The 48,490-nt window shown below is 28.5% G+C and carries 54 protein-coding genes; 8 read left to right on the top strand and 46 right to left on the bottom strand.

Annotation, left to right across the window (positions count from 1 at the left end):
• The 10 genes from PHZ07_03890 to PHZ07_03935 form a co-directional block, all read right to left on the bottom strand.
• A partial coding sequence (locus PHZ07_03890; GenBank protein MDD3284707.1) for a GLUG motif-containing protein occupies positions 1-2,759 on the bottom strand: 2,759 nt, incomplete at its 3' end.
• 137 nt (positions 2,760-2,896) lie between these two features.
• A complete protein-coding gene (locus PHZ07_03895) occupies positions 2,897-3,412 on the bottom strand; it encodes a GNAT family protein (GenBank protein MDD3284708.1) in 516 nt (171 codons plus the stop codon).
• Between the two features lie 150 nt (positions 3,413-3,562).
• Positions 3,563-3,961, bottom strand: a complete 399-nt coding sequence (locus tag PHZ07_03900) for a ribonuclease HI family protein (protein ID MDD3284709.1) — start codon at positions 3,959-3,961, stop codon at positions 3,563-3,565.
• Positions 3,962-3,963: 2 nt separating this feature from the next.
• The gene (gene recJ, locus PHZ07_03905) at positions 3,964-5,676 is read right to left on the bottom strand and encodes a single-stranded-DNA-specific exonuclease RecJ (GenBank protein ID MDD3284710.1); all 1,713 of its coding nucleotides are present in this window, start codon (positions 5,674-5,676) and stop codon (positions 3,964-3,966) included.
• A 106-nt stretch (positions 5,677-5,782) separates the two neighbouring features.
• Entirely contained in the window at positions 5,783-6,007 is a 225-nt protein-coding gene (locus PHZ07_03910; protein ID MDD3284711.1) for a 4Fe-4S binding protein, read from the bottom strand.
• 4 nt (positions 6,008-6,011) lie between these two features.
• Positions 6,012-6,803: a regulatory iron-sulfur-containing complex subunit RicT gene (gene ricT / locus PHZ07_03915; GenBank protein ID MDD3284712.1), complete on the bottom strand. Its 792-nt coding sequence runs from the start codon at positions 6,801-6,803 to the stop codon at positions 6,012-6,014.
• A gap of 3 nt (positions 6,804-6,806) precedes the next feature.
• Entirely contained in the window at positions 6,807-7,508 is a 702-nt protein-coding gene (gene pyrH / locus PHZ07_03920; protein MDD3284713.1) for a UMP kinase, read from the bottom strand.
• A gap of 67 nt (positions 7,509-7,575) precedes the next feature.
• Positions 7,576-8,358, bottom strand: a complete 783-nt coding sequence (gene tsf, locus PHZ07_03925) for a translation elongation factor Ts (GenBank protein MDD3284714.1) — start codon at positions 8,356-8,358, stop codon at positions 7,576-7,578.
• 88 nt (positions 8,359-8,446) lie between these two features.
• Positions 8,447-9,133, bottom strand: a complete 687-nt coding sequence (gene rpsB, locus PHZ07_03930; GenBank protein ID MDD3284715.1) for a 30S ribosomal protein S2 — start codon at positions 9,131-9,133, stop codon at positions 8,447-8,449.
• A 355-nt stretch (positions 9,134-9,488) separates the two neighbouring features.
• On the bottom strand, positions 9,489-12,281 hold the full coding sequence (locus tag PHZ07_03935; GenBank protein ID MDD3284716.1) for a GLUG motif-containing protein: 2,793 nt from the start codon (positions 12,279-12,281) through the stop codon (positions 9,489-9,491).
• A gap of 299 nt (positions 12,282-12,580) precedes the next feature.
• On the opposite strand from PHZ07_03935, the gene rpmE reads away from it, so the two are divergent.
• From rpmE to prmC, 3 genes are all read left to right on the top strand, one after another.
• Complete coding sequence (gene rpmE, locus PHZ07_03940; protein MDD3284717.1) at positions 12,581-12,871, top strand: 50S ribosomal protein L31; 291 nt, start codon at positions 12,581-12,583, stop codon at positions 12,869-12,871.
• Positions 12,872-12,937: 66 nt separating this feature from the next.
• Positions 12,938-13,996: a peptide chain release factor 1 gene (gene prfA / locus PHZ07_03945; protein ID MDD3284718.1), complete on the top strand. Its 1,059-nt coding sequence runs from the start codon at positions 12,938-12,940 to the stop codon at positions 13,994-13,996.
• Positions 13,989-14,828, top strand: a complete 840-nt coding sequence (prmC, locus tag PHZ07_03950) for a peptide chain release factor N(5)-glutamine methyltransferase (protein ID MDD3284719.1) — start codon at positions 13,989-13,991, stop codon at positions 14,826-14,828. Before prfA ends, prmC begins: the two co-directional genes overlap by 8 nt.
• Positions 14,829-14,835: 7 nt before the next feature.
• On the opposite strand, the gene PHZ07_03955 is transcribed toward prmC, so the two are convergent.
• The 22 genes from PHZ07_03955 to PHZ07_04060 form a co-directional block, all read right to left on the bottom strand.
• Positions 14,836-15,618 carry a dTMP kinase gene (locus PHZ07_03955; GenBank protein MDD3284720.1) on the bottom strand — a complete coding sequence of 261 codons (783 nt, stop codon included), beginning with the start codon at positions 15,616-15,618 and terminating at the stop codon, positions 14,836-14,838.
• Positions 15,618-16,097: a dihydrofolate reductase gene (locus PHZ07_03960; GenBank protein ID MDD3284721.1), complete on the bottom strand. Its 480-nt coding sequence runs from the start codon at positions 16,095-16,097 to the stop codon at positions 15,618-15,620. The genes PHZ07_03955 and PHZ07_03960 overlap by 1 nt, the downstream gene beginning before the upstream one ends.
• Before the next feature lie 18 nt (positions 16,098-16,115).
• A complete protein-coding gene (locus PHZ07_03965; protein MDD3284722.1) occupies positions 16,116-16,928 on the bottom strand; it encodes a thymidylate synthase in 813 nt (270 codons plus the stop codon).
• 13 nt (positions 16,929-16,941) lie between these two features.
• Positions 16,942-17,370 (bottom strand): dUTP diphosphatase, encoded by a 429-nt coding sequence (gene dut, locus PHZ07_03970; GenBank protein ID MDD3284723.1) that lies wholly within the window; start codon positions 17,368-17,370, stop codon positions 16,942-16,944.
• On the bottom strand, positions 17,348-17,908 hold the full coding sequence (locus PHZ07_03975) for an AAA family ATPase (GenBank protein ID MDD3284724.1): 561 nt from the start codon (positions 17,906-17,908) through the stop codon (positions 17,348-17,350). Before PHZ07_03975 ends, dut begins: the two co-directional genes overlap by 23 nt.
• Positions 17,909-17,929: 21 nt before the next feature.
• Complete coding sequence (locus PHZ07_03980; protein ID MDD3284725.1) at positions 17,930-18,451, bottom strand: dCMP deaminase family protein; 522 nt, start codon at positions 18,449-18,451, stop codon at positions 17,930-17,932.
• Positions 18,452-18,541: 90 nt separating this feature from the next.
• Complete coding sequence (locus tag PHZ07_03985; GenBank protein MDD3284726.1) at positions 18,542-19,819, bottom strand: EamA family transporter; 1,278 nt, start codon at positions 19,817-19,819, stop codon at positions 18,542-18,544.
• A gap of 82 nt (positions 19,820-19,901) precedes the next feature.
• A complete protein-coding gene (gene rplA, locus PHZ07_03990; protein MDD3284727.1) occupies positions 19,902-20,579 on the bottom strand; it encodes a 50S ribosomal protein L1 in 678 nt (225 codons plus the stop codon).
• A 79-nt stretch (positions 20,580-20,658) separates the two neighbouring features.
• Positions 20,659-21,549 carry a DUF5671 domain-containing protein gene (locus PHZ07_03995; GenBank protein ID MDD3284728.1) on the bottom strand — a complete coding sequence of 297 codons (891 nt, stop codon included), beginning with the start codon at positions 21,547-21,549 and terminating at the stop codon, positions 20,659-20,661.
• 26 nt (positions 21,550-21,575) lie between these two features.
• The gene (rplK, locus tag PHZ07_04000; GenBank protein ID MDD3284729.1) at positions 21,576-22,001 is read right to left on the bottom strand and encodes a 50S ribosomal protein L11; all 426 of its coding nucleotides are present in this window, start codon (positions 21,999-22,001) and stop codon (positions 21,576-21,578) included.
• A 56-nt stretch (positions 22,002-22,057) separates the two neighbouring features.
• On the bottom strand, positions 22,058-22,603 hold the full coding sequence (gene nusG, locus PHZ07_04005) for a transcription termination/antitermination protein NusG (protein ID MDD3284730.1): 546 nt from the start codon (positions 22,601-22,603) through the stop codon (positions 22,058-22,060).
• A gap of 22 nt (positions 22,604-22,625) precedes the next feature.
• Entirely contained in the window at positions 22,626-22,811 is a 186-nt protein-coding gene (gene secE / locus PHZ07_04010) for a preprotein translocase subunit SecE (protein ID MDD3284731.1), read from the bottom strand.
• A gap of 115 nt (positions 22,812-22,926) precedes the next feature.
• A complete protein-coding gene (locus PHZ07_04015; protein MDD3284732.1) occupies positions 22,927-24,345 on the bottom strand; it encodes a hypothetical protein in 1,419 nt (472 codons plus the stop codon).
• Positions 24,342-24,908: a sigma-70 family RNA polymerase sigma factor gene (locus tag PHZ07_04020; protein ID MDD3284733.1), complete on the bottom strand. Its 567-nt coding sequence runs from the start codon at positions 24,906-24,908 to the stop codon at positions 24,342-24,344. The genes PHZ07_04015 and PHZ07_04020 overlap by 4 nt, the downstream gene beginning before the upstream one ends.
• Before the next feature lie 29 nt (positions 24,909-24,937).
• Positions 24,938-25,402 carry a hypothetical protein gene (locus PHZ07_04025; protein MDD3284734.1) on the bottom strand — a complete coding sequence of 155 codons (465 nt, stop codon included), beginning with the start codon at positions 25,400-25,402 and terminating at the stop codon, positions 24,938-24,940.
• Between the two features lie 167 nt (positions 25,403-25,569).
• Positions 25,570-25,920 carry a hypothetical protein gene (locus tag PHZ07_04030; protein MDD3284735.1) on the bottom strand — a complete coding sequence of 117 codons (351 nt, stop codon included), beginning with the start codon at positions 25,918-25,920 and terminating at the stop codon, positions 25,570-25,572.
• Positions 25,921-25,982: 62 nt separating this feature from the next.
• Positions 25,983-26,126 (bottom strand): hypothetical protein, encoded by a 144-nt coding sequence (locus PHZ07_04035; protein ID MDD3284736.1) that lies wholly within the window; start codon positions 26,124-26,126, stop codon positions 25,983-25,985.
• An 83-nt stretch (positions 26,127-26,209) separates the two neighbouring features.
• Positions 26,210-26,458 (bottom strand): DUF4342 domain-containing protein, encoded by a 249-nt coding sequence (locus PHZ07_04040; protein MDD3284737.1) that lies wholly within the window; start codon positions 26,456-26,458, stop codon positions 26,210-26,212.
• An 80-nt stretch (positions 26,459-26,538) separates the two neighbouring features.
• A complete protein-coding gene (locus PHZ07_04045; GenBank protein MDD3284738.1) occupies positions 26,539-26,796 on the bottom strand; it encodes a heavy metal transporter in 258 nt (85 codons plus the stop codon).
• 82 nt (positions 26,797-26,878) lie between these two features.
• Entirely contained in the window at positions 26,879-27,967 is a 1,089-nt protein-coding gene (locus tag PHZ07_04050) for a Gmad2 immunoglobulin-like domain-containing protein (protein ID MDD3284739.1), read from the bottom strand.
• 146 nt (positions 27,968-28,113) lie between these two features.
• Positions 28,114-29,229, bottom strand: coding sequence for a DUF5667 domain-containing protein (locus tag PHZ07_04055; protein ID MDD3284740.1), 1,116 nt, complete (start codon positions 29,227-29,229; stop codon positions 28,114-28,116).
• Between the two features lie 49 nt (positions 29,230-29,278).
• Positions 29,279-29,935: a queuosine precursor transporter gene (locus PHZ07_04060; GenBank protein ID MDD3284741.1), complete on the bottom strand. Its 657-nt coding sequence runs from the start codon at positions 29,933-29,935 to the stop codon at positions 29,279-29,281.
• 255 nt (positions 29,936-30,190) lie between these two features.
• On the opposite strand from PHZ07_04060, the gene PHZ07_04065 reads away from it, so the two are divergent.
• A complete protein-coding gene (locus PHZ07_04065) occupies positions 30,191-31,936 on the top strand; it encodes a FlgD immunoglobulin-like domain containing protein (protein MDD3284742.1) in 1,746 nt (581 codons plus the stop codon).
• A gap of 324 nt (positions 31,937-32,260) precedes the next feature.
• Positions 32,261-33,205, top strand: a complete 945-nt coding sequence (locus tag PHZ07_04070; GenBank protein ID MDD3284743.1) for a hypothetical protein — start codon at positions 32,261-32,263, stop codon at positions 33,203-33,205.
• Positions 33,206-33,213: 8 nt separating this feature from the next.
• Here the strand turns inward: PHZ07_04070 and PHZ07_04075 are convergent, their stop codons facing one another.
• From PHZ07_04075 to PHZ07_04120, 10 genes are all read right to left on the bottom strand, one after another.
• The gene (locus PHZ07_04075; GenBank protein MDD3284744.1) at positions 33,214-34,938 is read right to left on the bottom strand and encodes a DUF2207 domain-containing protein; all 1,725 of its coding nucleotides are present in this window, start codon (positions 34,936-34,938) and stop codon (positions 33,214-33,216) included.
• Positions 34,939-35,087: 149 nt separating this feature from the next.
• Positions 35,088-35,756: a SurA N-terminal domain-containing protein gene (locus tag PHZ07_04080; protein MDD3284745.1), complete on the bottom strand. Its 669-nt coding sequence runs from the start codon at positions 35,754-35,756 to the stop codon at positions 35,088-35,090.
• Positions 35,757-35,897: 141 nt separating this feature from the next.
• The gene (locus tag PHZ07_04085) at positions 35,898-36,323 is read right to left on the bottom strand and encodes a hypothetical protein (GenBank protein MDD3284746.1); all 426 of its coding nucleotides are present in this window, start codon (positions 36,321-36,323) and stop codon (positions 35,898-35,900) included.
• Positions 36,324-36,385: 62 nt separating this feature from the next.
• Positions 36,386-37,612: an ABC transporter permease gene (locus tag PHZ07_04090; protein MDD3284747.1), complete on the bottom strand. Its 1,227-nt coding sequence runs from the start codon at positions 37,610-37,612 to the stop codon at positions 36,386-36,388.
• 10 nt (positions 37,613-37,622) lie between these two features.
• The gene (locus tag PHZ07_04095; protein ID MDD3284748.1) at positions 37,623-38,306 is read right to left on the bottom strand and encodes an ABC transporter ATP-binding protein; all 684 of its coding nucleotides are present in this window, start codon (positions 38,304-38,306) and stop codon (positions 37,623-37,625) included.
• A 6-nt stretch (positions 38,307-38,312) separates the two neighbouring features.
• Complete coding sequence (locus PHZ07_04100; protein MDD3284749.1) at positions 38,313-40,142, bottom strand: efflux RND transporter periplasmic adaptor subunit; 1,830 nt, start codon at positions 40,140-40,142, stop codon at positions 38,313-38,315.
• Positions 40,143-40,166: 24 nt separating this feature from the next.
• Complete coding sequence (locus tag PHZ07_04105; GenBank protein ID MDD3284750.1) at positions 40,167-40,682, bottom strand: hypothetical protein; 516 nt, start codon at positions 40,680-40,682, stop codon at positions 40,167-40,169.
• 30 nt (positions 40,683-40,712) lie between these two features.
• Positions 40,713-41,117 (bottom strand): hypothetical protein, encoded by a 405-nt coding sequence (locus PHZ07_04110; protein MDD3284751.1) that lies wholly within the window; start codon positions 41,115-41,117, stop codon positions 40,713-40,715.
• Between the two features lie 43 nt (positions 41,118-41,160).
• Positions 41,161-41,718: an RNA polymerase sigma factor gene (locus PHZ07_04115; GenBank protein ID MDD3284752.1), complete on the bottom strand. Its 558-nt coding sequence runs from the start codon at positions 41,716-41,718 to the stop codon at positions 41,161-41,163.
• A gap of 84 nt (positions 41,719-41,802) precedes the next feature.
• Positions 41,803-43,104 (bottom strand): PIF1 family DEAD/DEAH box helicase, encoded by a 1,302-nt coding sequence (locus PHZ07_04120; protein ID MDD3284753.1) that lies wholly within the window; start codon positions 43,102-43,104, stop codon positions 41,803-41,805.
• Positions 43,105-43,243: 139 nt separating this feature from the next.
• On the opposite strand from PHZ07_04120, the gene PHZ07_04125 reads away from it, so the two are divergent.
• The gene (locus PHZ07_04125; protein ID MDD3284754.1) at positions 43,244-43,411 is read left to right on the top strand and encodes a hypothetical protein; all 168 of its coding nucleotides are present in this window, start codon (positions 43,244-43,246) and stop codon (positions 43,409-43,411) included.
• A 64-nt stretch (positions 43,412-43,475) separates the two neighbouring features.
• Positions 43,476-44,267: a TatD family hydrolase gene (locus PHZ07_04130; GenBank protein MDD3284755.1), complete on the top strand. Its 792-nt coding sequence runs from the start codon at positions 43,476-43,478 to the stop codon at positions 44,265-44,267.
• Between the two features lie 264 nt (positions 44,268-44,531).
• Here PHZ07_04130 and PHZ07_04135 read toward each other — a convergent pair whose 3' ends face one another.
• From PHZ07_04135 to PHZ07_04150, 4 genes are read right to left on the bottom strand one after another with little or no spacing between them, the layout of a single operon-like run.
• On the bottom strand, positions 44,532-45,104 hold the full coding sequence (locus PHZ07_04135) for a YkgJ family cysteine cluster protein (GenBank protein ID MDD3284756.1): 573 nt from the start codon (positions 45,102-45,104) through the stop codon (positions 44,532-44,534).
• A gap of 2 nt (positions 45,105-45,106) precedes the next feature.
• Entirely contained in the window at positions 45,107-46,024 is a 918-nt protein-coding gene (locus tag PHZ07_04140; GenBank protein MDD3284757.1) for a radical SAM protein, read from the bottom strand.
• 11 nt (positions 46,025-46,035) lie between these two features.
• Entirely contained in the window at positions 46,036-47,325 is a 1,290-nt protein-coding gene (locus PHZ07_04145; protein ID MDD3284758.1) for a radical SAM protein, read from the bottom strand.
• Positions 47,326-47,329: 4 nt separating this feature from the next.
• The gene (locus tag PHZ07_04150; GenBank protein MDD3284759.1) at positions 47,330-47,641 is read right to left on the bottom strand and encodes an RNHCP domain-containing protein; all 312 of its coding nucleotides are present in this window, start codon (positions 47,639-47,641) and stop codon (positions 47,330-47,332) included.
• 538 nt (positions 47,642-48,179) lie between these two features.
• On the opposite strand from PHZ07_04150, the gene PHZ07_04155 reads away from it, so the two are divergent.
• A partial coding sequence (locus tag PHZ07_04155) for a hypothetical protein (protein ID MDD3284760.1) occupies positions 48,180-48,490 on the top strand: 311 nt, incomplete at its 3' end.

Genomic DNA, 48,490 nt, shown 5'->3' on the forward strand with positions numbered 1-48,490 from the left:
ATTACTCCCGTTGTATATGAATTTGTAATAGTACCAAGATAATTTGCCCCTGCTAATCCACCAATACCCCAAGCATAATCATCGTAAGTTGATGTTATGTTGATATTTTCTAAGCCAATATTTGTAAGATTAGACATTTCACCAGCACATCCAAAAAATCCAATATACTCATCTAAATCAGTGTTTATATAAAGATTTGATATTATATATCCATTTCCATCAAAATTTCCCATAAATTTATTATCATAATCTCCAATAGGAAGCCAACCAGTTCCTGTTGTCATGGCAGATTTGAAGTCTAATACTGTATCATATCCATCTATGAGAGTTTCATCATAACTATCTATATCATTGAAATCTAAATTAGCAACAAGATCATAATCATAATCTAAATTGTTTCTTATTTTATATAATTCTTGAATACTAGATATACCATTAAAAGTAAATGAAATAATATTTGATTTTGTTTGTAACTGAACTTCATCTTTTTCAAATACTGCTGTTATATAATACTCATAACTATAACCACTTTCTATACTACCTACATATTGAATAGATGTTGTGGCTGTTTCTATTTTTATATCATTTTCATATATATCATATCCTACAAGTGTATAACCACTTGGAACTGTTACTGCACTCCAGTCTAATGTTACGTAGTAATTTGTATCTATACTTGAAATAGTTTTTGTTAATCTTGGAATAGTATTTAGATAATTATATATATAAATACTATCTTGTATTTGTAGATATGGATAACTTACTCCTTCATCTATACTCCAAGTATCTGTAAAATCCCAATCTACAAATATATCAATATCAGTCATTTCTAATGTTGTTCTTGGTTCTCCTCTTCCGTCATAATCTGATTGACCTGATGTTTCACTATTATAATAAGATGATTCTACTGTATCATAATTAATTCCCACTAATCCACCGATATCGCTTGATCCCGTTACAAATCCTGTGGCATAAGAGTTTGAGATGGTGTCACTATTCCTTCCAACCAATCCACCAATATGATACGTTCCACTTACACTACCCGTGGAATATGAGTTTAAAATGGTACCAAAATTCCCCCCTACTAATCCTCCAACTTGATAACTTCCATTACCTCCACTTACACTGCCTGTGGAATATGAGTTTAAAATTGTACCACCATCGTTATATCCTACTAATCCTCCAACCGACCAACTGCTATCACCTCCACTTACACTGCCTGTGGAATATGAGTTTAAAATTGTACTACCATCGTTATATCCTACTAATCCACCGACAAAATTATGTCCAGTGACATTAACATCTTCTAATACTATATTTATTAATATTGCATCACTGTTTGTAACTCCAAATAATCCTATATAATCAGTTTCTGGTCTATTAATAAATAAATTTGATATTGTATATCCATTACCATCAAATGTTCCTGTAAATTTTGCTGCATTAGTTCCAATAGAAAACCAACCAGTTTCATTTGTCATTGCTACTTGAAAATCTTCTACTGTTTCATATCCAGTTGTTGAAGTGGTTGAATCATAACTAGAAAAATCATTAAAATCTAGATTTGCATCTAATATATAATATTCATCTGGATAGTTTCTTATATTATATAGATCTTGAATACTATCTATTAAAATAGGAATAATTTCTACAGATTTCATTACTGTTACTTTATAACTATTTCCATAATCTCTATATACAACATATGGAGTTCCTGTAGCATCAATAGCAATGGAGGTATAATATGCCTCTCCTTCTGAGAATCCAGCTTTGTTTACAGTAACCCAGCTTGAACCATCAAATTTTTTTACTACGGCCTTGCCACCATCTTGATATACAACATATGGAATTCCTGTAGCATCAATAGCAATAGAAGTATAGCTCGCAATTCCGACTGAGAATCCTGGCTCACCTACAGTAACCCAGCTTGAACCATCAAATTTTTTTACTACGGCTTTATTACTAATTCCACCATCACGATACACAACATATGGAATTCCTGTAGCATCAATAGCAATTGAAGTATAAGCTGTCGCTCCTGCTGAAAATCCTGCTGTGCCTACAGTAACCCAGCTTGAACCATTAAATTTTTTTACTGTTGTTTTATTACTATTTCCACTATCACTATAAACAACATATGGGGTGCCGGTAGCATCAATACTAATAGAAGTATAATCTGATTTTTCGGCTAAGTATGTGCCTACAGTAACCCAGCTTGAACCATTAAATTTTTTTACTATAACACCATCTCTACCAACTATCTCTTCTTGTAAAACATCTTTATATACAATATATGGTGTGCCAGTAGCATCAATAGCTAAAGATGTGTAATATGCTTTTCTAAATGTAGATCCAGCCGTACCTACAGTAACCCAGCTTGAACCATCAAATTTTTTTACTACAGCTTTACTACTGTTTCCATAATCTTGATACACAACATATGGAGTTCCTGTAGCATCAATAACAATGGAGGTATAATCTGCTTGTCCGGCTGAAAATCCAGCCGTACCTACAGTAACCCAGCTTGAACCATCAAATTTTTTTACTACAGCCTTATTACTAATTCCACCATCACGATACACAACATATGGAGTTCCTGTAGCATCAATAGCAATGGAGGTATAATATGCCCCTCCTGCTGAGAATCCTGGTTCACCTACATTTTGCCAAGCCTGTATAGCAAAAGATGTTTTTATGCCTACTACGAAAAATATAAATACCGCAAAGAAAAATATAAAATATTTTTTTAGTTTTTTCATATTAATATTTAAGTTAATTTTATATTATCATTATATCACAAAATTATGAGGGGGGGGGAATAAATTAATAGGGCGCCGAGTCGAATGACTCGACGCCCTAAATAAATGTATTTAAATATATATCCCAACAAAAAATACTAATTTTTATATTTATAGTCTTTTTTAAATAATGCCATTAAATAAAAATCGTGGTATTTATTTTTATACATCATTTCTTCAATCATTTTTCCTTCAATTTTGAAGCCCAATTTCTTATATAATTTAATAGCAAATTTATTTTCCCTGACAACTCCTAAATTTATTTTATGTAACTTTAATTTATTAAATCCATAATTAATCAACCAATCCATAACTATTTTACCAATCCCCTTTCCTCTATAGTCATCTTCACCAATCATAATAAATAAATCACAATTCTTGTTTATTTTATTAATATTTGACAAGCCCATAAAACCTATGGGTTTTTTGTTATCTAAAATTGTAAAAAACTTCTTATTTTTATCTTTTTTATAATTATCAAACCATTCTTTTTCTTTTTTTAGTGTTGTTTTTTTGTTTAATTCTCTACCGATAAAAATATTAGCATCAACATTATTAAGCCATTTTACACGAAATGGAATATCAGTCTTTTGATGCGATCTAATTGTGATCATATTTTAAATTTAAATAATAATATTAAAATATTTAATCCACTTGGATAATAACTACGAGACCTCTCCGTTGCGGTCTCCTCGAGTCTGAGCGACCTCGGAGTCGAAGACGAGGTGACTCCTAAATTCCACAAAATTTAATGATAAAATATTTTATTTGCAATGTTTATCAAGAGCAACATTTACGAGCATATCTGCATCTTGATTTTTTTCTCGCCTTACATGAGTAAATGTAATTTTTTTGAAACCCAAGCTCAAATTCCATACTTTTACAAAAAGCACTCCAAGATCTTTGTCTTTTACTCTATATTCTTTTTTCAATTGTTTTACTACCAATTCACTATCTAAAAAACATTCCAAGGTATCTAATTTGTGTTTTTTTGCCAATTCTAAACCTGTTAATAAGGCCCTGTATTCTGCTTGATTATTTGTAGTATTTCCAATATATTCTGAAAAATTAGCAATTATTTTGTCGTCTTTATACAAAACTCCACCAATTCCTGCTGGCCCTGGATTTCCTCGTGATCCACCATCTGTAAATAATTTATACATAATTATGCATTAATTTTTAAATCAACAATATAAAGCTCCAGACTTCTATTTCCATTCCACTCATTTATATCTATTTCAAATATAATATCTATACTATTTCCCACTTCTAATCCTGAAAATTTATTTACCATACTAAAACCAACTGCTTTTTTGATAATTTTATCTTTTTCCAAGGTAATTTTTAAATGAGTTTTGTCTTTTCCTAAATATTGAATTTCTTTTACAATACAATTTTCTGTTAAAAATTTTGGTCTATTATTTTCCATACCATATGGTTCAAACTTTTCTAAATAATCCCAAAGTTTCCAATCTATTTCAGAAAAATTTATTTTTGTATCTATATAAAAAGATGGACTAAGCTCTAGACCATCCAATTTTTTGTCTAATTCACCTTGAATAATATTTTTTACATGTTCTATATTTTCTTCTTTTATAGAAAATCCTGCTGCTGATTTGTGTCCACCAAAACGTATCAATTTATCACTAAATTTTGTGATAATCTCCATAAGATCCACTTCATCTATACCACGACATGAACAAACACAATTTTCCCCATCATAACCCAAAACAAAAACTGGTCTATAATATTCTTGAGATAATTTTCCTGCTACAAGTCCTATTATTCCCAAATTCCAATCTTTATTAAAAACCCATATATATCTTGTATTTTCATCCACATAATCAATTTGAGATTTTGCTTCTGATACTGTTTTACTTGTCACATCTTGACGTTTTGTATTGCTAATATTTAACTCTCTTGATATTTCTATTGCAGTTTCTAAATTATTTGTTTTTAATAATTCAAATGCAGTATTTGCGTGACCCATACGACCCGCAGCATTTAATCTTGGTCCTATTTGAAAACCAATAGTATAACTATTAATACGCTCTACATTTGTTCCTGATATTTCATACAACTGTTGCAATCCTAATCTCTTTGTTTGGGGCAAAACCAAAAGTCCATATTTTACAAGAGTTCTATTTTCTCCTACAAGTGGCACCATATCTGTAATACTTCCTATTGCAACAAGATCTAAAAGCCATTTAGCTTTTCTGTGTATTTCATCATCAGACAAATGACACAAATCACTCTTTAATATTCCACATGCTAATTTGTAAGCAATTCCTACTCCTGCAAGATTTTTGCATGGATATTTTTCTCTCTTTAGCCCTGCATGAATTATAGCGTATGCTTTTGGAAGTTTTTCTGGTTCTTTGTGATGATCTGTTATTATTACATCTACATTGTGTTTATTAAATTCACTTACTTCTTGAAAATTACTTATCCCACAATCACAAGTAATTACTAAATTATATTTATTCTTTATAATTTCCCCTACTGAATCCATATTAAGTCCATACCCTTCCGTTTCTCTTGACGGAATATACACTTCTGCTTTTATTCCAATAAAATCCAAAATATCCACCAAAAGCACAGAACTAGTAACTCCATCTGCATCATAATCACCATACACAAGTACATTTTCTTTGTTTTTCAAAGCCTGATAAATTCTATTTATAGCGCTCTTCATATCAGAAAGGATATATGGATCATAAATATCACCAATATAATCAGCATTAAAAAACTCATCTATTTTTTCTTGAGTGTTTATATTTCTGTTATATAGTAATTGAAGAATAGTTTGATTTATATCCGGAAATTTTGAAAATTCTTCATCATTAATTTTTGATAATATTTTCCACTTTTTTGACATAATATTATTGTAAGTTAAAAAGATAAAATGTGCAAAATTTTAAAAAAACAAAGTCCTTTGACCCTGTTTTTAAAAAATCTGAAACCTGAAAGCTTAAACCTTAAATCTACTCTCCTATCTTAATTGCTCCATCAGGACAAATTCTTTCACATATTTTGCACTGTATACATTCGTCAATATTGCATTCTATTACTTCATTTCCATAAACTCCTTTTCTTTTATCTGTAAGACTAAGACATTTTTTTGGACAAAATTCTATACAAAGACTACATCCTTTACAATATTTTTCATGATTTATAAAAGTTTTTTTATCTTTTTGTGTTTTATACATTTTTTTATTTTGTTAATTCTACTATTATAATACTTCTATCTGAATCAAGTCTTACTTTTATAGAATTTTTGAGTGGTAAAAGTTCTATTACTTCAGCTAATCCATGTTTTGTTTTGAATTTTTCTCCTATCTCGGGCATATCTTTCAAAATTTCTTGATAAAGATCTTCCTCGTATGCAAGACAACACTTAAGTCTTCCACACATACCTGATAATTTATCAAGTCCACGATGAGCTACTTGTTGATCTCTTGCAAAACCAGTATTTATACTTTCCAATTTTTTCAAAAATCTTTTACAACATAATACTTGTCCACAATCACCTATGTCACCACAAAACTTTGCCTCATCCCTTACACCCAATTGATATAATCTAATTTTTCTTTTATATTTTTTTGATAAAACTTTTACCAATTCTCTAAAATCTACCCTTCCATCTGATATAAAAGATATTATCATCATTTTATCATCATATGATATATGAATATCTGATAACTTCATATCCAATTCATATTTTTTTGCCAATAATTTTATTTCTTTTAATATTTTTTTTACATTTGAATTGTTTTTTTTCACAACATTCAAATCATCTTCTGTTGCTATATGTATTATAGGTTTTATACTATTATCATCTTCAACATCTTTTATTTCAGAGACCTCTCCAATATCAATACCGATAATAGTTTCTACCAAAACCTTATCTCCTATTTTAAGATCTAAATCATTATTATGTTCATCTTTTGATAGAAAATAATAAGGAGTATCCCAAGCTGTAAATTTTACACTTATAATTTTCATAAATTAATTTACTAATGTCCCAATATTAGCTCCGTTTATAACTTTTATTAAATTATCCTTTTCAAATTTTATAACTCTAATTAAAACTTTATTGTCCATAGCAAGTGCAAAAGCTGTCATATCCATTATTGCGATACTATTTAGAAGTGCATCTTTATAACTAAGTTTTGAAAATTTCTTTGCGTCTTTGTATTTTTCCGGATCTTTATCATACACTCCATCAACTTGGGTTGTTTTTATTACTATATCAGCACCAAGTTCGAGTGATTTCAAAATAGCAGATGTATCTGTTGTAAAAAATGGATTACCAGTTCCACCTGCAAATATAAGAACATTTCCATTTTCCCAAACATCCAAAGCTTTTTTGTTTGAGTATGCATCTACAATACCAGAAATCTCAACATTTGAAAATATATTGTTTTGTACACCAATTTTTGTCAAATATCCTGATAAACAGATACTATTTAAAACAGTAGCAATCATACCCATATTGTCCGATTCAACTCTAGAAAGTTCATTATTTTTTATCATTCTAGCTCTAAATATATTACCAGCTCCTATTACTATAGCTACTCTTGTTTTTGATTTATATACCTTCTTTATTTCCTCACCAACTTCTTTTATTTTTTTAAAATCAAAACCAAAACCATCAGAAGAAGATAATGTTTCACCTGATAATTTGATAATAACTTTTTTATATTTCATAGAATAATGATTTAAGAAATTAAAAACCTAATTTCATTATACTACAGACAAGTATTCTTTCAAAAAATTACAAACTATATCTCTTGTATTTTTCAATAACAATATTTTCTCCAGCACCTTTCAATAAATTTTCTATACTAATCTTATCATCTTTTACAAATGCTTGTTTGATAAGACAATTATCTTTGTAAAATTTCTCTACTTTTCCTTTTAGTATATTTTCTATTAAGTTTTCTGGTTTACCTTCTGTTTTTAATTGCTCTTTATATATTTCTTTTTCTTTTTCTATTATCTCTAATGGAACATCTTCTGGACGTAAATATTCAGGATTCATAGCTGCTATATGCATAGCGATGTCTTTTGCTAATTCTTCAGTTCCAGATGACAAAGAAACTATAGAAGCAATTTTTCTATTTGAATGTAAGTAAAATCCCAAAACATTTTCTTCAAAAAGATCAAAAAATCCTAATTTTAAATTTTCACCTATTCTCACTATAAGTTCGTTTTGAATTTTTTCGTTTGCAAAATTTTCAAAATCATCTTTTCCATTCTCAAGTAAATGTTTTGCAAATTCACCTACAACTGATATAAAATTTTCATTTCTTGCAACAAAATCTGTTTCACAATTCAAAGCGACTATTGCTATTTTATTATCCAGTTTTTCTATAGCAATAACACCTTCTTTTGCATCCCTATCTGATTTTTTTGTAGCTATTTTTTCACCTTTTTTTCTAAGTATTTCTACAGCTTTTTCCATATCATCACCACTTTCTTCAAGTGCTTTTTGGCAATCCATCATTCCTGCTCCAGTTAGCTCTCTTAATTCCTTTATTTGTTTTAAGTCTGTCATATTTTTTATTTTAAAAATAAACTAAATAATTAAATTGATAAGTAAATCAATTATCTCTTGAAATAGAAAATTTTTATTTATATTAAGATTATTTTGATTTACTTCCTTCAATAATTGCCTCTGTAATAATATCAGTTACAAGCTGTATTGTATTTACAGAATCATCATTTGCTGGTATTGGATAATCCACTAACTCTGGATTTACGTTTGTATCAACTATTGCAATAACTGGAATTCCTTTTTTTATAGCTTCTTGTATAGCAGTATCTTCATCTTTTATATCTATTGCAAATATAGCATCTGGTAATTTTTCCATATTTCTCATACCTTCAGCTATTTCTTTTAATTTTACAATTTCTCTGCTTACCATTAACTTTTCTTTTTTTGTATGATTACTATATGTTCCTGCTTCGGTGTCCTCTTCTAATTGCTTCATTTTCTTTGGAAGTCTATTTATGTTTTCAAAATTTGTAAATGTACCACCAAGCCATCTTGAAACAATATATGGCATATTACATTTTTCTGCGGATTCTTTGATTATTGATTTGGCTTGTCTTTTTGTACCTACAAAAAGTATTTTTCCACCATTTGCAGATATTTTTTTTGCAAAATTGCTAGCTGATTCTAATGCTGTAATAGTTTTTTCCAAATCTATAACATGAACACCACCTTTTATACCAAAAATATATTTATCCATTTTAGGGTATCTTTTTGATGTTTTGTGTCCAAAATGTGCTCCACTTTTTAACAAATCTAGTATTGATACTGTTTTCATATTTTACTTTAAAAAATAATTAATTAAACAAATAGCATTATTCATGCTTAAAAGTGTTTAAATATTAACATAATAAATAAAATTTTGCAATATGTAGAATATCACAAAATCACTAAAAAGACTTAACTATTACCCAATTAACCTATCCCACAAAACAAGATCCCGCAACAATTATAAATTATCATATTTGCCTCACCCCCATCCCCTCTCCATCTTTCGACTTCGCTCAAGATAGAGAGGGATGATTGCTTTGATATATAATCTAAGCTTCTCCCCTCTCCATTATAAATGGAGAGGGGTTGCTCGCCTTGGCATAGCTTTAGCGTAGCCAGGGGGGTGAGGTTATTTTATATTTCTATTCAACATCCTCACCTATCGTATAATCCCCAAACAATTCATCTGGTAAATCATGAACTAGTTTATTCCATTCTAATCCATATAATCTAATAGCAACATCTTCTGTCTTTATCCATCTTATAGTTCCATTACTTCCTACTAGATATACTTTAGCTACTGTTGGTATTTTAAATAGTATACCAGCATTGTATGGAACATTCTTTCCTAGTGTATAAGTAGCTAGTTCTTCTTTGGTTATTGTAGTTACAAATGAAAAATCATTATCAAAGTATGAATACCATATCTTCTCATTTGAATATGCATGTCTAATATTGTCAGTATCTACAAAGTACACTGTACTAGTATCCTCTGTCTTTACCCACTTACCTGTTTTCCATATTTTGTTTATTTCTGTTTCATTAATTTCTTCATTTTCATTGTTTTCTTCATTATCATTAGTATCTTGTTCTTCATTATCATTATTTTGATTATCATCTGTATTGTTGTTTGTATCATTATTCCATCCTCCACCTGTTGATCCAGTTGATGGTCTTGCTATCACATTTACTACTCTTGTAGAAGTACTTGTATTAGTAGCAGTGTCACTTACTACATATGTGACAGTATATGATCCTATAGTATTTATATCTACATTACTAGTTGTTACTATATCATTTGTTATATCTCCATCTACTGCATCTGTAGCTGTAGCTCCTTCATCATAATAACTATCTCCTTTGTATATTGATAATGGATTTGATCCTAGAATGGTGATGACTGGTGATGTGTTATCAAATATTATTGTATCCGTAGATGTTGCTGAAATATTTCCAGCTTCATCTTTTATTTTAAAATAAACAGTATTAACACCACTTGTTCCTAATATTTCCCATGTACTAGTAGAATTAGCATAATCTATCCATCCAGTACTTGTTGTAAATGATTCATAGTTTGATATCATCATCTGCATTGATGTAATAGCTGAATAATTATCACTTGCAGTAAATGTTAATGTTACTGTTGTTGAATTTGTAGATATATCTCCTGAATCAATTAAAATAGTTGATGTGGGTTGTATTATATCTGCATAATAATTATATGGATAACTACTATTTACAATTCCTGTTGTATCATGATACCAAATAGTATCAAAATTCCATCCTACATAAGTAGTAGTACTTGTTTCATCATATGGATATGTCATTTCTAGTGTAGTTCTAGGAGTACCTCTTCCGTCATTATCTGATTGACCTGATGTTTGTGAGTTGTAGTAGGAGTTGGTGATTGTGCCATAATTAGCTCCAGACAATCCTCCTACAGTAAGCTCTGTTCCAGTTACACTTCCTGTAGAATAGGAGTTTGAAATTGTTACATAATTAGCCCCTACCAATCCACCGACATAATCACCTGTTCCTGTTACATCTCCTGTAGAATAGGAGTCTGAAATTGTTGTATAATTATCTCCTACCAATCCACCGACATGATTTCCTGTTCCTGTTACATCTCCTGTAGAATAGGAGTTTGAAATTGTTGTATAATTATCTCCTACCAATCCACCGACATGATTTCCTGTTCCGATTACACTTCCTGTGGAATATGAGTTTGTTATTGTTGCACCACTATTTCGCCCAACTAATCCACCGGCATTGCTTCCTCCATCTACACTTCCTGTGGAATATGAGTTTGTTATTGTTCCACCAGTAACATATCCTATCAACCCACCGACATAGTCTCCTGTTCCTGTTACATCTCCTGTAGAATATGAGTCTAATATTGTTCCACCAGCAATATATCCTATCAACCCACCGACTTTAGAAGATCCACTTACACTTCCTGTGGAATATGAGTTTGTTATTGTACTATCATTATATCCAGCCAATCCACCAACATTGCTTCCTCCATCTACACTTCCTGTGGAATATGAGTTTGTTATTGTTCTCGCGTTAAATCCAACCAATCCACCGACAACATCTCCTGTTCCACTTACGCTTCCGGTGAAATATGAATTTGTTATTGTTTCATAATTATCTCCAACCAATCCACCGACATTGCTTCCCCCATTCACATTTCCTGTGGAATATGAGTTTGTTATTGTTGCAACATTTTGTCCAACCAATCCACCGACAACATCTCCTGTTCCACTTACGCTTCCGGTGAAATATGAATTTGTTATTGTTCCCGCGTTAAATCCAACCAATCCACCGACAACATCTCCTGTTCCACTTACGCTTCCGGTGAAATATGAATTTGTTATTGTTCCACCATTATTTTGTCCAACCAATCCACCGACTTGAGAAGATCCACTTACACTTCCAGTGAAATATGAATTTGTTATTGTTGCACCAGTATCAAGTCCAACCAATCCACCGACATACATTGTTCCAGTTATATCAACATCTTCCAGTAATATATCTATTAATATTCCATTACTCTCTGTATATCCAAATAATCCTATAAAACTCGTTGCTGGCCTATTAATAAACAGGTTTGATATTATATAACTGTTTCCATCAAAATTTCCTATAAATGGTGCTGTACTTGTTCCTATTGGATTCCATCCTGTTCCACTTGTCATTGCATTTTTAAAGTCTAATACTAAATCATATCCATCTATTAAAGTTTCATCATAACTATCTATATCATTGAAATCTAGATCTACGCCCAATTCATAATTACCAGATAAATCATCTCTTACATTGTATAAATCTTGAATACTATCTATAGTCGTAGTAGCTGCTTTTGTAGTATTTATGTTTATAAAAAACATAAATATAAATACAGAAAAAATTAAATATTTGTTTAGTTTTTTCATACTTGTTTTGTTGGATTATATAATCCAATTATTTTATTTATTTAACTTATTAATTAATTTCCCCCTCATCCCCAGCCTTTCTCCCATCAGGTCATTCGACCTGAGTAGAGAAAGGCGTTTGATTATCACCAAACATCCTCCCCTCTCCATTATAAATGGAGAGGGGTTGGGGAGTGAGGAAAGAATTTTAATATATAATTATTATATCACAAAATATGAGGGGGGGGGTAGAAATGGATTTGATTTTATTAGAAATATCTGCTATTATCTTTCTATAATTACAATAATTAAGAAATTATATGAAAAAGGATATACACCCAAAATACAACAAAACAAAGGTAAAATGTACTTGTGGTAATAGTTTTGAAATTGGATCAACTCTTGAAACATTAAACATAGAAATATGTTCTAAGTGTCATCCATTCTATACTGGCAAACAAAAACTTATAGATGATGCTGGAGTTATTAATAAATATCAAAAGAGAATTGCAAGCCAAGCCAATATAGCAAAAGATAAAATTGGTAAAAAAGCAAAAAAAGTAAGACAAATTACAAAAAAAGTCAATAATGCAAAGGGTAATAAAAAATAACGTTTTTAGTATAAAAAAACACTCTACATATTTATTATAAAGAGTGTTTTTTGTTATAATAAACTTATGACAAATATAAGCCCAGAAAAAATAGAACAAATTAAACAGGAGTTATTACGCCTTGAATCTGAAATGAATAATCCAGATATTTTTAATGATAGAAAAAAATCAGAAGAATTGGCAAAAAAATATGCTGAAATAAAAAAAACACATGAAAATATTGTACAAATTCAAAATATTGAATCACAAATATTAGAGTGTGAAACAATAATAAAATCCGACGATGAAGAAATGATAAATATGGCACAGTCTGAAAAAGAAAGATTAGAAAAAATATTACAAAAATTAGATATAGAAACAGATGAAATGATAAATCCATCATCCCCGCTTGATAAAAAAAATGCGATTATGGAAATTCGTGCTGGAACTGGTGGTGATGAATCAGCGCTTTTTGGAGCAGATTTGTTTAGGATGTATTCAAGATATGCAGAAAAAAACAATTTGAAAATAGAAATAATAAGTGAAAGTCGTACAGAGATTGGCGGATTTAAAGAAATTATATTTTTGATAAAAGGAGAAAGACCTTTTGGAAAACTCAAATATGAAAGTGGCGTACATCGTGTTCAGCGTGTACCAGAAACAGAAAAAGCAGGAAGAATACATACTTCAGCTGCTACAGTTGCGGTTCTTCCTGAAGCAGAAGATGTGGATATAAAGATAGAAGAAAAGGATATAAGAATAGATACATTCTGCTCAAGCGGTGCTGGTGGTCAATCAGTAAATACAACATATTCTGCTGTTCGTATTACTCATATGGCATCTGGACTTGTAGTTTCATGCCAGGATGAAAGATCTCAAACTCAAAATAGAGAAAAAGCAATGCAAATTTTGAAATCCCGCTTACTTGCCTTTGAAGAAGAAAAAAGAATGAGGGAGTTATCAGAGACTAGAAAATCCCAAGTAGGAACTGGTGATAGATCTGAAAAAATAAGAACCTACAATTATCCTCAAAATAGAGTAACTGATCATAGAATAAATTTGACTTCACATAATCTAGATAGAGTTCTTGATGGTGATATTGATGAATTCATTTTGAAACTAAAAGAATATTATAAAAATGGATAATCAAATTAGAGAAATATTGATCTGGGGAACAAAAAAATTAAATAATTATAAAATAAATTCAGCATATCTAGATGCTGAATTATTATTATCATTTGTCTTAAAAAAATCAAAAGAATTTCTCTATACATATCCTGATTTCAAATTAAATAAATATCAAATTAAAAATTACAAAAAACTTATTCAAAAAAGAAGCAAAAATTATCCGATTGCATATATATTAGGGTACAAGGAATTTTTTGGAATAAAATTTATTGTAAATGAAGATGTACTTATCCCAAGACCAGAAACAGAGTTATTAGTAGAAGAGGTTTTGAAAATTTACAACGTCGGACGTTGTCAACGTCCGACGTTGCTAGAAATAGGAACCGGCTCTGGGTGTATTTCTATTGCACTTTCAAAAAACGGAGTAAAAAATATTACAGCAACAGATATATCAGAAAAAGCTTTAAAAATTACTAAGAAAAATTCAAAATTAAATAATATAAAAAATATAAAATTTGTAAAAAGTGATTTACTAAAAAATTTGAAAGACACAAAATCGGATATAATAATAGCAAATCTTCCTTATTTAGAAAATAATTACAAAGAAAAATCTATAAAATATGAACCTAGCTTAGCACTCTACTCCAAAGATAATGGATTGTATCATTACAAAAAACTATTTAAAGAAATAAAAGAATTAGAATACAAACCAAAATATATTTTTATAGAATTAAATCCTGAACAATTTAAACCTCTGACTTCTTTTATAAAAAATCTTTTTCCTAAATCAAAAATAGAAAACAAAAAAGACCTGACAGGTATTTTAAGAATTATAATTGTAGAGTTGTAAGATTCTATTACTCAATTGTCCTATTAAATACATTTACAGCTTGTCTCCCAGTTTCTTCTGGGGATATTCCTGCATCAATATATTCTACTTTTGTGCCACGTGATGTAAAAATATTTTTAAATTCTTCACTTTCGTAAAGAGGTTTGAGTTGTAATTGAAATTCCAAATTTTCAAACCCACAGTTATCATCTTTTTCCAATCTATTTTTTAATCTTTCCATGAGTTCTTCTACATTTTTTATTGTAGGAATTATAAGTAAATCTGGTGGATTATCAAGTGTAAATTTGTTTCCTTCTAGGTTTATTATTTCTTCAACGCTCAATTCTGTTTCTTTTTGTATTTTAGATTGTAAAAATTGATATGTAATAGACGTAGAAACACTTCTTGATTGAATAACTATTTTTCCTTTCTCAAGTGCTGGCAAAATTACTCTTTTGTATAACACCAATCTATCACCAGCATAACATGATGCAGTAAAATGTGCAGAATATTTTCTTCCGAGCTTACTTATGACTTCATCTCTAATTGTTTTTCCAATTCCAGTAAATGTTGGCTCAGAAGATCTAATAACATCATAATCATCCAAATTTACAAAATATGGATTTTCTTTTCCTTGAATTGTTTTATTTTCAAAATCTGGATGAAAATGCATTTCTCTCCAATATCTATCTAAATCTAACACTCTTTTTCCTTGCGATAATAAAAAGTCAATAATTGCACTTATACCAGTGCCTTTTCCAATACCATCAAGCCCATCAATAACAATAAATTTTCCTTTTTTATCTTGCATTATTTTGTAAATTCAACAAATTTATATTTATAATTATCATTTTCAAAATGTTCTTCTTTTGTAATATTTTTAAATTCTGAATAATCTGGAAAATATGTATCTGCATCTTCAACTATTTCATTTACAATTGTAAGATATAATTTATCTGCCAAATTTATTGTCTGAGCATAAATACTTCCTCCACCTATTACAAAAACTTCTTCACTATCTAATTCTTTTGCTTTTGTAATTGCCTCATCAAGCGAAGTAAATACCAAGCAATTTTCTATTTCCATTTTTTCCTTGCTTAATATTATGTTTGTTCTTTTTGGAAGAGGTCTACCTATTGAATTATAAGTATTCAAACCCATTATTACAGGATGTCCTTCTGTAATATTCTTGAAGTGTTCCAAATCTTCAGGAATATCAAAAAGTAGTTTATTGTTTTTTCCAATTGCATTATTTAGAGAAATTGCGCATATTATACTTAATTTTGTCATATTATAATAATTAATTTTTTAAATTGCTATTGGGGCTTTTATTCCTGGATCTGGATTGTAGTCTACAAGCTCAAAATCTTCAAATTGAAATCCAAAAATATCTTTTACATCTTTGTTTATTTTCATAATAGGTAATTCTTTTGGAATTCTTGATAGTTGCAAATTTACTTGATCAAAATGATTTTTGTATATATGAACATCACCAAAAGTGTGTACAAATTCACCAGGCTTCAAATCACAAACTTGTGCCATCATCATTGTAAGAAGTGAATAAGACGCAATATTGAAAGGAACGCCAAGAAAAAAATCTGCACTTCTCTGATAAAGCTGACAAGACAATTTTCCATCGCTTACATAAAATTGAAATAATGAATGACATGGTGGTGGTGCAGATTTTTTGCCTTTTATAAGCATTTGAAGATCTCCAACATTCCATCCACTTACAATAATTCTTCTTGAATTTGGATTATTTTTTATTTCATCAACCACGTTTTGAATTTGATTTATTTTTGTGCCATCACTCGCCTGCCACGCAGTCCATTGTTTACCATAAATCGGACCCAAATCTCCATTTGAATCTGCCCATTCATCCCAAATACTCACACCATTATCATTTAAATATTTTATATTTGTATCACCCTTCAAAAACCACAATAATTCATAAATAATAGATCTTAAATGAACTTTTTTTGTAGTTAAAAGTGGAAATTTTTCAGATATATCAAATCTCATCTGAGCACCAAAAATACCACGAGTTCCGACACCAGTCCTGTCCTCTCTGTCACTCCCCTCGTCCATTATTTTTTTCATCAAATCTAAATATTGTTTCATAAATATAAATTATTTATTTTCCTGTACTTCCCCATCTTCCGTGACCTCTTTTTGTATCACTTAGCTCATCAACTTCTATCATTTCAGCTGTAATAATTGGTTGAATCAAAAATTGTGCTATCTTATCACCTTTTTTAAATTCATAAAAATTTTTTCCTAAATTAAAAATACAAATTTTGTATTCTCCTCTATAAGTATATTCAAAAACTCCACCCATTACTTTTAAATCATATAAATTTGAAATTCTTCCTTTGTCCCAAATCAAAGAACAATAGCCTTCTGGAATTTCAAGTGCAAAACCAGTATGAAAAATATGCTTTTCTCCTGGCTTTATAATAGCATCTTCACGACTATAAATATCAAGCCCAGCATCACCCTCTAGTGCATAAGAAGGAGTAATTACATCTTCGTATAATTTTTTAATTTTTATTTTTAATTTCATTTAAAATATTTTCTATTTTATTATATAAATTCTCAATACTTCCATTATTTTCTATTGTAAAATTTGCTTGTTTAGAAACATCTTTTATACTTATATCTGCTTCAGATTTTTCTGATTCCAAAAATTGTTCATAGCTAATATCTGATTCTCCTGGATTTTGATTTCTTGAAACAATTCTTTCATATCTAGTTTTTGAATCAGTTGTTACATATACAAGATAAAATCCATCAAGTTTTAAAAGATATTCAATATCAGGAAAACGTCTTACTCCATCAACAGTTACTATTTCTCCTTTGTCTTTGTCTGCATCATTTGCCATTATTTTTGCAAGCAAATCTTGCCCGAATTGAGCCCTCAAAATAGTAGATAAATTTTGCATATTTTCTCTTGATTGCTCCAAATATACTCTATTTAAAACATCTCTTAAAGGATCTGAAAAACGATATGAATTTGCGCTATACTTATCTTTCAAATAATTACAAATTACTGTTTTACCAGCGCCTAATTCTCCAACAAATCCCAAAATAATTTTTTTCATAATTTTAAAATTACTCATTAATTAATATTTTGGAATTTCATTTCCCCAAATTTCTTCCAAATAGCTCTTACCATTTACATTATGACAATCAATTTCTGGTTTTGATAATAAAAGTCTAGTAACTGCTTCATCTGTGAGTGGATTTGTCATAGATTTTGCATTGTTGTTTGCCCTACTTTCAACAACAGAGTTTTTGTAAATAATTTTTTTTATACCAGCTTGAATAATGTGCTTCAAACAATTTTCGCAAGGAGCATAAAGAGTATACAATATACAATTTTCCAAATCTTTTCTAGCAAACAAAATTGCATTCATTTCAGCATGAATAACTAAATAATATTTTATAGGGCGTTCATTTGACATTTTTGTCTCATCACAACCCCCCATAAAACCATTATAACCAAATGATATTGGTCTATTTTTATTATCTACTATAACACAACCTGTTTTTGTTGATGGGTCTTTTGATTTTTTGGCAACTTGTTCGGCTATATTAATAAAATATTCATCCCAACCCAAATGAGAACTTTCATTTTTATCCATAAAATAATAGATTATTTGTAAAAATTTTAACTGTTAACATTTTATCAATTTTAGATAATATGAGCAACTTAAAAAATTATATAAAAATACTTAGACAATATACTTCAAATCTTTTTCTATTTGCTTTTTGAGTTCAATACCACTTTCAAATTCCATAATATCTCTAATTTTTGAAATTATTTCTATTTTTAAATTTTCTTTATAAATATCTTGATCAAAACTACTTATAAAAACTTCAATTGATGGGTCTTCATGAAAAGTGGCTCTGTAACCAAAATGTAATAAACCTTTGTATTGTCCATTTTTAAAATAAATATTTACTAAATATACACCATGTGGAATATCCAAATTTTTTGTATCCAAATTTGCCGTAGGAAATCCTAATTTTCTACCCCTACCACTTCCCCAAATTACATTTCCAGTAAATACCTTTCGCTTTGTATTGTTTTCTCTTACAACAAAATAAAAACAAATCAATAAAACTATTGAAGAAACAATTTGAACAAAAGATAACACATTTCCATTTACAAAATAATCTATCAAAATTGCAGAAAATGGCCAAAACAATTCACAAATTGTAGCAGTAGAAGCTGTAATTCTTTTCAAACCATAGTAATACAAAAACATTGATCCAGCACCACTTGTAAAAACTATTAACACCAAAAATTGCCATTGTAAAGAATTAACTTTTAATACTTGTAAAATATCTCCTGTAATAAAAATCAAAATAAGTGCCAATATTGTAGTAATTCCAAATCTAAGTGCAGCTGTTGTATTTGAATCAAGATTGTTTACAATTTTTTTTCCAAAAACAGTAGAACTACCAAATGAAAATGCTGCAAGAAAGGCAAAAAATGCCGCACTATGAAACAAATTTACGTCTTTTATATTTACATGTCCAAATGCCAAAAAATATGCAGCAATAACGCCAATAAATGCCCAAATATAAAATTTCTTACTAAGTTTTTCTTTCAAAAATATTCTTGCGAGAATAAGTGCAAATATTGGTTGGAGTTTTTGCAGAATTATGACTGTAGAAAATGTTGTCTTACCATCAATTGCAGCAAAAAATGCTTTTGTAATCATAAGTGTTCCCAAAAGTCCACCAAAAATACACACCCAAAATATCGCAATCCAAGAAGATTTTTTTAAATGTCTTAATTTGTAAAAATTAATAAACAAAAATGGGCTTAAAATTATTAACCCAAAAAGATGTTCCAAAAAAACTACAAGTCCAGCTGGCAACATATAAAATTTTGGTCTTATAAAAACTCCGTCTAAACTCCAAAAAAACGCAGCAAGCATAATAGCTCCAGCACCAATAATTATTCCCTTATCTATCTTTAATATTTTTCCTCTATATATCATCCTTTTAAATATATCAAATTAGAAACAAAAAAACCACCGAGCTCAGCTCGGCGGTTTTTTTATATCAAAAGACATTAAAATTTTACATAGAAACTTTAATTCCAGGCCCCATTGAAGAAGAAATATATATATTTTTTATATATGTTCCTTTTATAGATACTGGTTTTATTTTCTTTACTGTCTCAACAAATGCCTGTATATTTTCAATAATTTTTTTGTCTTCAAAGCTAATCTTTCCAACGGCTACATGTACATTTCCACTATCATCATTTTTGAAAGATTCTTTTCCCTTTTTAAGTTCTTCTATCATTTTTGTAACGTCAGGTCCTATAGTTCCTGATTTTGGATTTGGCATAAGACCTTTTTGACCCAATATTTTTGCTATCTCAGCAAGCTTTGGCATCATTTCAGGAGTTGCTACTGCTACATCAAAATCACATTTACCTTCTTTTTTGATTTTACTTATATAGTCCTCGTCTCCTATAATATCAGCTCCCGCTTTTTTTGCTTCATCTAATTTTGTAGTAAAAGCAATTATTCTTTTTATCTTACCATTTCCATTTGGTAAAACTACGCTTGATCTGATAATTTGGTCACCTTTTTTTGGATCAATACCAAGCCCAATATGTACTTCAACAGATGCATCAAATTTTACAGTTGAAGTTTCTTTTATAAGTTGTACAGCTTCTTCTAAACCATAAACCTTGTTTCTGTCTACTTTTTCTTTTAAAGCCTTCATTCTCTTTGATTGATTTGACATTTTTTTGTTCTTTCTTTGAGGTGTTAACCCACGCCCCACCTTATTTCATATAGTGGAGTGCGGTCCCTCATTATTTTATTTAATCTTTTAACTTAATATCTACTAAAAATACTTTTCTTTCAAAACATTTTTTACCAATTTCATGTGGCCACTCTTTTTGATTAATATATGTGTCTTTTATATCATCACTATTGGTTTTAAATTCAGCACAAATTTCGTATTCTTTATCGCTCAAAATTTTATATTCATAATTGTTAATATCTGTTTCTGTTCTAAGATAATATAACATATCTGAACTCAAACTTTCTAAGTTTTTTGGTAGCTCTCCATAATTTCTAGTATATTCTTCAATACCATTTCTAATACTATTTAGATCATTAACAGTATTAGTATCAAATTTTATTTTTCTAACTTGGGCTGGGGAATCAGCAACTAAGAAACCAGAAATTAATATTGTAATTACTAAAAACATAGAACCCCAAAAATAAACCTTCGATACTATATTTTTTTCAAAATCAATCCGTTTAATATTATAAAGATAATAAGAAAGAACTACTCCAGAGATTACAATAGTGGTTAATACTTTTAAAGCAGTTTTAGATGTTAAATCACCATTTAAATAATTATTAATAATCACAATCAGAGAAATAATAATAACTACTGCAGAAACAAAAATAATAATATAAGTCATCCATTTCCTCAATTGCGAATTTTTATCTAATTCTCCTTTTTTCAAACTCTTTTGAATCAAGGAAGTCATCCAATAATAAACTGGCATAGCTATAATTACAGATGAAATAGCAAAACTCAAAGCCTCTGCTGAAAATCTACCACTATAATTAATAGTATCAGGGATTAATTTATTAATTACTTGAAATAAAATCATTCCACTTGAAATAGCTGCAAAAACTAAGCCAAATAATGATAATAAATAAAAGAATGTAATCTTAGCACTGTTTGTTGATGACATATTTTTGTTTTAGTTTATAAAAAACTCTATTCAATTTTTATACCCATTTGTCTAGCTGTACCTTCAACTATTTTCATAGCTGATTCTATATCATAAGCGTTAAGATCTGCAAATTTCTTCTCTGCAACTTCTCTTAATTTAGCTCTTGATATTGTAGCAACTTTTTCCGTTAGGGGTTTTCCAGAACCTTTTGATATCCCAGCAACTTTTTTTAATAATTCTGATGCTGGAGGTGTCTTTAGGATAAAATCAAAACTTGTATCTTCATAAATAGTAATAACAGCAGGAGTAACTTCTCCCATTCTATCTTTTGTAGCTTCATTAAATTTTGCACAAAAATCTTGAATATTTACTCCGTGTTGACCCAAAGCTGGTCCTACTGGTGGAGCTGGATTTGCTTTACCACCCTGTATTTGTAATTTTATAGTTGTCTTTATTTTTTTCTTTGCCATAATATTTTAGTTCTTTTTTAATTTAGATTTAGAGAAGCTCAACCAAAATAGGTCAACTAAACCTTTTTTACTTGTAAAAAATCTAATTCTACTGGAGTTTCACGACCAAACATTGAAACAAGAACTTTGATTTTTCCATGATTTTCATCAATAGAAAAAACTTTGCCCTCAAAATCTTTAAATGGTCCATCGATAATTTTTACACCAGCACCCTTTTCTACATCTATTTTATATTCTGGTTCTTCAACGCCCATTCTCTTTTGAAGACTTTTTACTTCTTCATCAGACATTGGTGTTGGATTTGTACCAGAACCAATAAAACCTGTAACATTTGGAGTATTTCTCACCACATACCAAGAATCATCTGTTACGCTCATTTTTACCAAAACATATCCTGGAAAAATCTTTTCCCTAACGGTTTTTCTTTTTCCATTCTTAATTTTTATTTTAGTTTCGGTTGGTATAAGTACATCCAAAATCTTATCTTGCATACTCATAGATTCTATTCTTTCTTCAAGATTTCTTTTTACATTTTCTTCATACCCAGAATATGTGTGTATCACATACCATCTTAATCCTAAATTTTCGTTCTGTTTTGACATAACATTTTTTATTTTAAAAAAATTATTTCACTATTAATTCTAAACCTTTTACCAAAAGAAAATCTACTATTCCTAAAAATATAAATACCATAAAACTAACAAATAATACTTGCTCTGTTTTTTTGATAACTTCTTTTTTTGTAGGCCAAATAACTTTCTTTAATTCTTTTACAGAATCTTTGATATAATTTACAAATTTATTAATCATGATTTTAAACTAAATAATAAAAAACTATAGCTAGAACCAGCTAATCAGTTAATATTATTATAGACATAATAATTAAAAATGTCAATAATGGGGCTAAAAAGCACTAATATACGCACTATCTAGAACCAGATTCTCTATATAATATAGGAGTAATAATATCATTACCCACATTATCTAATAATTCTTTTACGAGTGGAACTATGATATATTGTGGAGCAAAATTGCTTTCATCTATTTTTTTCACTTTAAATCTCAAAGCTGGAACAATAAGTTCTTGATTTTCTTCATTATCATACTTGTAATAATATATATAAATTTGCTCTGGGGTATCTAAATTTAAATCTATACTCTCTTCTGACTGATAATATTGTCTAGAATTTATTCCTCCATTTTGTACAAATTGTAATATTTTATCCTTATCTGTCTCGCAGTCATATAAAGATTTGTCATAATTTTGTAATTTCAAATTCGAAATGGATGCAACTTTTTTATATCTTATATTTACATTAATTATCAAACCAGAAGCTATTCCACCCTGATCATAAACAATTTTATCATTTAAAATCATCGGATAAACAACAGACATTGTCTCTGGAACATAAATTTCTCCCTTATCATCAGTCTGCTGATATATTTTCCATGTATTATCTATATATGGCTTAGAATAAAAATCTAAATTAATATTTTTTTCTTTTATAAAATCATCTACTATTTTTAGAATATCTTCATCACTTGGGATATCAGACATTTTTAAACTATTTGAATATAAATTTGACCATTTACTATTTTCAAAAATAGCAACTGCCCCTTCTTGAAAATTAACATTTACAACATGACCGAATTCGATATTTTCCTCTATAGTAAAATTTTGCAACATAGAATTCTCAAATTTTGATAAATCCAAAAGACCCAAATCAAAACTGTTCAAAAAATCAGGTACAACTAAATTAAATTTTTTATTTCTACTAAAAACATCCATTCTGGAATCTTTTATATCAAAATCATCTCCATTATATACATAATTATAACTTATTCTATCCATTGATGGCATTATCATAGATTTTGTAGCCGGAGATGGTATAGTAACATTATTTATTCCTCCTCTAACTCCTAATTCAGTCACTACTCTGACTTCATCTCTTGCGACATCAGCCACTTGTTCTTGCTGCAATGACAAATTACCAAAAGCTTTATCTTTCAAAGTGTTTATATGTGGAATGAATCCCAAGGCAAAATTATTATTACTATTTTTGTTATTCATAACATAATAACTCAATGGTATTATCAAAATAGTACACAAAGTAGCTCCAATAAAAACATAAACAAATTTTTGAACAAAATTAATATCTGAGTTTTTAATTTCTCTTTTATCCGAAGTTAAATTATTTTTTAATTTAATTGCAAATTTTTTATCAAATTTAATATTTGGCTTCGACTTCAAAAGTTCCAAAACTATATTTTTTATGTCAAATTCATAATTTTTTAATTCAGGATCTATAATATATAAATCTTCTAATATTTTTTCTATATTCATAATATTTTATTTATTAATAATGTTATAAATAAGGCAATCGGCATATCATTTCTAAGCTGTCTAATAACTCTTGAAAATGTCATTTTACAATTATCTTCTGTTTTTCCGATAATCTCCGATATTTCTTTATAAGATAATCCTTCCCAAACACGTAAAATAATAATTTCTCTTTTTTCTTTATCTATTTTTTTTAAATATTCTCTTAATTTTTCCAGTTGTATTCTATTTTCAACATCAATATCAATATTTTCGTCATTTGATAAATCCCATATATCTTCAATATCAAAATTATTTTTTTGTGTTCTAAAATAATCTATTACAGTATTTCTAGCTATTGTATATATCCAAGTAGAAAAACTAGATTTATTTTCATTAAATGTATTTAATTTAGTAAAAACCTTTAAAAATGTAGAACTTGTAATATCTTCTGCAGTTTCCTTGTGATATGTTTTGTAATAAATAAAGTTATAGATCTTTTCTATATAAATATCATATAAATTTCCAAAAGCGTCACTATTACCATTTTTTGCTTTTTGAATTAGATCTAATTCATTTTGATCCATATTTTTCTTGTCCCCATATTCGAGAAAGCTTAATTTACTACCTTCCAATTTTTCAATTCCACTGTATAATATTGTTTTTCAGGATCCTCTATATTATTTCTTTGTAATTTTACTGTAAAACAACCCTCACAATCCATTTTCAAAACCTCAATAACGGTAAGTGAGCTATAACTTGAAATCTCTACTGCTATTTTTGCGGGTCTTTTTAAATCTTCAGTAATTTCCCAATTTCTTGTACATGCCATTATTTCTTCATCATAAGAATATCCAGCTGGATTAAGACATCCATAATCATCTCTCTGTCCACCTATTTGATTAATTTCAGCGTTTTTTATTTCGTTTGAAATTTCTTCTTGTTTTTTTGTGTCATCATTTTGTATTGGCTTCATTTTGTTTTCATCTTTATTAATACTTTGATTCGTTTTGTTTATACATCCACTTACAAAAAGTACCGAAAATACAACAAACATAAATAAAACTATATTTTTTTTCATGTTTTTCTTGCCCCATCTTTATGATGGGATAAATTTATTAATTATATATAAATTCTATCACTTGAAATTTAAAATAACAATTATATATTTATACGAAAAGTATATAAAAAAGTAACCCTCCTTAGATATGTCTAACGAGGGATTAAACTAATAAAAATAGAATAACTTTATAATTTATTTACTAATTGCATTATCTCACTATAATGACTTTCTATGATTTCCGGCTTTCTAAAATTTTTGGCAAATTCTTTGAGTTCATTCATCACTTTTAAAATATCTTCTTTTGTTGGCTTATCAAAATCACCACCAACTTTCACAAAATAATTTATAATCATTTGTCTTATATATTCCTTCTGTGCATTACTTGATTCAACTTGCACATTATCATCTTCAAGCATTACAAACATGTTATCTTCTAATACTTCTTTATGTGCATTATAAAAACACTCTACTATTGCATCTCTAACGTTTTCTGGAGATACTTTTTTATCTGTATCTATTTCATATATTATATTCATAATTTTTACTTGCCCAGCTACTCACCTCTGCGAAACAAGGTATAACTGGATTATTAAATTAATTAAAAATCATAGTTATTTGAAACAATACCATACGCATCTTTTTCAAATCCATTATAAAAATATACCATCATTCCAATAATATTTGAAACTAATATTAAATAAAGAACAAACATTATAGCTTTTTTTCGTGGAAGATCTATCATAAAATTAAAAATTTAAACTTTTGATAAATGAATAATATATTATTGAATATCTCTTATATTTCTTGTTCAATCGCATAACCGTATTATTTTTTTTCTACTATTATAGTACACTCTGTAACAAGTGCTGCAAGAGCACCCACTGCAGCCAAAGCTGGTGCCAAAACTGCACCTACAAAACCTATTGTAAGTGGAATTTCTATAATAGTTTTTCCGGTTTCATTTTTTATAATTATTCTTCTAGCATTACCTTCTTTTACAAGTTCTTTTACTTTTTTAACAATTTCCTTACCAGAAACATGAAATTCTTCTCTTTTTTGATTATTATTTACCATATTTATATTATTTAAAATTATATATATATTGTAACACTTTTTTAAAAAAATATCATAATTACAATTTATACAAAAATAAGCTACTTTTTCATTTTTCCTATCATACAAGATACATATGATTTTGCTTTTTTTGTAAAACTTTTTGCATCACTAGTTCCTGTCTCTGGATATCCCATTTTTGTCAAAATAATTTTTGCCTTTTCTATTTCTCCATCAAAATTTATTATCTGATTTTCTATATCAACACTTACATTTTTGAATCCTGCATTTGTAAGTTTGAAAATTATTCCCGCCTCACATCCACCACATTTAATATTAACGACTTTTATGCTATTCATATTATTAGCTTTCGGATTTTAGATTTCAGCTTTCAGAAATAAATATTTCTCAAAAACTAAAAACTAAAATTTAATTATTTATTTATTCAAAAAAAATTGTTATCTCATATGCATCATCATTTTCTGAAAGTCCAGATGGATTATCTTTTTTAAGTATCAATGCTCCTCTATTGTACAATTCTGGTTTTTTAAAATTCAATTCTGCTTTAAATTTTACGAAGTCTTCGGTCATCCACTCACCCTCTGCTTGTGCTATTCCCTGTGCAATAATTACACCATCCCAATCAGTAAGAACTACTGGAAAACTTGCCTCAAAAAACCAATTACCTCTTGCCTCACCCTCTAAAATAAGTGGACTTTTTATTTTTTCACCTGGGAGTGGGCTAAATAATTTTATCTTATTACTATAGTTATTAGAATCTATATTCATCATATCTTTTAATATTCCATTTTCAATTCCAAGTTGTTTCACAAATAAAACCGATGGTTCTACAGAAAAATCTTCCTTGTCTTTTCTATCAAAATAATTCAAAACAACAAATCCGTCTTTAATAGAAATACTTTTTGTATTTATTCTATCTCCAAGAAATACACCATTTGTTCCAATATAATTATTAGCATTTTTTATAGCAGAGACAACGTAATAAAAAATCCCGCTCCCACCCATTTTTTGAGTAACTATGAAAGCCGAATCATCTATTCCATCACTATTTAAATCTCCAAATACAACATCACCTAAAATACTTACAATCATTTTTGATTTTGAATTGGGTATATTTCCTTCGAAGTTTCCATCTTTTAAAATTATATATTCTCCATTTATATAATATGTTGCATTTTTTGAATCACTTGTTGTATTTAAATTATTATTACTAAACTCACAAACTGGGACACATCGCATAGTACAAATAATATTTGGATCTAAATTATGACGACAAGCTGATTTACATTCAAAAAATAATCCTCCTATATTTTTACAAATATCTTCATTAATCATTTCACATTCATTATATTTACCTATCCAATCTCCACCATTACCGACACAAATCTCTTGTAAATTTTTTCCAAAATCTGAATTTATTTTTTGTGTATTTTTATAATAATAAAAAGTAAATAATATTAAGATTGTTAAAAATACACCAATCGAAATAAATATTTTTCCATGTTTCATATTCTTGTTATTAAATAATTAACACTATAACAGTAAATATAGCAAAAAAATCAATAATAAAGAATACTTACAAACAAATGTTTAAAAAAATAAAAAACCACTGAATTTTACAATTCAGTGGTTTTGTTAAAAATATATATTATTAATTATTGTCCCGTTGTATTTCCATTAGTTTTTTTGATTTGCTGTGTTTCACGAATTATTTGCTTTGCCTCTTGTTTCAAATCATTTTTTAATTCTTTGACATCTGTCTTTATCTGATTTTTTTCCATAATCCTTTTGGTGTTTTGTATTTTATTTTCTATATTCAATTTATTTATTGCATCAATAGCTTGTCTTTTCAAATTTTCATCTCCTGATTTTATATCTTGTATAATTTGATCTTTCTTTATTTTTAATACTTCAATTCTTTGTTGTTTCTCTTCTTTTATTTGCAACCTTAATTGTTCTAATTCTACTTTCGCTTCTTCATTTCCAGATTTTATTCCTTGAATCAAATCTCTTGTTTCTAATCTTATCTGTTCTCGCTCCATCCTCTTTTCCTCTATAGCATTTTTGGTATCTAAAATTTTTTGTTTTACATCTTCTGGAATATTTACATTGTTTTGTATCTTTTCCAAAAAAGTATCTTTTTTCTCTGCCAACTTATCTCTAAAAATTTGAAACTGTTCTAATTTATCTACTGGAATTTTGTCTTCCAATTTTTCCAAAACTTTTTCTGTGTTTAATTGGTGTGTTGCTAGATTTTTTAATAATCTTGATTTTTTATCATCAATATTGTCAAATAATTTATCTTTATTTTCTTCTATTTTTGCAATATGCTCATTTGCTGTTTCTATCATTTTTTGAGCTTTTTCCTGAACTTTTGGATTATCACTTTGCTCAGCTATAAAATTTGCAATTTTTATTTTTTCCTCTGCATATTGAAGTCTTTTCTCTGCTTTTTTTAGCTTGTCAAAAGTAAATGTAATAGATAAATTTTTTTTGAAATCTTTCCACAAAAGTCCAAGTCCACCTGGAATATTTTTTGGTTCTTCAATTGTTAAACCATCTAAATTTTCTAATTCTGTATTTACCGACTCTTCTAAAAGAATAGCATTATCAACAATATTCTCTATATCTGAATTTGTTGAAGATTCAAGTATAATTTGATCTGTATTTGAACTTGTTGTGGTAGTACTTTCTTGTGCAAACATAATACTATAAAACAAACATGATACAAAAAATGCACAAATTAAAAATAAAAATTTTATTTTTTTCATATATATTATTAAATGATTAATACCTTAATTATAACAAATCCAAATACAATTAAACAGTTGTATTGTTTGTATTATGAGCTTTATCTTTTAACAAATAAATTCCCAAATATGAAAGTGGTGTATAAAGCACTCCCATCAAAACTTTGTATATATACCAAGGAATACTCATAAGGAGTATTGTTTTAACAGAATAAATTCCAAGAAAAGCGACAAACATAAAAATAAGAGAGTCAATTGCCTGAGACCATAGATTGGATAAATTTGATCTTAGCCAAAAATACTTACATTTTAACTTGTCTCTAAAAAAGAAAAATGAAAAAACATCCTGGTAAGATGCCATTACAAATGCCAAAAGCGATGCAATTGACATTCTGAGCGAAATTCCAAACATAGAATTATAAGAATCTTTTGCCCAAAGTCCACCTTGTGACCATGGAGTATAAATTGAAATCACAGAATAAAACATAAACAAAACTATTGATACAATACCGGCAAACACAAAATTCTTTGCCATTTTTTTGCCAAATACTTGTCCTATTACATCTGTTGTAATAAATACAAATGGAAAAAAGAAGACAGCAACAGATAAATGCGTTCCAAACAAAAATGGCATAATTTTTAATCCTAAAGTATTTGAGGCAAAAAGCGAAACAATATATAAAGTAAGTGCTATTAATAATTTAAAATCTCTTTTTTGATCTTCCATAATAAAAAATTAATTGTGAATTAAATAAAATTAAAATTAAATAAAAAAATTACAACATATATTTTTTATTGCTAATTAATATACTTATTTTCGCATATTTTCTGATATTAAGCAAAAAACATCACCAAGTCAAATAACTCAGTGCAACAGGTAGAATGACTTAGTGAAACAGGTTGTATAACCTGTTGACAAAATATTGTAATCATTGTAAACCTAAGATATCTTTCAAAATATATTATATCTCAGGAGGAGATAATGAAAACTACACTCATTCTCATAATGATCCTAATAGCTACCATGGCTTTTGGTAGCATTAGATTCATTGCTACAGAAACAATTAACCAAACTGTCAGAGTCCAACAAACAGTTGTACTTATGCAATTTATGGTTGATGTGACACCTTCATCCACGGAAATAGATACATTATTTTCTATTACTATTGTCCCAAATGGAATTAATGTGTCTGGAATAAGCAACATCGGCATATCAAATGGAACACATTTTTTACAAATACAGGTTGTTCCAGATAGCACAAGGCAAAGAATTGATATTATCTTTTCTAATCCCATCGTTGTGTCTCAATATTTAAATACCAATCTGATGGTACAGGCAACAGCATGTTCTGAAAATGAATGGTTTATATTCTCTTTAATTGAGGCGCAAACCTCTGCTACCGAAACATGGGGATTGCCAATATCAGGAAGTTGGATACAGGTGGTAAATGTTATTGGAAATGTATTAAATGTACCAACCCAATTTCCAACAATTCAGTCAGCTATTTATGCGGCTTCAGTTGGCGATACAGTTCTTGTTGACGAAGGAATATATTATGAGAAGTTGAATTTTTGGGGAACTGGAATTACCGTGATGTCAAACTTTGGAATAAATCACAATGAAAGTTCGATTCAAAATACCGTAATTTCTGGTATCGGAGGATTAGCTGAAAGCATAATAAGATTTTATCCTGGAACTCAATACCAGAATGACACACTATTAGGATTCCGAATTATCAATGGAAATGCCAATTTAGCTCCCAATGACAGCTATGGAGGAGCACTAAGAATTATTTATTCCTCTCCAATAATAAAAAATTGCATAATTATGAACAATTATGCAAATTCCTATGGAGGAGGAATATATATTCAAAACGGTCATCCAAGATTACAAAACTGTCTAATAGCTGAAAATTATTCAAATAATGGTGCTGGTATATGTGTTCAACAAGGATCTGTTGAAATCATCAATTGCACTATAACGAATAATATAGCTAGGTCTCCTCAAAATTCAGTTATTTTTGGGGGGCTATATTTATCCTCTGGAAGTAGGGCTGTAATTGGCAATTCAATTATCTGGAACAACAAAAAAGCTTTCACAAATACTGGATATGAAGAAGCGGCTAATGTAGGATTCTGTTTTGCTTTTACAGCGGATACATTAATTGTTGTATGTAGCGATATACAGGGTGGGGTAAATGCCATCGACACAGAAAACAATGGAACAATCCATTGGTTAGACTGGAATATCGATGAAGATCCAGAACTTGATCAGGATTACAAACCTGAAATCGGATCTCCATGTATTGATGCAGGTCACGATCTGTTTTATTGGAATGGTGTGCAAATTATTAATTTGTATCCCAACCAATATTATGGAAATAGCCCAGACATGGGATTTTGGGAAACATACCCTGTTTCCAATAATGATTCTATTATTCCCATTGCCAATATTCCTGTTTTAAACCAAAATTATCCAAATCCCTTCAACCCGGAAACAACCATCAGCTTCAATCTGCCAAAAGCTGGCGAAATGTCCTTACAAATATTTAATATCAAGGGACAACTGATAAAGACACTATTTAACGGCCAGAAATTTACTGGCTCTCACCAGATTACCTGGAATGGAACAGATAACTCCGGCAATTATGTCGCCAGTGGTGTTTATTATTACAAGATGCGAACCGGAAAGTATTCATCTACAAAAAAGATGATACTTATGAAATAACTTCTTCATTCGTCTCATTGTTGAGTTTAGCTCGACGGTAAGATGATGAATACAAAACCTTGAAAACTCTAAGTCAGCAATTGACAAAGGGTTTTCTTTTTTTTACAAAGCACTCCCGGAGTGACTCACTCCCGGGATGGAATTAAAATAGAGAAAATTTTATACTATATAATAAGGAATCTATTTCAATCTAATAAAATATAAATAGTCGAAAAAAATCTAGCCTAGCTAGATTTTTTAATTTATAATTTTTATATAATTTATATAAATATGGTAAAATAATAAATGATAAAATAATAAATAGATTATAATATATAAAAAAATATGAATACAACAACAGATATAATATTATTAATTATTTTATTTATAATACTTGGAATAAGTGCTGACTTTGCCGTAAAAAATATAAAAAATATTTCCAAAAAACTTGGAATAAAAATTTTTACTCTTGGAATAATTCTTGGAATAATGACATCTTTTCCAGAAATGATACTGGGAATAAATGCTAGTATAAAAAATATATCTAATATATCTGCTGGAAATTTATTTGGCGGAATAATGGTTTTATTTGGACTTATACTGGGAACAAGTCTTATTTTAAATAAAAAAATAAAAACTAATGGAAAATCTTTTGAATTATTACCTCAAATTTCTTTTATATTTTTTCCCATACTACTAGGTTTGGATGGAAAATTTAGTATAATTGATGGAATATTTATAATAATTTCTTATGTATTATTGTTATTTTATCTTTATAAAAGAAATAAAAAAGATGAACAAGGAATACAAATATCTTTTATAAAAGAACAAAAAATTACAAAATATATTTTTATTATAATAATATCCATAATAATATTATTATTTACCTCGGATATCATAATAAGAATATCTACTGACTTATTAAACAAAACAAATATAAACCCATTTGTAATTGGACTTATAATGTTTTCAATAGGAACAAATTTGCCAGAAATAATAATAACACTTACTTCTTGGCGCAAAAAAAATTCAGAACTATCATTTAGTCATATAATGGGTTCCGCTATGGCAAATATAATGATATTAGGACTTATAAGTATAATAAAACCAATAAATATAATTGTAGATAATTCATATATAATGCTTATACCATTTATTGCACTTATATTAAGTCTTATTGTATTGTTTTATAAAACAGGAAAAATATTAAGTAGGATAGAAGGTATATTTTTAATTTCTTTATATGTATTATTTGTTTATTTAAATATTTTTATAAACAAACTCTGGTAAAATATTATCTACCAACCGCCTCCTCCGCCGCCACCTATTCCACCACCAGAAAATCCTCCACCACCTATTCCACTGCTATTATGAGGTGCACTAGAAACACTTGATACAATACTATTCAAACTTTTTGTAAAAGAATCCAAATTTGAAAAATTGAAATTATTTCCAATATACCATACTGGTAATATTGAATTGAATTTTTCTTTTCCGTAGATTTCTTTCATTTTAGAAACCCAAAGTCCTGTCATACCAAAAACGATTGCATATGGCAATAATTTTTCAAAAATATTTTCTTTTTCATAAAATCTTTGACGATCTTTTTCTGCTGTTTCCATATACAATTTCAATCCTTTTATTTTCCATAAAATTTCTGTTCCTTTTTGTGTTTTTTTTGGCATAATAATAGAAAAAAGTATAAATATAATTCCAGTAGGAATAGAAGCAATTATAAATGAAATAATTCCTAAAACTACAAAAATCAATTGCCATTTAAATCCATGCCTTTCAATATATCCTAATTCTATTAATTTTTCTTTTACATTTTTTTTGAGTTTAGCGACGTCTTTATAAAATTTATCTTTCAAAGAAGAAATAACAACAGAATCTTTGTAATCAAACAATTTTACCAATAATTCTCTTTCATTGGAGCTAAGAGATTTTTCTACTTTTTCATTTTTTATTCTATGCAGTATATAATCCTTTTTTTTCATAACAATATAATTTTTTTCTGTTTCTTCTATTTTCAAAATTCCTTTTACAGCAAAATTTATAATTGAAGCAGTAATAAAATTATTTTTCAATTTTCCTTGTTTCCATAACGTTCCAAATAACATTGGATCCAAATTATCTGGAATATCATATTCAGCTATAATAGTTCTATCATCTTTCGGATCATTCCCGTGTTTTTTCCAAATAACAAAACAAAATATTATAGCAATAATTGGTAAAATAAAATTAAAAATAATTGGAAGTAATGTAAAAACTACAAAATCAAATTTATCACTCATTAATTCTTGATTATACAATTCTTCACTCAGTTGAGCTGGAATAAAAATATTTTTTGGCATTGCAATAGAAACTGTAATTCCATTATTTTTTGGAATTATTTTTGTAGAATTAAACTCCAAAGTATTATCATCAAACCAATTGTAAATTGCTAAATCTTTATTTTTTGAATTTTGTAAACCTGTATAATAATCAATTTTTACATCATTTTTGTTGATTTCTTTTGGTAAAAAAATTTTTGCACTAAAATTATCAATTTCTAAATCCCAAAAATTTCCCAAAATGTTGTAGTAAAATTCATCAAATTCATTTTGATTGTAAATTACGTTTTGAACTTTATATATAATTTTGTAGTAATTTGTCCCTTTTACTTCTATATTTGCATCACCAATTTTCCATGTAATAGTTTTGTTTTTGCCATCTTTTATCGTTTGATATTTATATGGATTATTATCAAAATCAGTAATACTTATTAATTCAACTGGAGTTTGAATAATCTTTTCTCCTGTATTTATTTGCGTTCCTAAAACACGAAAAATACCGTGTTTGTCACTTGCATTTCCACAATCAGCAGTAATATATTCTGTAATAAGTGCAGATGAATCAGTATTCAATTCAATTTCAATTCTAAAATCATGAATATACCAATAATTTACATTTTCTTTTGCAAAAACAAAATTTGGTAAGAAAAAAAATAATGAAATTACAAAAACAATTATTTTTTTAAACATATTTTTGTTTATTAAAATTATATAGTTTTTATCTACAAAACAATTATATCAATATTCAAAATTATCACAAATTTTTTTCAAAAATAAAAAGAAGAAAATAAAAAAACACCTTATAAAGATGTTTTTTTATATACAAATATTTTTTAAAATTAATATTTTACAAAATATTTAATCTTTGCTTTTGCCTTTAAGTCACTTATCAATGCTTCTACTTCGGTACTAAATTTATCATTCATCAATTGATTTCTAACTTGTTCATTAATCATTGCCTCTTGTCCACTTTGTACTTCAATTTCATTATCTGTTATGTACTTAGCTATTTCTTGCTCTGTAATAACTACTTTATCTCCGATTAGCTTTTCAACTTGTTTCTGGAGTATAATTTGTTTTTTTAAATCATCCATACTCATACCCTGTGTATTAAGCGCTTCGTTAATTGTACTACCTTGTGCAGAAATTTGATCTTCTATTGTTTTTATTTGCGTATTTACATCTTCATCACTTACAACAATTTTTTTTGCTTTTGCTTCATTTTGAATCAATTTTTCTGTAATAACAGAATCCAATAAACTTTTTCCTGATGCTTTTTCAAGCTTAGAAATAAGAGATAAACGACTTATAGAAATTCCATCTACAGTAGCTGCAACAAATAAACTTCTTGAAAAATAAGCCAAAACTCCAAGAACTATAATTATTACAACAATAACAATAGTTTTTACATTAACTTTTATTGCTATTTTTTTGTGCTCTTTTTTTTCTGTCTCTTGTTTAATTTCTGGTGTACTTGTTGGTTCTTCTTTTATGATTTCTTCTTCCATAAAATTTGTTATTAATATTTATTTTTAAAAATTCAGTACTATAATAATCTCATATTTTGAAGCAAAAATCAACAAATCAAATCATAAAAAATATCCTAAAACAAAATTCATAAAAATAAACTATAAATTTTACAAAAATTATTATTTTTTAATATCTTGTACTGGCAAAGCATCTCTTAATTGAATACTTTGTATATTTATACTTCCATCTGAATTTGCACTTCCAAAAACCATTACTTGTTTTCCACTTACTAAATCATCTTTTATTCCTTCTGTACTTTTACTAATTGTTGTACTTGCCGTAAAAAATCCTATTTTAGATCCACCATCATTAAGCTTCATAGTAATACTTTTGTCGTCTTTTGAAAGTATTTCTCCATTTATCGCAGATCCATTTCCTTGTCCAGTTCTTTTTGTATTTCCAATTTGACTTCCCATTCTATTATTGTCAAAATTCATTGGTATATTTTTTACTACTTTTGTTTTTCCATAACTTAATCCGGCATAAAATGCTCCCCCACCAACAATCAAAATTACCAAAATGATTAATAATATTTTTTTGTTCATATTTTTTTCACTTCGCTTAAAGCGAAATTGTTAATTATTATTTTTATTATATATTATAAATATTATTCATATCTTAAGGCGTCAATTGGATTTAATTTTGCTGCACGACTTGCAGGATAATAACCAAATATAACTCCAATGGCAGTAGATACTCCAAATGCTAAAAGAATAGAAAGCAGTGTTGTCTTTGTAGTTATAGAACCAAAATAAGACAAGCCCCAAGATATTCCAAATCCAAGAACAATACCGATAAGTCCTCCAATAATTGTAAGTGCAATTGCTTCAATCAAAAATTGATTACTTATATCTTTCCTTTTTGCGCCTATTGATTTTCTAAGTCCTATTTCTCGTGTACGTTCTGTAACATTTGTAAGCATCATATTCATAATTCCAATTCCACCAACGATAAGAGAGATTCCTGCCACAGAACCAAGCAACATTGTAAATGTTTTTGCAACGCTTGATGCTGTTTCAGCAATATCTGCTTGGTTTAATGTTCTAAAATCAGCCAAATTTGGATCGCTAATATTATGTCTAGTAAGTAATAATTGTGTTATTTGTTCTTGAACTGATGTAAGAGAATCAGCATCATAGGCTGAAACACTAATAGATGATAAATATTCATCTTTTGATAAAAATCTCTGTGATGTAGAAAGTGGAATAAAAATCATGTCATCTTGACTTCCAAAGCCAGAACCACCTTTTGATTTTGTGATTCCAATTATTTGGAAACTAATTTTATTTATTTTAATTGTCTGCCCAATAACATCAGAATCCGCTACATCTTCACCAAAAAGGTCATCTCTTACAGTAGGACCTATTACAGCAACTTTTGAAGAGTTTTCATTATTAGAATCTGTAATAAAATCGCCACTTGCAATCTCTAAATTTTTTACAGTTGCATACGCAGATGTTATCCCATAAATTTGAGAGTTTGTATTAGTACCTTTTGCTGTCACCTGATATCTTGAAAAAATTTCTGGAGATACAGCTTTTACATAAGAGACTTCATTTATTATTGCATCTGAATCAGATAATGTTAGTGATTTGGCAGAACCCATAGCAGACCTCACCATTCCAGATTTTTGTGACCCCGGATAAACAGTTATTAAATTTGATCCAATCGATTCTATGTTTGATGTAATAGAATTTTGCGCACCTTGTCCAATTGAAAGCATAGCTATAACAGAGCTTATTCCAATAACAATCCCTAAAATAGTAAGAATAGATCTTGCTTTATTAGCCGAGAGTGCAAAATATGTTTCTTCTAAAATATCTACTATTTTCATAAAAATTTTTTTATTTTATTTTTGTATCACTTTCTATTAGACCATCTCTTATAAAAACAACTCTATCTGCATGACGCGCCACATCTGGTTCATGAGTAATTAATATTATTGTTTTTCCTTGTTCTTTATTTAATTTTTTAAAAGTATCAAGTACAATTTCACCTGTTTTTGTATCAAGATTTCCAGTTGGCTCATCTGCCAAGACTAAAGACGGATCATTTACAAGTGCACGAGCTATAGCTACTCTTTGAATTTGTCCACCAGATAGTTGATTTGAAAGATGAGAAAAATGTTCTTCGTCAAAACCCGCAGCATTCAATGCTTTTTTTGCGATTTCTTCTCTTTTACTTTTTTCTATTTCAGCATATACAAGTGGCAACATTACATTTCTAAGCACTGTCGCACGTGGCAACAAATTAAATGCCTGAAAAACAAATCCTATTTTATTTTTTCTAATATCAGTAAGTTCATCATCTGATAAAGTTGACACATCCTTACCACCTAAAAAATACTTACCACTCGTTGGCGTATCAAGAGCTCCTATTATATGCATCAAAGTTGATTTTCCACTTCCTGATGGACCCATGATAGCAATATATTCACCTTCTTTTATTTCAAAACTAACACCTTTTAAAGCTGTAAACCCATCTTCTCCTAAGTTATATGTTTTTATTATATTTTCTAATTTAATCATATTGTTTTATCTCATCATAGGTGGACCATCATCGCCACCAAGTATACTTTTTGTTGCATTAGTTGATGATTTAGTAGAAGAGCTAGAGTTTGAAGAACTCGATTTAGAAGAATTTATTGTTTTTGTAATTATTAAATCTCCTTCGCTAAGACCTGAAGTAATTTCAACTGATGTATCATCTGAGATACCAGTTTCTACTATTTGTTGTTTTGGTATTTTTGTCAAAACTATTCCCACACTATCAGATACACCTACATTTTCATCTGGTATTTCAACATATTTTACGTTATTCTTTGTCTTAACCGCACTACTTGAAACAACAATTATATCTTGTTTTGAGTTTATAATAATAGATGCACTTACACTCATTCCTGGTTTTATCCTTTCGTCTTGAGTATCAAAATTTATTTTTACATTATAACTAACAACATTTGAACTAGAAGATCCTATTGAAGCAACTTCTACAACTTCTCCAGTAATACTTAAATCCTCCACTGCATCAAATGTGAGTGTTGCTTTTTGTCCAACTTCAATTTGAGAAATATCTACTTCATTCAAAGAAACTTCTGCAATTTGTTTTCCAGTTATAAGTGTTGCAATTGAAGTCCCAGAAGAAACATCGTCACCTTTTTTAGTAGTTACTTCAGCAACAATTCCATCAAATGGAGCTTTGATAGTATAATCAGTTAATTGTTCATATGCATCATTTAAAGTATTTTGTTTTTGTTGTACAAATAATTCCTGAGCTTTAATATCTAATGGATCAGTACCATTTTCTAAATCTTTTAATAATTCTGTTTTTTCTGTAATAGTTCTATCGGCATCTGTAAGTGCTTCTCTATTATCTTCAAACGATCTTTGAATTGTAGAAAGAGTTGATAAATGACTATTTATTTTAGAAATATCCGAAGATAAACTGGTTTGATATTCTGATACACTTGTAAAAACTTCTAAATCATCTTGGATTCTATAATCACTCCAAGCACTTAGATAATTATTTTCACTTTTTGCAGCTTGAGAAATAGATTTTACCGCTTCTAGTGTCTTATTTAGCAAATCTTCTATCACTTTATTACTAGAATATCTTGTTGATTTTTTGTAATTATCAAAGCTACTATCATATTTCAAACGAGCCGTACTATAATCTTTTTCAGAAGATTTTTGAAATGTCTCCAACTTATTTTTATTAAGAAAAGAATCTATTGTACTTATCAAGGCATCAGAATTATTTTGACCATCCCACACAGTTATTTCATTCTCACTAATTTCACTACTATGTAAAATATTATCTAAATCAGTAATAATATCAGGCATATCTAAAAAGGCACTTGAAATAGAATTGTAAGCATCTTCATAAGTATTATCAATATTATCTTGTGCATTTTGCTTTGCCTCTTTTGCTTGATCTAAGGCATTTTGAGCTTGTAACAAAGAAATACTATCTGCAGATTTTTTTAATTTATCCAAAGAAATTTTTGCAGAATCCAAATTAGCTTTAGCATCTCTAACGGTTTTTTGGATGTCAGATGAATCAATTTTTGCCAAAACATCTCCTTCTTTTATTACTTGACCATTTTTTAAATTTAGATATACAACCTCCCCTGAAACCTTTGGTTTGAGTTCTATTTGATTTGAATCAGACACTTGTCCTGTTCCAGAAATAGAAGATACAATATTTCCTTTTTCTACTTTAGAAATGACATAGGAAATTTCTGCATTTTTTTTATTGGTTTGATATTTGTTATAAAAAAAATAAGATATTCCAATAATAACTATAAGTACTATTATCAAAAATATTTTATGTTTTTTAATGTACTGAACTTGTTTATTTAACATAATTTATTTATAAATATTTATTATTTATTTAATTGGTGGTAGTCCTGGCTGATTTGGAATATTTAATTGTGACATTTCTGGTTTTGGCATTGTTCTAATAAGATTTGCTTCTATTTGACCTTTATCATTTGCGTCTCCTATAACAACAATTATATCTCCAACTTTTAGGTCAGAAATTTTGATTGTATCTTTGAAACGTACTATTGAACTATTATTTTTTGTTATTACAATTTTTTCTACATTGTCCTTTCCTTTTACTATAATATTTTCTCCATCAATTTTTATAATTTCCCCAACAGTACCATGGGAATCAATAAAATCTCTATTAACAAAATCCTCTCTTTCTAGATCATTCATAAAGCCACCACGTGGTCCTGCAAAATTTTTGTGATAATTTTCCCCCCATTGATATGAAAAATTGGCTTTTTGAAAACCAACCATAACTCCTAATCTAAAAACCAACAAAAGAATAATAAATACAAATATTCCCAGCGTTACAAATTTAAATGTTTTTGATTGAAATAATTTATCAATATCCATAAATTTATTGCCAAGTCTTTATGACTAGGTTTAATTATTATGTGAAAAAACAAATCTTATATCCTTACTTAAAAATCTAATAGATTCTAACAAAACAAATACAACTCCAAAAAACATTATTACGCTTATTATCGGTAGAGATTCCAAAAGTATCAATACAAAACTTTGCCAATATTTTACAACAACTTTTGAATCTGAAAAAATCAATAAGAAAAATTGGAAAAATCCAGATTGTAAAAAATCTAAATAAAGTAATTTTATTACTGGGATAAGAGCTATTAGAGATCCTAAAAATAAAAACAAAAAAATAAAGAATCTACGTCTTGCAAAAGCTTTTTGTTTTGAGTTCACATTAGTAAGTATTTTTTTGTATAAATCTGTATTTGGTTCAAATACCTCTAAATTACTAAATAATTTATTAATGTTTTTGTCCATATTATTAATACGATTAAAGAATGCAATTTGGTGCATTCTAAATTTATTTTAATAAGTTTCTTAATATTATTATTCCTCGTCTATATCTACTCTTTACAGTATCAATAGGTTCTTTCAAAATTTCAGATATTTCTCTAAATGTCATTTCTTCAACATGATGCAATATAATAACCGTACGATATGAAAGTGATAATTTAGAAATTGCATTATTTAATAATTCTTTTAAATCTTTCTTTTCTAATATTTCATCTGGAATTAAATCTTCGTCTTTTATTGTTTCAAGTAAAATATTGTCACCTTCCTCATTATCAAATTCAGAAAAAACAAAACTCTTTTTTTTCCTAAGAAAGTCTATTGCGGTATTTTTAGCAATTACAAAAAGCCAAGATTTAAAATTTTTATCTTGGTTAAATTTTTTAATATTTTTCCACATTTTTACAAATATGTCCTGAGTTATATCCTCTGCTTCTGTTTTGTTGTAAACAAAATTATAAACAAAGTTATAAATATTTGAAAAATAATTTTTGATAAGAATATCTAGAGATTCCTTATCACCTTTTATATATTTTTTTATTAGCTCAACATCTTCTTGATTTTCCATATATAACCTTAATTAAAATCAGTATAACACTAATCAAAAAAACAGAAAATATTACTCCAAATAATATTCAAAAACAATACCAAATCAAGATATAAAACTTGATTGTTTTTTATGAACTTTGGGACTTTTTTCACTTTCAAATTTTTTAGAAAGAGATAAAAGCTCTTTTTCAAATGCAAAAACTTGTGGATTTAATTTGTAGGCCATATCATTTATTCCAAGCAAATATAATCCTTTTAAACTAATAAGACGCGACAGGGCAACATAACCCATTCCATAACCAAAAGACTTACTCAAATCTATTTCTGCAGATTCAAGTGTCATTCCTTGACTCTTGTGAACAGTAATAGCATACGCCAAGCGAAGTGGAATTTGATTTATTTTTGCTAAAATTTTGTCTTCACCATCAATAGTCCAACTATCTTGAGCCACGAGAATTTCTTCTCCAGAATTCAAGCGAACAATAGGAAAACCAGTTTCATCAAAACTAACAACTATACCAGTACTTCCATTTATATAAATAGCTTTCTCATTTTTAAATTTATTTTTTACAAACATAACTTGTGCACCTTTTTTTAAAACCAATTTTTCTGGTGCCAAACAATTTTTCTTCAAAGATTCTACCAATTTTTTTTCTCCATCACTTGTCATATTATAAATAAACTCAGGTGCTGATATCTTTTTTAATTCAGAACTATTTATAATATCAACATCAACATTGTGAGTAAAAAGTCTTATTGGTCTAATTTTGTTTTTTATTTTTTGGTTCATTCTACTTTTTAACAAATCAACTATTTCAGAATTAATATTATTTTCTCTCAAACTTTTTAAAACATGTGTCATGTCTTTGTCATTTTGACGATGCTGTTCATTTAGATAACAAATACGCAAATCCATATCTTTCCAAGCATTAGATTTGTAAACAAATTCTATTTCTTCAACTCCTGGAGATATTGGAGGAAGCTGAAAAAAATCTCCTGACATAATTACCTGAATTCCACCGAAAGGCAAAAAATTTTTTTTGAAAGCCTGACAAACCAAATTAATCATATCTAGTCGATGAGCATGTAACATAGAAATTTCATCAATTACCAAAACTTCAACTTTTTCAAATTGTTTTTTTAAATATGATCTTTTGGTAAGAGTGGTAATATCTTTTTTTGTCAGTTTATCCTTAATTCCTATTCCAGCCCAAGAATGAATAGTGCGACCACCAATATGGGTTGCTGCAATACCAGTTGAGGCAGTTATTGCTACTGCAACTCCATTTTTTCTAAGATGCCCAATATATTGATTTAACAAGTACGTTTTACCACTTCCTGCAGGTCCTGTTAAAAGAACATTGTGACCTAATTTTAATATAGCTAAAGCTTCATGTTGTTTCATATCTTAATAGTATACTCTAAAATGTTGCAATTTAAAAAATAGTACTTGTAAAAACAAAAAACACTGCTTTTTGCAGTGCTTTACAAAATTAATAATAAATACTACTGTAAATATATAAAAAACCCACGAGGAGGATGTGATGGGTAAATTATTTAAAAAGTCACTTTTTATAAGCTTTTTCAAAATACTTCATACTTTATTTGGCAATACACCTAAAAACGATGACTTGAAAGATGTAGATAATTACAATGGAAGACATGATCCGCTTAAAAAGTTTCTAAATTGGGGACAAAGAAAAATTTACTAAAAGAGCTCGTCTAATACGAGCTCTTAAAATTTATCATTTAAAATAAATGTGATAAAATAATTATATGATTATAGATAGTCACCTACATATTTCAACAACTAATAAAAGTAAAACATTTGCCATAGCAAAAAAAGAACTTTTATTAGAGATGAAAAAAAATAAAGTAAATCAAGTAATAGTTATTCCTGATAACGTAAAGAATCCCTATTGCGCTGACCTTGATATAGTTTCTAAACTCATTAAAAATGATTATAGATTTTTTATGATAGCGACATTAAAAATTGATTCTGTTAATAAAAAAAATATTGCAAAAATAGAAACATTATTTAAAAATAAAAAGGCTATTGGTTTTAAAATATTTCCTGGACATGATCCAATATATCCTACAGATACAAGATGGTTTCCTATTTATAAATTATGTGAAAAATATAATATACCATTAATTATTCATACCGGAATAAATAGCAATAATAAATCTGTTGCAAAATTTAATGATCCTAAATATATTATAAAAGTTGCCAATAAATTTAAAAATTTAAAAATAATAATTGCCCATTATTTTTGGCCAAAATTAGATTATTGTTTTGAAAAAACAAATGGATTTGATAATATATATTTTGATTTATCTGCACTTGCAGATGAAGAAGTTGTTAAAAAAAGTGGTGGGATAAAAAAAATACGACAAATATTATTAAAAACCCACAAACGCAAACCAGATAGCTTGTTATTTGGAACAGATTGGCCAATGTGTAATGTTACAAAACACATTGATCTTGTAAGATCACTTCCAATATCATCAAAAGAAAAACAAAATATATTTTTTAAAAATACTAAAAAAATATTTAATCTTAAATAATAAAACTGTTTAGATCAATTTGAAACGGATTTCTCTAGCTATATTAATTAAATTGATTTTTTTATTTTAAAGTTTTTCGTGATCAAATTCCTTCATATCAATATAAAAAATAATGCCGGAGATGAAATATTTTCTCCGGCATTGTTATAATTAAGTGCGCTCACTATTTTTTGATAATTCTAAGTGCTGCGCGTTTCTTTCTTCTGATCTTTTTTACGACCAGCTTTTCAACTCTCAGGCTATCCATAACGGCCTTACACTTGCTCATAGCTCACCTCCTTTTTCTAAATTTGATTTCAGTCTATTGACTTTAATAAGCTTTTTGTAATTGTTTGGTCCATCTGGAAATTTTGTAATACCATCAACTAAAATATAAGTTTTTAGTATTTTTGCAAAGAATCCGTCTGTGATATTTCCAAACAAAGCAATTGCTCTTTTGTGAAATTCTTCATTAAATTGATTGTTTAAAGAATAATCACAATCCATATGAAGTACTAAATAAATATTATCACCTTCAGTAGCGAAATTCAATGGATACATTCTACACACAAGTGGTCTATTAGACCTAACTGTGCACCTCCTGTTTTTGTACCACGGACACTTTGGTTTTACTTGTTCAATATCAATATTTTCCTTACCCTGAAAAGGATTCACGAAATTACTAATATCATTAACTTGTAAAATCTCAACACCCGCTTTCATTAAGACGCTTACTTCTTGCTGCAACAACCAAATATAACCAGCACAATCATCATATTTACAATTCTTACACACATTGCTGATATCAAAGAATAGGTCATCCAGAGCATCATACAGTTCTTTTAAACTTTTAATCATGATTAACTCCAATTTCCTTTGGTAAGGACACAATCTTTATCTACATTAAGATATACTACAATATTATTATATACATAAATACTATAGCAACAATTACCTTGTGGAATTTTCCACTGCTTAGATACCTCAAGCATCTTAGCTCTACAATTATGATCATTAATATTTGTAAGCATTCTTTTTGGTGTGTTAATTGCAATTTCTGAACATGGATATATAGACCCATTATAACTCAGATAAACAGATGATAAGTCCAAACCACAAGACGATTCCATAACAAATCCATCATTGTCGTACTGAGTAGCGAAAGTTTTAAATACTTCTTTTTCCTCAGTGTTCATGATAAATCTATGACAATTATCTTTGGCTCTTCCAATAATATTAATTTCAGAAATATGGACTCTTTTTGCGCCAATAGAAAAAGCTAAGTCCACTATATTCCCAAGTTCTTTTAAGTTATATGACGATACAGTTATGTAAACTGTTACGGATCCACAAGATTTCAATAGATCTATAGAACGAATAGCACGAAAAAAACTTCCATGACCTCTTAATTTATCATGCATTGTTTCCGATGAACCATCTAGACTTATTCCAAATGATTTAATATACATAGATAATTTATTAGTAATATGTTGGTCCACTAAAAAACCATTCGTAAGTAATCCTAATGAAATATTTGATTTATGCATATATTCCACTAGATCAAAAAAATCTTCCCTAATTAATGGCTCCCCACCAGTTATCATGACATTACCGCATCCTAAATCCTTCATTACATCTATACATTGTATAGCTTGATCAGTTGTTAATTCATCTCTTAACAAAGCTCCACATTTTGTTAAGCAATGCCTACAAGATAAATTACACCTTCTAGTAATTTCCCAATGCCATTCATTGAATATTTTTGAATCATTATGCATGACACCCTCCATTACACCTCTGAAATAGCATTAATCAGGATTAATTTAGAGATAAAAGACCTCACCTCTTTCTCTTTTATAATACCGGAAAACTTCCTGACCAAATCTAATTCATTACATTCTTTAAGTTCAATTAATAACTTAAGTATTTTAATCGCATGCTTATTGATTTCAATAGTTTGATAACGCGTTATCAAATACTTTTCCTTGTAAACTAAGTTGAGTTTCGTAAATCTATCCACAACAAGATTTCTGTATTGAACTGGAAATTCTACTGATAATTCTCTATGAGGTAATTGACTTACCCTATTTAAAGGATTCTTTGACCCCCTTATAGCATAATCAACACAATATCCAGAAGAGCAACTACAATCTACCTTACACCCACAAAGACAATCAGAAAGAATCGGACAAGACCTACACGGCTCTATAACCCAAGATAAATTCCGAAATTCATCTAACTGTTTCTTTTTCCAGATATCTTCGATTGCTTCTGAGAGTACATTACCATAAACTATCTGAGACTGATTACAGATTCTCAAGTCTCCATCTGGGTTAACAGCTGCAAATGTAAAACCGACTCCACAATTTGCAAACATATTTTCACTAATAAGACGTTCATCAAGACAATATGGGATTGCTGTCCCAAAACCAACTGGAATTTTAAAATCATCTCTTGCTTGAATCATTTGAGAGAGAGCTACCTTGAATTGTTCCAAAGATGGTTTGAGTTGCTTTGAGTATTGATTACCAAGTCCACCATCCTCAAAACGATCAACAAAAACACTCTCCATGTTTAATTCTTTTGCTAAACCGATAATTTCATAAATCTGATTAAAATTCCATGCTGTAAGCACAGGAATACAACGAACATCAAATCCAGATTGAACATAATATTTGATAGTTTCTATTGCCTTCATGTAACCACCGCTAATAAGAGTGTGGCGCTCATGCGTTTTTTCATTTCCATGAATTGGTACACCAATACAAGCAAAGTTTTTTGACAAACCCTTTAACGTTATTAAGCCATTGGTAACTATAGTTATAGATGAACGTTCCGATAAAAAATCTACATATTCATTTAATTGTTGAACCCCTAAAATAGAAGGCTCTCCCCCAATTAAATATACATGTGGAATGTTTGACTGATAAATAGATTCTACTATTCTATCAATCTTATTCTTATCAAACGGTTGCATACTTCTTTCCGGATTATAACAAAACACACATCTTCCGTTACAGGCATATGTTGTTTCAATATGCACAAGATGCGGAATACTTGGTATATGCATTTTTTTCATAATATCACCTTCCTCGTGAATTTTTAGATTGCATAATTTCTAAAATAGCATCAATGGAATCATCCTTAGAAGAACGATTTCTCTTTTCTTTATGACATTTAATACACTTATGGGTAATAACATAATGCATTGATTTAACTTCAACATCAATTGGCTCCATTAAACCTCCGCATTTATTTTCTCTATCACCTGGATTATTATCCACGTGCTTGCTATAAAGACAACTTGGACAATGATTAGTATAGCCATTACCAGCTACACTTTTACCACAATATTCACAGGTAAAGTCTTCCCTATTACGAGTAAACCTCTTCATTTTTCCTCCATTTATTTTATTTTGTATTTCAAAGATCTAATAAAAACTTTTAAAGCCTTCATAAAACACTACAACAAAAAAAGACTTTGGGCAAGTTCTAATATTATTATGTAAAACGAGTGAATTACTCCACTCAAAACAAAAAGACGTCTTAAAATAAAACGTCTCTTATGCTCTAATATGTGATTTTCGACGCAACCCCGTCTTCGCCTACGGCTACGCCGAGGCAGGCCGGTTGCTCGAAAAAAGAAATGCTTGGCTTCCTACTCCGATTCAGTGCCCCACATTAGCAATCTTTAAGGGCTTTTATAAGTATAAATTAAATGAAAAAATGACGCAAGTCGATAGGGTTAAAAAGACAAAATGAGACAAATGAGACACGATAAGTGATTTTTTGTATTACTTGACAAAATATAAATAAATCAGTATAAATGAATTATACAAATTTTATAAAAAATATGTTGCAAAATGACCTATTTTATTATAGGGTTATCATTATAAGATAAAAATAAAATATCTATCCAATAAGGGGGATAAAATGAAAGAAAAACTATATATCGCAAACGATGTAGAGTGCACTGGACATATACTCAGCGTACATAGTGTTATTTCTTGGGGTGCTTGTATTATTACCCCAGAAAAAATTTCTTATAATGAAAAAATTCGTCGTGGACTAACATTTTATGTCGAATTTAAACCGCAATCGAATTACTACGAACTTGAAGCTATGCGCGTAGGATGCGTTGGACTTAAATGTATAAAAAATATGCTCAGTGATGCCAGATACGATACAACTTCACAGCTATTTGAACCAAAATTAATATTCGAAGCTTTAGAAAAATATGGTGA

This window comes from Patescibacteria group bacterium, from assembly GCA_028692545.1.
GTDB lineage: Bacteria > Patescibacteriota > Patescibacteriia > UBA1558 > S5-K13 > STD2-204.

What these genes read in the sequence shown, in the direction of transcription:
- PHZ07_03895 (MDD3284708.1), bottom strand. Translation starts at nt 3,412, where the DNA reads ATGATCACAATTAGATCGCATCAAAAGACTGATATTCCATTTCGTGTA.
- PHZ07_03900 (MDD3284709.1), bottom strand. Translation starts at nt 3,961, where the DNA reads ATGTATAAATTATTTACAGATGGTGGATCACGAGGAAATCCAGGGCCA.
- recJ (MDD3284710.1), bottom strand. Translation starts at nt 5,676, where the DNA reads ATGTCAAAAAAGTGGAAAATATTATCAAAAATTAATGATGAAGAATTT.
- PHZ07_03910 (MDD3284711.1), bottom strand. Translation starts at nt 6,007, where the DNA reads ATGTATAAAACACAAAAAGATAAAAAAACTTTTATAAATCATGAAAAA.
- ricT (MDD3284712.1), bottom strand. Translation starts at nt 6,803, where the DNA reads ATGAAAATTATAAGTGTAAAATTTACAGCTTGGGATACTCCTTATTAT.
- pyrH (MDD3284713.1), bottom strand. Translation starts at nt 7,508, where the DNA reads ATGAAATATAAAAAAGTTATTATCAAATTATCAGGTGAAACATTATCT.
- tsf (MDD3284714.1), bottom strand. Translation starts at nt 8,358, where the DNA reads ATGACAGACTTAAAACAAATAAAGGAATTAAGAGAGCTAACTGGAGCA.
- rpsB (MDD3284715.1), bottom strand. Translation starts at nt 9,133, where the DNA reads ATGAAAACAGTATCAATACTAGATTTGTTAAAAAGTGGAGCACATTTT.
- PHZ07_03935 (MDD3284716.1), bottom strand. Translation starts at nt 12,281, where the DNA reads ATGAAAAAACTAAACAAATATTTAATTTTTTCTGTATTTATATTTATG.
- rpmE (MDD3284717.1), top strand. Translation starts at nt 12,581, where the DNA reads ATGAAAAAGGATATACACCCAAAATACAACAAAACAAAGGTAAAATGT.
- prfA (MDD3284718.1), top strand. Translation starts at nt 12,938, where the DNA reads ATGACAAATATAAGCCCAGAAAAAATAGAACAAATTAAACAGGAGTTA.
- prmC (MDD3284719.1), top strand. Translation starts at nt 13,989, where the DNA reads ATGGATAATCAAATTAGAGAAATATTGATCTGGGGAACAAAAAAATTA.
- PHZ07_03955 (MDD3284720.1), bottom strand. Translation starts at nt 15,618, where the DNA reads ATGCAAGATAAAAAAGGAAAATTTATTGTTATTGATGGGCTTGATGGT.
- PHZ07_03960 (MDD3284721.1), bottom strand. Translation starts at nt 16,097, where the DNA reads ATGACAAAATTAAGTATAATATGCGCAATTTCTCTAAATAATGCAATT.
- PHZ07_03965 (MDD3284722.1), bottom strand. Translation starts at nt 16,928, where the DNA reads ATGAAACAATATTTAGATTTGATGAAAAAAATAATGGACGAGGGGAGT.
- dut (MDD3284723.1), bottom strand. Translation starts at nt 17,370, where the DNA reads ATGAAATTAAAAATAAAAATTAAAAAATTATACGAAGATGTAATTACT.
- PHZ07_03975 (MDD3284724.1), bottom strand. Translation starts at nt 17,908, where the DNA reads ATGAAAAAAATTATTTTGGGATTTGTTGGAGAATTAGGCGCTGGTAAA.
- PHZ07_03980 (MDD3284725.1), bottom strand. Translation starts at nt 18,451, where the DNA reads ATGGATAAAAATGAAAGTTCTCATTTGGGTTGGGATGAATATTTTATT.
- PHZ07_03985 (MDD3284726.1), bottom strand. Translation starts at nt 19,819, where the DNA reads ATGATATATAGAGGAAAAATATTAAAGATAGATAAGGGAATAATTATT.
- rplA (MDD3284727.1), bottom strand. Translation starts at nt 20,579, where the DNA reads ATGTCAAATCAATCAAAGAGAATGAAGGCTTTAAAAGAAAAAGTAGAC.
- PHZ07_03995 (MDD3284728.1), bottom strand. Translation starts at nt 21,549, where the DNA reads ATGTCATCAACAAACAGTGCTAAGATTACATTCTTTTATTTATTATCA.
- rplK (MDD3284729.1), bottom strand. Translation starts at nt 22,001, where the DNA reads ATGGCAAAGAAAAAAATAAAGACAACTATAAAATTACAAATACAGGGT.
- nusG (MDD3284730.1), bottom strand. Translation starts at nt 22,603, where the DNA reads ATGTCAAAACAGAACGAAAATTTAGGATTAAGATGGTATGTGATACAC.
- secE (MDD3284731.1), bottom strand. Translation starts at nt 22,811, where the DNA reads ATGATTAATAAATTTGTAAATTATATCAAAGATTCTGTAAAAGAATTA.
- PHZ07_04015 (MDD3284732.1), bottom strand. Translation starts at nt 24,345, where the DNA reads ATGAATATAGAAAAAATATTAGAAGATTTATATATTATAGATCCTGAA.
- PHZ07_04020 (MDD3284733.1), bottom strand. Translation starts at nt 24,908, where the DNA reads ATGGATCAAAATGAATTAGATCTAATTCAAAAAGCAAAAAATGGTAAT.
- PHZ07_04025 (MDD3284734.1), bottom strand. Translation starts at nt 25,402, where the DNA reads ATGAAAAAAAATATAGTTTTATTTATGTTTGTTGTATTTTCGGTACTT.
- PHZ07_04030 (MDD3284735.1), bottom strand. Translation starts at nt 25,920, where the DNA reads ATGAATATAATATATGAAATAGATACAGATAAAAAAGTATCTCCAGAA.
- PHZ07_04035 (MDD3284736.1), bottom strand. Translation starts at nt 26,126, where the DNA reads ATGATAGATCTTCCACGAAAAAAAGCTATAATGTTTGTTCTTTATTTA.
- PHZ07_04040 (MDD3284737.1), bottom strand. Translation starts at nt 26,458, where the DNA reads ATGGTAAATAATAATCAAAAAAGAGAAGAATTTCATGTTTCTGGTAAG.
- PHZ07_04045 (MDD3284738.1), bottom strand. Translation starts at nt 26,796, where the DNA reads ATGAATAGCATAAAAGTCGTTAATATTAAATGTGGTGGATGTGAGGCG.
- PHZ07_04050 (MDD3284739.1), bottom strand. Translation starts at nt 27,967, where the DNA reads ATGAAACATGGAAAAATATTTATTTCGATTGGTGTATTTTTAACAATC.
- PHZ07_04055 (MDD3284740.1), bottom strand. Translation starts at nt 29,229, where the DNA reads ATGAAAAAAATAAAATTTTTATTTTTAATTTGTGCATTTTTTGTATCA.
- PHZ07_04060 (MDD3284741.1), bottom strand. Translation starts at nt 29,935, where the DNA reads ATGGAAGATCAAAAAAGAGATTTTAAATTATTAATAGCACTTACTTTA.
- PHZ07_04065 (MDD3284742.1), top strand. Translation starts at nt 30,191, where the DNA reads ATGAAAACTACACTCATTCTCATAATGATCCTAATAGCTACCATGGCT.
- PHZ07_04070 (MDD3284743.1), top strand. Translation starts at nt 32,261, where the DNA reads ATGAATACAACAACAGATATAATATTATTAATTATTTTATTTATAATA.
- PHZ07_04075 (MDD3284744.1), bottom strand. Translation starts at nt 34,938, where the DNA reads ATGTTTAAAAAAATAATTGTTTTTGTAATTTCATTATTTTTTTTCTTA.
- PHZ07_04080 (MDD3284745.1), bottom strand. Translation starts at nt 35,756, where the DNA reads ATGGAAGAAGAAATCATAAAAGAAGAACCAACAAGTACACCAGAAATT.
- PHZ07_04085 (MDD3284746.1), bottom strand. Translation starts at nt 36,323, where the DNA reads ATGAACAAAAAAATATTATTAATCATTTTGGTAATTTTGATTGTTGGT.
- PHZ07_04090 (MDD3284747.1), bottom strand. Translation starts at nt 37,612, where the DNA reads ATGAAAATAGTAGATATTTTAGAAGAAACATATTTTGCACTCTCGGCT.
- PHZ07_04095 (MDD3284748.1), bottom strand. Translation starts at nt 38,306, where the DNA reads ATGATTAAATTAGAAAATATAATAAAAACATATAACTTAGGAGAAGAT.
- PHZ07_04100 (MDD3284749.1), bottom strand. Translation starts at nt 40,142, where the DNA reads ATGTTAAATAAACAAGTTCAGTACATTAAAAAACATAAAATATTTTTG.
- PHZ07_04105 (MDD3284750.1), bottom strand. Translation starts at nt 40,682, where the DNA reads ATGGATATTGATAAATTATTTCAATCAAAAACATTTAAATTTGTAACG.
- PHZ07_04110 (MDD3284751.1), bottom strand. Translation starts at nt 41,117, where the DNA reads ATGGACAAAAACATTAATAAATTATTTAGTAATTTAGAGGTATTTGAA.
- PHZ07_04115 (MDD3284752.1), bottom strand. Translation starts at nt 41,718, where the DNA reads ATGGAAAATCAAGAAGATGTTGAGCTAATAAAAAAATATATAAAAGGT.
- PHZ07_04120 (MDD3284753.1), bottom strand. Translation starts at nt 43,104, where the DNA reads ATGAAACAACATGAAGCTTTAGCTATATTAAAATTAGGTCACAATGTT.
- PHZ07_04125 (MDD3284754.1), top strand. Translation starts at nt 43,244, where the DNA reads ATGGGTAAATTATTTAAAAAGTCACTTTTTATAAGCTTTTTCAAAATA.
- PHZ07_04130 (MDD3284755.1), top strand. Translation starts at nt 43,476, where the DNA reads ATGATTATAGATAGTCACCTACATATTTCAACAACTAATAAAAGTAAA.
- PHZ07_04135 (MDD3284756.1), bottom strand. Translation starts at nt 45,104, where the DNA reads ATGATTAAAAGTTTAAAAGAACTGTATGATGCTCTGGATGACCTATTC.
- PHZ07_04140 (MDD3284757.1), bottom strand. Translation starts at nt 46,024, where the DNA reads ATGCATAATGATTCAAAAATATTCAATGAATGGCATTGGGAAATTACT.
- PHZ07_04145 (MDD3284758.1), bottom strand. Translation starts at nt 47,325, where the DNA reads ATGAAAAAAATGCATATACCAAGTATTCCGCATCTTGTGCATATTGAA.
- PHZ07_04150 (MDD3284759.1), bottom strand. Translation starts at nt 47,641, where the DNA reads ATGAAGAGGTTTACTCGTAATAGGGAAGACTTTACCTGTGAATATTGT.